A 57,671-nucleotide genomic window follows, 5' to 3' on the forward strand; every position below is an offset into this window, starting at 1 on the left:
ATCGCTTGTAATCCAGAAGCACAGAATCGATTCACAGTTGCACCTGCAACAGAGTCAGGCAATCCAGAACGTTCAGCAATCACCCGTCCTAAATTCATACCTTGCTCTGCTTCGGGAAACGCACAGCCGAAAATCACATCTTCAATTTGATTGACATCGAGATCGGGAACTTTTTCGAGTGCAGTTTTTAGCGCGATCGCACCTAAATCATCTGAGCGCATATTCCGCAGCTTTCCACGGGGTGCTTTACCGATCGCGGTTCTGACACTACTAACAATGTAAGCTTCTTGCATGGTCTTTTCCTCAATTCCGGAGCGGCTTTTTGGTTTTGAGCAAGTGCATCATTCGTGCTTGAGTTTTTTCCTGTCTTAACAACGGCACAAATGATTCTCGTTCGAGTTGCAGTAGATAATCCTCAGACACCAAGGCAGGAGCAGTGAGTTCTCCACCTGTTAATACAAATGCCAGCCGAGATGCTAGATAGCGATCGTACGCACTCGCAAATCCGCCTTGCTCATAGACATAAGCAATCTGTTCTAATGCTGCTCGTCCCGCTTGCCCTAATACGAAGATCGAATTGTTCTGAGGCGGGGGAACATAACCAATGCGATCGAGATGTAAGACTTCTGCTTTCGCAACTTCTAATCGGTGTTCCCCACTGATCAAAATTCGCGCGTCATAAGGCAAAAATCCTAAAGCTTGCGCCTCGACTGCACTGCTCGAAACCCTGGCAATTGCGATCGTTTCAAACGCAGTTCTCAAGAAAGGTAGAACATGGCTTGGCGTTTCGGTTGCGGCTCGTTCTGCGGCTCGACTTGCCATCCGCATCAACCCACCTGCACCCGGAATCAGCCCTACTCCAACTTCTACGAGTCCAATGTAGGTTTCAGCCGCTGCGACGATTTTCGGACAAGCCATCACTAACTCACATCCGCCACCCAAAACGCGCCCCTGAATGGCTGCGACAATTGGTTTCGGGAAATAGTGAATTCGTTGGAGGAGTTCTTGAAAATTTGAGATGAGTGTTGCGATCGCGTTCCAATCCCCAGACTGTGCAATCATTCCCATTTCTGCAAGGTTCGCACCGCCTGAGAAATGATCGCTCTTGTTTCCAATGACTAATCCTTTGTAATCGCTCGTCTCTAGAATCGAGAGTGCTGCTGCAAATCCTTCAAGTACTTTATTGCTTAAAGTATTGCCTTTCGAGCGAAATTCGTACAGCAATACACCATCGCCCATCTCTAGCAACGCAGCTTCAGCATTTTTCCAAACTGCTTTCTCTTCCTCAGCCGTGACACTTGGATAGAAAGATTGTTTCACCCAAGCAGGGACAGACATTTCTGCTGCTTGCATATCGGCTAACACCGTTTCAACCCCAAGGACATCCCAAAGTTCAAACGGCCCCATATCCCAACCAAATCCCCAACGCATTGCTAGATCAATATCCTGCGGATCATCTGCAATTTCGGGAACTCGGTGGGCGCTATAGTTCAGCATTTCGAGTGTCGTTTGCCGGAAGAAATCGCCTGCTCGTCCAGAACTTGCATAAAGAGCGCGGATACGATCGCGTAAAGGTAAAGCTGCTATCGCATCAAGTTCACCCAAGTTCAAAGGCTGTGCTGCTTCATAAGCAAACGTTTTCGGATTGATGGACAAAATCTGTCTCTGTTGCTTTTTATAAAATCCCTGTTTGGTTTTTGCACCCAACATCCCGTTTGCTACCATTTTTCGCAGCACATCTGGAATTTGAAAAATCTCGCGATGCTCATCGTTAGGTACAGCTTGATAGAGATGGTCGGCAACTGCTATCAAGGTATCTAACCCGACTAAATCGGCTGTCCGAAACGTTGCAGATTTTGGTCTTCCGATCAGCGTTCCGGTCAAGGTATCAATTTCCTCGATCGAATAGCCTTGTTCAGCCCAAGCTTTGACTCCCAGCAAAGTCACAAATATGCCAATCCGATTGGCAATGAAATTTGGCGTATCTTTAGCAATGACAATGCCCTTGCCTAAGTACCTCTCGCCAAACCATTTCACGCGATCGAGAACGGCTGCATCTGTATCTTGAGTTGGAATGAGTTCCAGCAGTTTGAGATAGCGAGGCGGATTAAAAAAGTGCGTTCCTAAAAATCGCTTGCGGAATGATTCTGATCGCCCTTTTGCAATCCAACGAATCGGGATGCCGCTTGTGTTGGTAGAAACAATCGTCTCAGGCTGAATGATCGATTCTAAACACTCCATCAACTGTTGCTTAATCTGTAAATCCTCAACGACTGCTTCGATAATCCAATCCGCTTGGCGAAGTCGATCGAGATGTTCATCAAAGTTACCAAGCGTGATCCGCCTTGCAACTTTCTCGGTAAATAGAATCGGTGGCGATAGTTTCAGGGCTTTCTTCCACGCACTTTCGACTAAATCATTCTTAGATCCGGTCGGAGATGCAATGTCTAAGAGGTGAACCGTTAGCCCCACATTTGCTAGATGTGCTGCAATTTGGCTTCCCATCACACCTGCGCCTAATACTGCTACGGTTTGAAATGGTTTAAACATAACTGTTAGAGTCCTCTCTGCTAGGAGGTTGTAAACCGAGGATGAAGAGATTGAGCAAAGGTTGGACAAGCTTCAACCGGAAGAACTGGACATTCTAGTTCTTGAAGATCGAAGTCTGAAGCGTCTTGTAGCGGAGTCTTACTTTCACTGTATAACAGATGAATTTCTTTCGTGAGATTAGTTCCGAATGCTGCTTCATCTGTCAAGCGAAATCGCTTCACAGCCGCCCAGTAAGGCTGATGGCAGTTTGCTTCATCGACGATCAATTGATAGAGCGACTGCACACAAGGATGTTTCAGCAACGTCACATCATCGTCTGCTAGCCTCAAATTCCGCAATGCCTCAAGATTTGGAACAATCAATGCTCCGCACCCCTTTTGCCCTGCACCCACAACGATCGCATCTTTCACCAACGGCGACGCTTTTAAGCGCGCCTGAATGGGACGCGGTGCGATATATTTTCCACTTGCTAGCTTAAACAGTGCTTTCTTCTGTCCTGTCACCTGCAAAAAACCATCTGCTGTAAGCGCACCCAAATCCCCAGTATGGAGCCAGCCTTGCTCATCGATCGCAGCTTCAGTTCCCTCAGCATTCTGATAATAGCCGCGCATCACATAAGCTCCCCGCACGAGAATTTCCTGATCCGGCGCGATCGCAACTTCTACACCTTCGATGAGTTTCCCAACAGTTCCGGCTCGATTGGCGCGATCGCGATTACAACTTACGATCGCACTTGCCTGCGTCAATCCATACCCTTGATAGATGTCAAGACCTGCTGCTGCAAACACTGCAACTAATTCCGGCTTCAAAGCAGCCCCACCACAAAGCACATACTTCAATCGATTGCCAAACAGCGATCGCCACTGCGACAATCCAAACCGAGTCACGAATTTTTGCAGCAGCGCATCTGTTCTGGAATGCCCTAATTTATGCCGTTTTGCAAACCACAGCGTCACTGCAAGTGCGATTCGTTCTCGCCTAGACGTTAATCGCTCTGCCTGATCCATTGTTTTGCTATAAAGTCTCTCCAATAGAAGCGGCACAGTTGCTAGAATCGTGGGTTGAACTTCTTTAAGATGCTTAAACACCCGGTTCGCACTTGAAAAATAAATCGTATGCCCGTAGTAGAAATGCCCATAGAGCAAACATCGAGCAAATACGTGAGTTAGAGGCAAAAACGAAAGAACAATGTCCTCTGCACCCCAATGCAGCCGAGATAAGCTTGCAAAGGCAGCTAAGGCATTTCCTGAGAGATTCTCATGCGTTAGCATGGCTCCGAGCCATTGCCCATCCTCTCCGGGTACATAAACTAGGGTTGCCAAATCTTGGGGAGAAAGTTTCTGGTAAAGCTCCTGTACTTGGCTGTCAGAATCGGCAATCTGGCTAACTTGCTCAATTGAGTAGATGAGTTGCGGATTGCTCGATCGCCAATCTTCGGGCACATCTGCGATCAGAATGTACTTCAGATCAGATGCGTGCTCTACATAAGGTAAAACTTGCTCTAGTAGATCGAGATTTGCAACAATCAATGCCTTTGAACCGCTCTGTTCTATCACTAAAACAATGGTCTCCAGCGTTTGGGTTAGATCAATCGGCACATCGACTAACCCTGCTACCAAACAACCCATATCAGAGATCGCAAAGTTGACATCGCTTGGCATCAACAATGCCACGCGATCGCCATGTACCAATCCCAAATTTAAGAATCCCAATGCTAAGATTTCCGCTTTTGTGCGAAATTCTTGATTTGAGAGCGATCGCCAGCCTGCTTCTGTCCATTGATTCAATGCAGTGGCATTCGGGCGTAGTGCGCAAGCTTCTTCTAACAACGAGGGCAAAGTCCGTCCGAGCAGAGATGCCGGGTGATCACGTTGAGTGAGTTCCTTAACTCCAAACATCGATCGCAAGAAGAATCCAATTCTTCTCCTCCATAGGTAAATTAAGCTTCAATAATCAACGGCTGACACGTTTTTGCGCCAATCAAGTGCCGTTTCAACCAGTCTTTGAGATCTGAGAATACTAGCTCACAATCGGCATCCATATACAGATCGTGATAGTTTCCTGGATATTCCCGATGCTCTTTATCTGGGAAGATAACTTGCTGGAAGAATAAACGGCTGCCTTCGGGTAGCGTCACGTGGTCGCTACTTCCGTGCATAATCAGCAGCGGAATGTTTAACTCGGCTGCATGACGATAAATCCAGCGAACCGTCGAAAAGTATTCCGTTGCGAGTCGTGCACTGGCATAGTCATGTCGCAGCGGATCGTTGAGATACGCTTCAACGATTGGATTGCTCGCTCCGAGGTGACGAAGACCCAAACGTAAGCTAAATCGTGGGACAGTCCGCGACATGATTCGACCGAGCGCTAACTTCACGAGCGAGATTTTTACTTTTCCCAATGCAGGTGCTGTGACAATCAAGCCCTGAATTTCATCGGGCGATCGTAGAACATAATCGAGCACGATCGTACCGCCCAAACTATGCCCCCATAGAATCATCGGGCAACTGGTTCGCTGCGATCGTACAAAGCGTAAAAAGAGGCGTAAGTCTTCTCGAAACTCCGCCCACGCATTGATATGTCCTCGTTGTCCTGCTGAACGTCCATGCCCTCGTAAATCGAAGGCATAGACTTCATAGCCTTGCGGTACTAAATACTCCACTGCATTCTGAAATACATTGCTATATCCACCTAAGCCATGCACTAATGTAACAACTGCCTGACTCGGCTCGTCAGGATGCCAACTTTGATAATGAAGATTCATCCCCTGCCATCCGGCAAGAGTTCCTTCTCGATGTTTCATAGATTTAATAATCCTTATCTAACCCGTCGCTTTGTAGATGAAGAGAAAAGCGATCCCATTAGAGATGAAGCAATTACCTAACATTGCTGCTAGAGCGCTCCCTCTCTAGAAAAACTAAGTAAATTTAGATGAATTAAATTGAATGTTACGATTCAACTTCAACGGCTGCAATATCGAGCGCAGTTTGCGTTCTGCACGTTTATATTCCTCCAACATTGCTTATGTCGCAATTCTAAACCATCTGTGAAATTAGAGAAAGTGAGGATTCATTTTGCTCCCCATCTTTCCGAATTTTACAAATGGAATAAGATTGCTGTAGGATGCTTAACTTCACTTTAGTAATTTTGAGAGTGACCATCAAGTTCCTGAGTTAATTTTTAACAATCATCTGCAATGCCTTTTCTGATCCAGAACTCAGATTGGAAGTAAGTAAATTGCTACCTAAGTATGGAATTCCCATTCTCAAGTATGAGAAATCTCAAAGGACTTGCAGTCTAATATTGCAGGATACAGCTAGGAGCAGAATGGCTATGAAATCTTGGATGATTATTGCAGGTGTTACCTTCTTCGTTTCATTAGGGAGTTTTTTGTTTCGACCGCGTCAAGATTTAGGGTGGGTAAGGCGACTAGAGCTTCCCCAGTGGTTAGCAGTCATCGAGCCAGCAATTCCTATCATTTGGACAATTGTGTTTGCTTGCGGCGCAGGATCTGCAATTTTAGTCTGGCAGCAATCACCAGGCACATTCAACACTTGGCTCTTGATGCTTGGGTACTTGCTGTTAGAAATTGTCACTGTGGCTTATATTCCTTTAACGTTGAGGCTTCAGAGCTTAGCGATCGGGACAGTTTTAGGCGGAGTCGGGGTTGGTTTGGGACTTCTGCTTATGGTGGTGGTTGCTTTGATCAATGTGCAGGCTGCTTTGCTGCTGGTGCCTTACCTGGTTTGGAGTCCGATCGGAACTTATGCAACGCGGGAATTAATTGAACTCAATCCAGACTCTATTTGAATGCGGCTTTTTCTGCTCTCGGTAAACCTGCCGCTAAACTTTAACCTAGTAATCAAGCGCATTCGTTTTTCGGAGCGGGGAGATGGGGAAAACCCAAGCTCAGATTGTTTCTTATCTCCCTATCTGATTTATTGTGGTGAACTACTGGTTTGTCAAAATTATTCAGATCCGCAAAACTTCGATCGCGCTTTGCAGTGGCAAGAATTCTTCTATAGCTCAAAATGAGCAAAGGATAGATGTGGCATTTGCAATCTGCGATCGCAAACTTTACTGACTCTGCAGTTTGATACTACGAGAAGTGCAAACCCGAAATCTAGTTGTTTGAATTGAGAGAGCAAAGTAAAAGCAGTCCAGTGATAAGAGTTGGGTTCTAATTCCTCTACGACAACCTCAGAGCAAGCGCTCAACCCCTAAATCCAGAATCACTAAGGGTTGAGCGGAGCCTTTTCAGAGTTGACTTGATTGCCTGGGCTACTATTTTCGACGAATTGCAATTGTGTAAGACGGTCTTTGTTTTGCTTCGCGCTGGGTTTTCACAATCCGCAAGTCATGATCGACATAGAGATGCTCGAACTTTGGCGTCGCCAGATAGGTCTTCTCAAACTTCTTCACTGTATTGCGATCGAGATTTTCTAGCTTCAGTTCTTTCGGCAATTCTGTTTTTGTGTTGAATTCTTCGATGCGTTTGTCTAAGACTTCATCAAACCAGGCTTCTGCTCGTTCGATCGTCAATGGGAAAATTCGCCGTCTGACTGCTTGATCGATCGCGACATTTTGAATAAACCATTGCCCGTCGCGAATCTCAAATTTCTGCATCACCATCAGATCATAGGCTGCGAGAAAACTAGAAAGCTTATTCAGCCAGCCCACGCGATGCCCAGGTGCGTAGCGTGCAATGTTGGCATAGTAGCCATTATCGTGAAAGATTTGATACGACTTATCATGCTCCCGACCGGGTAACGCATCATGAAATGGAATCGTTGACCAGATCGGTGTCCACACTCCGAGTACGATCGGAATTTGATCGGCAACGATAGGGTAGGGATTGCGTTGCTGAAGTTGTTCAAAATAGGGGGCGAGTACGTCCTTATGAAACAACACCTTTTCTTTCAAAGGAGCGCCATCTCTATCTTTCGTTAACGATAAAATTTCTTGCTTCAGTTCCTCAGTACTCAGGCGCTCTAATCGAACATCATTCGCTAGCATAGGTTGTGCTCCGATCACTCGATCAATGTGGGTTCATCACAACTCTAAGTTAAGAAAATTATCAGAGTTTCCTCTCTGTCTCCAGTTGTGATATAGAAGATCGAACACTAGCTAAAAGATAGATTTGATAGGGAAATAGGGAAATGGGGAGCAATCTGAATCGAGTTCTCCCTATTCCCCCATTCGCTTGTTTTATATCGGTTTCGACTCCGCTCAATCTGCACAACTCGGTGACCTAGCATCTTGAGTGAAGTCGAACCGAATCTTTCTCAATCAGGTATTTGCAAGCTTACTTGCGGTGCATTTGTGACCAGACGCGAGTTGGTAAGCCCCAAACGTAGATAAAGCCCTCAGCCGCTTTGTGATCGAATTGATCTTCTGCGCCATAGGTTGCTAGATCGGGGGTGTAAAGCGACAGTTCTGACTTGCGACCGACGATCGTCGAATTGCCCTTGAACAATTTCACGCGCACGGTGCCACTGACCACTTCCTGTGTCTTCTGCACAAAGGCATCTAACGCACTTTTCAATGGGCTGTACCACAAGCCGTTGTAAATCATTTGAGAGTAAGTCTCTTCAATTCCACGCTTGTAGTGAGTCACATCTGCGGTCAGCGTCAGACTTTCCAAATCCCGGTGCGCTTGAATCAAAACGAGCAATGCCGGAGTTTCATAAATCTCGCGAGATTTGATGCCCACCAGTCGATTTTCGACCATATCAATCCGACCGACTCCGTGATTGCCGACTCGCTCATTGAGTTCTGTCACAAGATCAATCGGATTCAAGACTCGACCGTCTAAGCTTACGGGAATTCCTTTGTCAAACCCGATTTCAACGTAGTCTGGCTCGTCGGGCGTGTCGGCGATCGCTTTCGTCATCGCATAGATTTCTTCCAAGGGTTCTGTCCAAGGATCTTCGAGCGGACCTGCTTCAATACTGCGACCGAGTAAATTACGATCAATACTGTACGGCGAGGATTTTTTCACAGGCGACGGAATGCCGAATTTTTCACCGTATGCGATCGTTTCTTCCCGGCTCATGCCCCATTCGCGCGCCGGAGCCAGCACTTTCAAGTCAGGGTTGAGCGCTGCGATCGCGACATCAAACCGCACCTGGTCATTGCCTTTTCCAGTGCAACCGTGTGCAACTGCATCAGCTCCATATTCTGCGGCAGCATCGACCAACAATTTTGCAATCAGAGGACGTGCCAAAGCCGTCGAAAGGGGATAGCGATTCTCGTACAAGGCATTCGCTTGAATTGCTGGAAAAGCGTAATCTTTGATAAAGCTGACTTTGGCATCTGCGACGAGAGAAACCGAAGCCCCCGAACTCAGGGCTTTCTCTCGAATTGGCTCTAACTCATCGCCCTGACCCAAATCTGCTGCTAGCGTGATCACCTCTTCCACGCCCCATTCTTGCTTGAGGTATGGAATACAAACGGATGTATCGACTCCTCCGGAATAAGCCAGCACAACTTTCTTTGCACGACCCATGGTTTGCATCTCTCTAATGTAAGACGATCAAGTTTACAATTATGCGGGCAAAATTCTGTATCGCATGACAGGAGTTGCGTAGAATTCTGGACTTAAGTCTTTTTTTCTCTGGGGTGGGGAGTGGGGAGTGGGGAGTTTCTATTTAAGAATTTCTCAGACCCGGCAACATTCCGGCTTGAACCACGATCGAGGATACTAAGAACGTGCCACCGAGGAGAGTGCTTTGTGTTTTTGAGTGTTGTCATTCCCACGTACAACCGTAAACCGATTCTAGAAAAGTGTCTGAGAGCAATGGAACGTCAGACCTTTGCGGATTACGAAATTGTCGTCGTCGATGATGGTTCAACCGACGGCACAGTTGAGTGGTTGCAGTCTCATGCGGCAGAATTTCCTCATGTCAGATTGTTCTGCCAAAATCACGGGGGTGCAGCGGGTGCTAGAAATTATGGAGTGGAGCAGGCGAAAGGAGACACGATCGTCTTTATTGACAGCGATTTAGTAGTCACAGATGTGTTTCTTCAATCCCATGTTGAAACACTGATTCAAGGGCAAAAAGAACTTGGACATGATCGCCTATTTACCTATGGTCGCGTGATCAATACGGCAAATTTTGATGATCCAACGTCTGAACCGTATAAATTGACGGACTTTTCTGCGGCTTACTTTGCGACGGGAAATGTGGCGATCGCGCGTCATTGGTTAATTGAAGCAGGACTTTTTGATACCGGATTTAAACAATACGGTTGGGAAGATTTAGAACTTGGAGTGCGCTTAAAAAATTTAAGGTTGAAGTTGATCAAATGTCCCGAAGCGGTTGGATATCACTGGCATCCTGCTTTTTCGCTGGATCAAATTCCGCGATTAATTGATGTGGAATTTCAACGCGGACGAATGGGAGTTGTGTTTTATCAAAAGCATCCGACCTTTGATGTGAAGATGATGATTCAGATGACTTGGATTCATCGCGTCTTATGGGGCGTTTTGTCGATCGGGGGATTGTTGAATGAGAAAACACTGACTCCTGTAATGCGATCTCTGATTCAACAAGGCAAACCCCAGCTAGCTGAACAAGTCGCTCGAATTTTCTTGAACTGGTATAACGTCAAAGCGGTTTATGCGGCTTATGCTCAATCACAGAAGTAGAGAAAGCCGAGCTAAAATGCCTGTAAATCGAATGAATAGGGCAAATGATTTTATCAACCCTTGATCTGAAACCGATTATCGACTTAACCGACGAGCAGTTCTATCAACTGTGTCGCGCAAATCCTGATCTCAAATTTGAACGCAACACAGACGGGAAAATCACAGTTATGTCTCCAACAGGTGGAGAAACTGGCAACCGAAATTTTGAAATTGGGACAGAATTCGGGATCTGGAATCGTCAAGCTAAGTTAGGAGTTTGCTTTGATTCTTCGACTTGCTTCAAGCTCCCAAATGGTGCAAATCGTTCTCCCGATGTTGCCTGGATTGCTCAAGATCGTTGGGATACTCTCACTCCGCAACAGAAGGAAATTTTTCCTCCCATTGCGCCAGATTTTGTTCTCGAATTGATGTCACCAACAGACGCACTCGAAGCAACTCAAGCTAAACTTCATGAGTACCTAGAAAACGGGGTAAAGCTTGGCTGGCTAATCAATCGCAAGACTCGAAGAGTTGAGATTTATCGTTTGGGTCAACCTGTTGAAGTGTTAGACAACCCTTCTCAACTTTTTGGTGAAGATGTCCTACCGGGATTTGTTCTCGACTTAGCGATCGTGTGGTAATTCCTATAGATTATGGCTTCTCCGAGTTTGTCCACATACTTTGTCTGTATTGGCGAAAACTTCACAGGGTTCTATCACTCTCGTTCCTAATCGCCTTCCTCAATCGGCATTGCCTTATGGTGTTTCTCCTTTTAACCAGTTAAACAATGTTCCAACGCTCAGTTGAAAGTCATGAGCAAACGCGGGAACAGGTAAGAAATCTTCTGGAGCGTCGAGATCGAAGTAATGAGGTTCTTGTTTAGGTTGATAAATAAAGACTGAGAAATCATCTGGATCGATTAACCAGCCCATCTGGCATCCATTTGCAAGACATCGCAAGACTTTCTTCGTCAGCGTGGTTGCGCTCTGCTCAGGTGAGAGAATTTCAATGATCCAGTCTGGAACAGAGACAAAATCATCGCTGATGTTTCCTGCTTCATCAAATGAAATGCGATTCCAGGTAAAGACTGCAATATCTGGCACAATAGAGCGTCCTGCAAAAGTACAGCGCAATTCTGGAAATGCCCAACCAAGCTTCTGAGGTTTGAGTTTGGCATTAATGGCTGGAACAAGCTCTCCTTGAAGAGTGCTGTGCTTAACTTTAGGCATGAATTTCTGAATGATTTCGCCATCAATGTATTCGCTGGCAGGCTTGGTTTCTGGAAGGAGCAGGAATTCCTCAAGTGAGATAGATTTTAGGGAAGCTTGAACCATTCTTTTCTTCCTAACGCTTGCCTTTAATTCTAGGCGATCGCAAAAGCCTGTCTATCGTGGCACCTGCAAAAGGGCTTTTGAGTTTCCATTCACAGGCGTAGCAATGTGAGTAGACAGACTTTATAAACTGCTTTCTCAAATGTTGACCGGAACTCACCTTACAGAAAATCCGATCGCGCGGCTTGCGTTTTCTCAAGTTCAGCCTGCAACTCTTCCCATTTCTCTTGCTCAATCAATTGAGTGATTTGATCTAATCGGTCTCGATAAACTGAGAGCGATCGCAATACCTCGCTTTTATTAAACCGAGCCATCATTACGCCTAATTCGGGATTTCCACCTCCGACGCGGCTCGTATCTCGAAATCCTGAACTCGCTAACATTTTGGCTAAATTCAACACTGCTTGATCCGATTCGCTCAAACAAGCTGAAATCAGACTTGCACTGGTCATGACTGGCAAATGTGAGATCCATGCCACTGCGCGATCATGCTCCTCCGGCTGGCAATGAAACAGCTTGACCTGTAGCGGACGTAACAGTGTTTCAATTCGTTCTACAGCCGATTTAGGTGTGACATCCGTGGGAGTTAGCACGTAAGGATTGCCTGCAAATAATCCGTGCAACGCGGCCTCAATTCCACTCTCAGCGGTTCCTGCCATAGGATGTCCGCCCACAAAATTTTTCCAGATTGGAGACAAATCTTTGACGATCGATGCTTTAACTGAGCCAACATCGGTTACAACGGTGTCTAGAGAAATATGCGGGATCAATTGTTGAACAGTTGTCAAAATATGCACAATCGGGGTACATACAAAAATCGCATCCACATCCGCCATCAGTGCCAAATCCGAATCGGCTTCGTCTACGGCTCCCCGAGCGATTGCCAATTCGCATGTGCGTGCTTTGCGACTCACCCCCAACACGGTATGCCCTTGCGATCGCAAATCCAAACCGAGCGATCCGCCAATCAACCCCAAACCGACAATCCCAACTTTCATCTCCAATTTCTCCAACCTGTTACAGGTAATTCTGCGCTACAAGTGGGCATGTTAGCGCTGAATTTACTCCGAAAATTTCAACTTTGCGATACGAGGATTGACAGACCTGTATGAACGTTGAGGAACTTCTAGAACAATATGCTGCCGATCAGCGGGAATTTTCGGGGCTGAACTTGAGCGGAGTCAATCTACCCGGAGTAAATTTAAGTCGATCGACGTTCGCTCAGGCAAATTTTAATGCAGCGAAGCTGACCAATTCAGATTTCAGCAATTCAAGCTGTGAGTACGCTAAATTTCACGGAGCCAAGCTTACCCTCTCCGATTTTAGTCATGCAAATCTTCAACACGCAGACTTAAGCCATGCAGAATTAACTCGTGCAGACTTTAGCGCGGGAGACTTACGATCGGCGAATTTGAGCTACGCCGATTTACGCGATGCGAAATTGCGAGGTAGTAACTTAAATGCGGCAAATCTGAGCCGTGCTGATCTTCGCTATGCCAATTTAATCTCCGCAACGCTACAAGGCGCAAATTTGACCAATAGCGAACTCAGTAGCACCGACTTATCGGGTGCGGATCTGCGTTGGGCAGAACTGCGGCAAGCTACGTTAAATCGTGCCAATCTTCAAGGCGCAAACCTGCGAGGTGCAAACTTACGTTGGGCAGATCTCAGCGGCGCAAATTTACGATGGGCAGATTTGACAGGCGCGAAATTAAGCGGCGCAAACTTAACGGGAGCGGATCTCAGTCATGCCATCCTGCTTGATGCAACTTTAGTGCATGTTGATTTATCGCGATCGAATCTCGCTCATGTAGATTGGGCAGGTGCTGATTTGAGTGGTTCCAATCTCACAGGCGCAAAACTCTATGCGGTGTCTCCGTTCGGCGTGAAAACCGCAGGTGCAACCTGTCGCTGGATTGATCTCAGCCAGAATGGCGATCAGAGTCAGATTTATCAATTTATCAGTGAGAATCTCAGCGAATATTTTCATGAGTCTCCGCCGATCGTTGAACTTGTGATTGACGATCGCTTAAGTTCAGATGCGCATTGTGCTTTGGCAGTGGCGTATCAACAACTCGCACGCCAGAAGAACGCGATTGTCCCTCCTCAAATCGAAGTACATAAACGGCGCACGATTCTACGATTTGCGCTTGATCGGGATGAGGATCTGTTTTCTACAGCATTTATTGCGATTCTGCCTTTTACGGATGCCAAAGTCGCGCAGAGTAATTTATTACACCTGCTCAAATCGGTTCCACTTCAAGAGATTGATGATTCGATTGGAATCCAGGCATTTCAGGTGCTGGTGACAGTTTTGAGCGATTCGATTCAAAAAATTGACCGCTCAAAGTTAGTGCAAGCAATTCCAACGGCGATTCAAAAAATTCGCTTTTTCCAAGCCCCAACGAGATTAATGCTCTCGAATTCTGCTCAGCGATCGCTTGCCATCTACGAGAATCCTCTATTCGGCAAGCGTCGGATTCAGTACAGTCCTGAAGCAGAACTTCCATTTCTCAATCAACCGATCTCATTTGTGCTGCCTAGCCAAAGTGAAGTGATCGAATTCCTGCAAGGGTTCCAAGCAAGACGATAAGATGCTCGGTGTACATCACGAGTCTTAGCAACTATGGAACGCCTCGGATTTATTGGGCTTGGCATCATGGGAAAGCCAATGGTGCGGAATCTGTTGAAAGCAGGGTATGCGGTCACAGTCTTTAATCGATCGCAAGCCGCGATCGACGAACTGGCTCAAGCGGGTGCAAATCCTGCGACTTCACTCCAACAAGTTGCAGAACAATCTGACATCGTGATCACCTGTCTGCCAGATTCGCCTGATGTGGAAGCCGTGGTGCAAGGACTGCTCAAAGGGTTGCGATCCGGGATGTTATTCATCGATATGTCTACGATCGCGGCTGCAACCTCAAAAAAGATTTATGCCGAACTGCAAGCGCGTGGAATTCAAGCCTTAGATGCGCCAGTTTCAGGAGGCGATATTGGGGCACAGCAAGGAACATTGTCGATCATGGTTGGTGGAGAGGCATCGGCATTCGATCGAGCTTTACCCGTCTTACAAGCGATGGGCAAAAATATCGTTCACGTGGGTGATTCAGGAGCCGGACAAATTACCAAAGCCTGTAATCAAATTGTCGTAGCGATGACGGTGCAAGCGGTTGCAGAAGCGCTGACGCTTGCGAAAAAATCAGGGGTTGATCCGGCGAAAGTTCGAGATGCTTTACTGGGCGGATTTGCCCAGAGTCGTGTGTTAGAAGTTCACGGCAAGCGGATCTTAGAGAATAGCTTTCAACCTGGATTCAAACTCGATTTGCATCGCAAGGACATGAATATTGTGCTGCAAACTGGGCGCGAACTAGGTGTTCCTTTACTAGGCAGTAGTCAGGTCACGATGCTGATGGATGCATTGATTGCTCAAGGAAAAGGCGGATTGGATAATGCAGCGATCTCGCTCCTGTACGATCTCTTGTCTACTCAAAATTGATTGATGCTTGTCTTTGCATGACATCGCACTGCTGATTGATGTGTCAGAGCGTGCAAGTTGGAGGAATAGAGGCGATTTCTTCTGCTCTGCTCTTCTGGGGAATCTGGTAGTTCTACGAGGATCAATTTAGGGGGCTTGTGTTCTGATGATTAGAAAAAAGCCCCAGTTATGAGTGATGTCTTTATTTCTTACTCCCGCAAAGATAAAGCGTTTGTGGAACATTTGTATCAAACGCTAAAAGAGCAAGGGTGCGAAACCTGGGTCGATTGGCACGCGATCGAGTGGACAGAAGATTGGTGGCAGGCGATTCAACGCGGAATTGAAGGCACGAACACGTTTGTTTTTGTGCTGAGTCCAAACTCTGTGGAATCTGCGGTTTGTCGGGATGAGATTAACCATGCGGTCAAGCACAACAAGCGATTGATTCCGATCGTGTATCAACCAGTCGAAGCGCAACAGGTGCATGAAGCTCTCGGAAAATTGAACTGGCTGTTCTTTTGCGATGCCGATCGATTTGTTGAAATGTTTGGAGAATTAGTGCGATCGATCGATATGGATCTGGAGTATGTGAAGGGACATACGCGACTATTGGAAAAAGCGATCGAGTGGAATCAGCAGACGCGAAATGAGAGCTTTTTGCTGCGTGGGGTTGATTTACAGACAGCAGAGGCTTGGCTAGTCAAAGGAGCAAGTAAGCAACCGCAACCAACCCAATTACAGGGAGAATACATTAGTGCATCGCGAGCAGCAGAAATCCAACGGCAACAAGCAGAGGCAAGACGGCAACAAGTCTTTATGGCAGGAGTGGGCATGTTCGCATTCTTGGCATTTGGAGCAGCGGCGGTTGCAGTTCAGCAGCGACAGGTCGCAGAACGACGAGGAATCAATGCTGAGCTAAACGCACAAAGCCTCACAGCGATCAATCTGTTGGAGTCTAATTTGGGCATTGAGGCATTGGTTGAAGGCTTAAAAGCAGGACAGAAACTTAAGAGTGCAACCCAAGAAGTCGAGCCAGAAACAGCGATGCGGGTTGTTTCTGCGTTGCGACAGATTGTTTACAGTGTTCATGAACAAAATCGGTTAGAAGGGCATGGCAATACGATCGAGAGTGTCAGTTTCAGTCCGGATGGCAAGACCATTGCAACCGGAAGTTGGGACAACACGGTGAAACTCTGGAATCTCAAGGGCGAAGAACTGAAAACTCTCAAAGGGCATCGCGATGTAGTTAGAAGCGTGAGTTTCAGTCCGGATGGTAAGACGATTGCGACTGGAAGTGAGGACGCGACTATCAAGCTCTGGAATCTAGAAGGTAAAGAACTGAAAACTCTCAAAGGACATGGCAGCCATATCTTATGTGTGAGTTTCAGTCCAGATGGCAAAACGATTGTGACCGGAAGTGGAGATAGGACAGCAAAGCTCTGGAATTTAGAGGGCAAAGAACTGAAAACGCTGAAAGGGCATGATGTTTTTGTTGCAAGTGTGAGTTTCAGTCCCGACGGCAAAACGATCGTGACTGGAAGCGGGGATACAACAGCAAAGCTGTGGAATTTAGAGGGTAAAGAACTGAAGACTCTCAAAGGGCATCGTAGTGCTGTGAAAAGTGTGAATTTTAGTCCCGATGGCAAGACGATCGCAACAGGGAGTGAAGACTACACAGCAAAGCTCTGGAACTTAGAAGGCAAAGAACTGAAAACCCTCAAAGGTCACAGCGGTTATATTACAAGTGTCAGTTTCAGTCCCGATGGCAAGACGATCGCAACGGGAAGCTGGGACGACACGGTGAAGCTCTGGAACCTCGAAGGGAAGGAATTGAAAACCCTCAACGGGCATCTTGAGTCTGTCGAAAGTGTGAGTTTTAGCCCGGATGGCAAGACCCTTGCCACAGGAAGCTGGGATAACACGGTCAAGCTTTGGAACTTAGAAGGCAAGGAACTGAAAAAACTCAAAGGCTACGGCAGTACTACTGCGAGTTTTAGTCCGGATGGCAAGACGATCGCGACAGCAGGTGAGCCGTACACCGCGAAGCTCTGGAACTTAGATGGCAAAGAACTCAAAAAACTCAACGGGCGTAGTCTGGTTGTTCAGAGTATCCACTTCAGCCCCGATGGCAAGACGATCGCGGCAGAAGATGGGGATTTCACAGTGAAGCTTTGGAACTCAGAAGGCAAAGAACTCAGAATCCTTAAAGGACATCGCGCTTTTGTTTCAAGTGTAAATTTCAGTCCCGATGGCAAGACGATCGCGACCGGAAGTGGCGACGAAACGGTAAAGCTCTGGAACTTAGAAGGCAAAGAACTGAAAACCCTCAAAGCGCATAGCATCTCTTTAGCTGTAAGTTTCAGTCCCGATGGTAGGTCAATCGCAACGGGTCTTTTAGACGGCACAGTGAAGCTGTGGAATCTAGAAGGACAAGAACTAAACACCTTCAAGGCGCATCTTGAGCGGGTTACCAGTCTGAGTTTTAGTCCGGATGGCAAAAAGATCGCGACGGGCAGTGAGGACAATACGATAAAACTCTGGAATCTAGAAGGACAAGAACTGAGAACCCTCAAAGGGCATCGTGAGCAAGTGAATAGCGTCAGTTTTAGCCCAGATGGCAAGACGATCGCGACCGGAAGTGCAGACAAGACGGTGAAGCTTTGGAATCTAGAAGGACAAGAACTGAGAACCCTCAAAGGGCATCGTGAGCAAGTGAATAGCGTCAGTTTTAGCCCAGATCACAATCAACTCTTACTTGCCTCAGTCACGTCTGATGGAGAAGGTATCCTCTGGAACTTGGATATCAACGACTTGCAACAGCATGGCTGTGAATGGCTCAATGACTATCTCAAGCACAATCTCAATGGCAAGCCGTATCAAAATCTTTGCACTGGTTCTGCTGCGGTTAGCCCTTGGGAACAAGCAATGGGATGGGTGAGAGAGCGGCTGTCGCGATCGTAAATGGAGCGAAATTGACAAAAATATTCGCGCGATCGCACTCACGATTTACGTTCTGAAACTTCCTGCGATGTGCTCACTTCCACTTTGGTAGACCAATCCAACTCAGCCTGACCCAGAACATAAGTCGCGATCGCGTCAATTTCCTCTTCATTCAGTCGCCCTCCGAATGCGGGCATGGCATTCTTGCCGTTGACGACCTGATATCGAATCGCCTCCAACGAATTCATTGCATACTTTTCCAGTGCCTCTTTTCGCAGCGTCTTGTGCGAAATGATCACGTTATTTCCGCCAATATGACAGGCTGAACAATTGGAATTAAACAACTGTTCTCCGCTCGGAACTTCAGCCAAGACTGGAGAAATCCCCACAAAAATTGCGATCGCACAACTGATGAGTGCGATCGCAATTTTTGACCAACATTTAAGCGGATTTGTGCTCATTCTTCTCAATCCTGTGCCGCGAACCTCACCCTATTCTAGAAGGGGATTAGGCTTCAAAACCGAGAAGAACCGAAACTATTGCACAACCACTTTACCGACCATGCCTGCGCCCCGGTGAGGCAAGCAGAAATAGCTGTATTCCCCTTTAGGAGCATCAGCCGGGATCGTGATGTCAAAAGTCTTCTTCGCACCTTCTAGGGCTTTGTGAGAAAGGCTAGCAGCTAAGGCAGCATCTGCACCCGGAACCTTGTCAAACACAACGTTATGAGGCGGCAACTGACCCACTTCAAACTGAATCGTGTCCCCTGCCTTCACATTGACAACTGCGGGTTCAAATACTAGACCCTTCTTGCCACCCATAATCACTTTTACGGTATCTGCTGAAGCAGGAGCAGCAGAAATGAAGAGACTACCTGCAATCAATAGGACTGCACAGAATACCAGGGACAGACCCCGAATAGCGGAAGCGATCGATTTCATAGTAAATTCTCGAACGACATTGTTCTCTAGACTATTTGCTTATTTTACAGCCTGTCGTACTCAGTTTGACATGCTGTAATAGATAAAAAAATTAGATTCTGAAAACCGCTAGAAATTCGTCGTTCCCCATCCTTTTGCTTTGTCCGCCGCTCTGAGAATAAATCCTGATAAGTTCTCAACTTCAGCCTCAGATAGCCATGAGTCTGGAACCTCTCGGCAGAGGAGGTTTTCTTCGCTACCGTCATAGCTCATGGGCTGACGCATAAATTTAACGAGTTGTTCAACGGTGTCACGTGGCGGAGTCGCGTGTCTCAACGTCTCTAGGGACAACGACACTTCTGGATTCGGCAGTGTCGAACCGCCCACATGGCAAGAGGCACAGTGCAATTCAAATAATTTTTTTCCTGCGATCATGTCCTCGGCTGAAAACAATCGTGTTTCGCCTCGATCGTTCATCAATACCGGAACCGGATCGCTAACCTGTAAATACTGTCTAACGTAGGGATCAACCGCTGCCTCAACAGGAAAACTGACCCCAACTAGCACCATACAAGCCGAGCAGAAGATCACCAAGCCACGGAGCCAGCGATTTTGAAGCAAAGCATGTATCAACATAGGCGAGGTCAGTCCCCAAAAAATTGCAATTCAACGTGGTTTAGTAATAGATCTTACCGCCGCCCCACTTGTCACCGACAACTTTCGGTTGCAGCAGGATATGACCTGCGATCGCAACTAAATCTTGTTCGGTCAAGTTACGCATTTCAGGGAAGGTATCCTTGCTCTTGAGGCTCGGATGCACTTCAGAAATGTCAGTTGCTCCGTCATAACTCGTCGGCACTTTCATGTAATCGACCAGCGCATCAATATTATTGCGCGCAGGCGTTGCCAAAGACAGCGCTTCGGGGTCAAGTCCAACGTTCGGATCCGTTTTGGTCACGCCACCGACATGGCACTGGGCGCAAGCATATTGAAACAAACGTTTGCCTTCTTTCACTTGCTTGAGCGAAAGCGTGACTGTCCCACCATTGGCATCTTTTGCCACTGTGCGGGTCGCCGCATCCAACTCAGATGCCTGGGCAGACTGGGTACATACCTGAAAGGCAAAAAAGACGGTGGCTACAGCAAGCCAAAGAAATCTTTTAAGCATGGTTCTCCTTAAAATGTGGCTCAGTAATCGGGCTTCACAACACAACACAACAAAACAGCAGACGATAATGGCAGCCTCACCCCAACGGATGAAGGCATCGGCAAATCGAGCGATCGGCTTTGCTGATGATGAGAATAGACCTCTCTAATACCAATATCATGCTGATGTACCCAAGGTTTCACCAATCTTGGATTCACGCTATTCTGCGGTGGGTGTGAAAGTTTTGATGCCAGGAATTTGTACCCCATGAGCGCTGGCAATGGTTGGCTGATGTAGCCGAATCAGTTGCGCTAAGGTTTTTTTCAGTTGGGTGCGCGGCACGATCGCATCGACAAAGCCGTGATTGAGCAAATATTCTGCCGTTTGGAAATCATCGGGTAGTTTTTGCCGCAGGTTTTGCTCAATCACACGCCGCCCTGCAAACGCAATCATCGCTTTCGGTTCGGCAAGAATGATATCACCGAGCATGGCAAAACTTGCAGTGACACCGCCTGTGGTTGGATGCGTCAAAACCGGGATGTAGAGTAACCGACTTTCGCGATGGCGTTGCAATGCGCCTGAAATTTTTGCCATTTGCATCAGACTCAGCAGCCCTTCCTGCATTCTTGCACCGCCTGATGCACAGACAATCACAACGGGAAGCCTTTGTTGAGTGGCACGCTCGATGAGCCGAGTAATTTTTTCACCGACGACCGAACCCATACTGCCGCCGATAAAGCGAAAGTCCATCACTCCTAAAGCAACCTGGCAGCCATCAAGCTGACCGATTCCGGTTTGTACGGCTTCGGTGAGTTTGGTTTTTTCTTGAGTATCGCGGAGATAGTCGCTGTAAGACTTACGAGCGCGGAATTTTAAGGGATCAGTGGGCAGGATATGCTCATCGATCGCGACCCAAGTATCGGGATCAATCAACTGCCGAATCCGCTCTGGACTGTAGACGCGCATATGATGACCGCACTCCAGGCACACCATTTGATTTGCTCTCAAATCTTTGGTGTAAGTCAAAACACTGCACATTTCGCACTTTTTCCAAAGTCCATCGGCGATTTCACGCTCTTGACCTTGAGGAATTTTCGAGTCGGACTTGCGCCGATTTGCAAACCAATCAAAGAGTGACATGGGCAATCCCTATCCTTCGCAGTGAGAACAATGAAATTTAGCAGGTTTTATAAATCGTAAGTACGATGAGCGCAACCTCTTTCAAATCCTATATAAAAACGTGGCTTTTCTCACAAATTGTGCTGCTTTAGAATTCGTAACCGTAAATACTGAGTTCCCGTAATTACACGTAAATATATTTATTAGTCGTAATGTTACTTAATCAGCATGTTATATTCCGAACATTGCTCTCAACAATCCGCGAGGAAATAAACTATCCTCGCAGTGCTAACTGCAGTACCATTTTCCAACGTGTTGCCTAATGGTAACCGCAGAAATTTAGCTCTATTTTTTGTCGTTCTGAGATGAATGCAGTGCCACAGCTTTACCGGATTAGCTGTGATCTCAAACACACATGCGTTCATCCTATCAAAATCTGGGAATTCTAATTTTGAGTGCCGTGGCAAGACTGAAATTCACCTGTTGATATGAACAAGTATGTTGCTGAGTTAGTGGGTTCGTCTCATTACCGCGCGATCGCGGATGATGCCCTGAAAGATGAGGACAATGCCGCCTGGGTGATGGAACTCGAACCGGAAGTCCGAGCGGTTTGGCTAGAGAGGATTCGCTGGATTCGGATCGCTGATCGACTGGCTGAAAGCGAAATGATTGAAGGGAATTCTGGTCATTTCCAAGACTTTTGCGCATCTTGGCGTTGGCTAAGTGCAACAGGCAGAGTGCAGCCTGCGGGGACGCATCGTGTGCTATTTGAATCGATGTGCAACCTGTGGTTCAACAACTGTGACCCAACTTCTCACCTATCTCTAAAAGCTTGGGAGCGCTATCTTTTAGCCCTCGATCGGTATACTCAAAAAGATATGGTTTTTGAGACAATGGAAGAGTTTGAAGTTATGATGCGTGCGCTAGCTGCTTCATTCTTTCAGGTTTTACCATTCTTGTCAACTACCACTTGGCAGATTGTTGGAGCATTCGGTACGGTTGACCAGTTTTACAACATTCTTCGCGATCTGCGCGAAGATGCCGAGCAAGGCATTTGCTATTTGCCAACCGAGCTGCTAGATCGATTTGGGATCAGTCGATCTGAGATTTTGGAATTACGGGCGCAGGAGAATCCAGGCTACCGAGCAATGATGGAATTCTTGATTTATGAGTATTTGCCCACGCTGCGCCGTCGAGCATATCCGTTTATTTTGTCGCCAGATTTACATCCGTCTTGGCAGATTCTACGGGAATGGTCAATGACTCGATATGCTCGGATTGAACGGGTTTTTCGTCGTTGCGGATATGATTATATGCGATTCCCGCATGTGTACTGGCGGGAGGTGCAGCGAGATTTGGTATTGATGATGCCTTCGCGGTGGAACGCGACCACCACTTATCCGCACGGAGGACGGTTGAGTGTATTGAACGATCGTCATCACAAGCTGCGTAAGTTTGCATCAATGAACACCGAACTGCTGAAGGTCGGAGCTTGAGTTGTGAAAAGAACGAGCGTTAGCTTTGAGATGAAGCCTAGCTTTCTAGCCTAAGTCAAAATGAGCCGCTTACAATTCCTGACCATTGAACTTTTTTCAGCTTCTCACGGCGATATGAAAAAAAGTTTTTTGAATCTTGATAAGTACAGTGGGGTGCGATCGCGATTTGCTCAGGCGCAATTCCCATCTGTTCAAGTTGAATTGCAATCACCCGGCGCACATCTAAACGAGCGCGTCCGGGAGTCGAATCTGGCAAAATTGGCGAACTGGGCAGGCTGAGTAATTTCTCCAACTCGGGTTCTGCTCGGATCGAAGCTGCCACTTCTAATGCAACTTGATGTGAGACTTGATAAACTTCACCCGAAATCGCTGGACCTAATGCAATTCGGACATCCTCAAGTTGCGTTCCTTGGGCTTGTAATTTCGCGATCGCCATCGGCACAATCTTTAACGATGTGCCTCGCCAACCCGAATGCACGGCAGCCACATTTCCTGTCTTCGCATCCGCAATTAAGGCAGGCGTACAATCGGCACTACACGCCCAAACCGCTTGCTGCGATCGCTCGGTAATCATGCCATCTGCATCAGATAACTGTTCTAAATTTCCTGGATACTCCAACTCTGACGGGGATAAGACCGTATTGCCGTGAACCTGTTTGACCCGATATACCTCGGAAGCCGGGTCTAACGCCTCAATCAATTCTTCTGGCATTCGTGGCGCACACTGTTGCGTAAAAAAGCCATGCTGCCAAGGCTGAAGTAGACTACAGGTTAAATAAGGCAATTCGTTCCAAGTTTGCCAGTGCCAATTATGCATAAGGGCATCCACGAAATTTCTCTTCGTTATCGTAACGGTTTATTGCGATGACAGGCAGTTCTTTGCCCACAAGAATGAAGATTTCGTAAATTATCTGGTGCAAACTCGCAGAGAAATACGACTGTTCATTCTCTTGAAACTTCCGCAGTTTTACTCAGGTCACACAGCGGTAAATCAATCGTTAACAAAGCAGTTCAAATCCTGAAAAAGCTGGCATCATGGCAAGCGAATTGTTCTACGAAAGACTGCGAGATCATTTGTGAGATTTCGATAAAACTAATTCCCTAAATCCGGATTTGTACTCAAAACCCAGTACTATATGACTGGAGATTATAGTTAACTAATGTAAAGAATTCCCAAGTAGTTATCGAGCGGAACTTAGTCAGAGTCATTACCGACGAGTGAACACGAGCAAAGCTGAAAGAGGACAGTACAGTATGACGCAACGACCCACCCCGACCCACCCCGACCGGAGCCAAAAGCGATTACTCAGACGGCTTGGATGTCTCGGTAGTTTGGGTGTCTTTAGTAGCAGCATGACCCTAGCACAAGCTGCTCCCATTATTTCTCCTTCCCCGATCGTCGTTGCACCATCATCTACATCTACAGCGACCGAGCCAACGCCTCCCGCTCCTGCAAGTGCAGCCGCTCTGACGACTACTTCAACTCCAAGTCCGGCTGTTCCGGAAGCTGCAGCCGAACCTACACCTCCGGCTGAGATTGAGATTCCCGAGTCTTCTCCCGTTTCAGAGTCTCCGTTGGTTCAGCCTCAACCTGCTGCGAGTCCCGCTCCTAGCTATCAAGCTCCCGATGAAATCGTCATTGAGCAGCGAAATCCGACCACAAATAAGGTCACAACCGCTCCTGCAAAACCTACAGGCATTGGTAACACTGTCTCAAAAGCGATTTCTGGAGTCATTCGCCCGACCTTTAATCAGGCAGATCCTGAAACCGCAGTCTCAGTAGAAGCAGCAAGTACCGCACCTAGCGCAACTTGGACACCGCCTTCAGTGGTGCCGCCTTCGTTTGTCCAAAATTATTTCAACCGTACGGTGCGTCCTCTGGGTATGCCTGGAAATGGCGATGTGCGTCTGCTCTTCCCGCTTTCCGTTCCGGCAGTGATTACCTCGGTATTCGGCTGGCGGGTTCACCCAATTACCGGCAATCAGCGTCTCCATACCGGAACTGATATTGGTGCGCCGATGGGAACGCCTGTTTTGGCAGCTTTGACAGGTCGAGTCATTTTCTCTGATTGGTTGGGTGGATATGGTGCATCCGTTGCACTGGAGCATACGAACGGCTCCCAACAAACCCTATATGCTCACTTATCAGAAGTGTTCGTGAAACCTGGGGATATCGTCAAGCAGGGAACGGTGATTGGACGAGTCGGCAGCACTGGAAATTCAACTGGTCCTCACTTGCACTTCGAGTTTCGTCAACAAATGCAGGACGGGACTTGGGTTGCTCAAGATGCAGGACTATCATTGGAACAAGCAATGGCTCAGTTGACGAGAGCGATGCAGGTAACTCAACAACCCGTCAAAGGTCCCATGCCTCGATCGTAAGAGACCCGTTACGTTTCTAAAGAAAACCGTTACGTTTCTGAACGTCTGATCTTCTGGGAAGATCAGACGTTTTTATCGTTTAAAGTTTCTTCCCAACTAACCAGAGTAGTCCTGCATCGACAAAGGTGAGTGGGTTATCTAATGTTCCGGCTAAGAGGCTGAGGAAGAGAAAATAGCCGAGTGTCGCGATCGCAATGAATTTAATCAAAACTAAACTTGCCATAGCTAGATGAAGAGGAATCTATGTTGTGTAGAAGTAATACACTCGATCAGATAGACATGTCAATTTTTTAGCCGTAGTTTATCAAGATAGAGTGACATTTATAAGCTTTATCAAGATACTACACATTTTGTGTCTTTTCCATCACTTGAATTTCATAAATTTTGTGCATTCTGGGTAGAGATACAACTCTAAAACGCCAAAAAACGGATGTTGCAAAAAAACGCAACATCCGTTTTTTGGTTAGATGAACGGTTTAGACGATCGTGAAGCTCGACTGGAGTAAGGTGTTCGATTGCACTCCAACTAGCGTTGTGAGAACTTCTTGGCTGCGTGTCAGTTGAATTAAGGTGTGATTGACCGACGCGCCAGACCCTTGAACGATCGAGAGGTCTTCAAATCGCAAGTTGCCTGATAAGCCAATGCGATCGACTCCGACTTCAAAATCCAGAATCAGATCGGCTCTATCCTGTCTGCGAATCACGAACGTATCGCGACCTGCGCCGCCGACTAAAACATCATTGCCTAATCCTCCAAATAGCACATCATCACCATCTCCACCTCGAAGCGTATCGTTACCGCTGAGTCCGTAGAGGATGTCATTGCCGTCTAGACCGTTGATAACATCGTCTGAGTTATTGAACCCGTCAATGACGTTATCGAGTTGATTTAAGAAGGTGACTGTATTTCGGTTGAAAACTCTGCCACGCACCACATCCGAATTGAGCACATCAAAATCGTCTGCGATCGTCTGCTGTGCATTGAACAGAATATTACCGATATTGAGTGCGGCTCCAGTTTCTCGGCGCAAATTGTCTAGGGTGTCTAGACGGAAGTCTTTGAGCGTCACAATCGGGCTATCGGGAGCCGTAAAAGAGATCTCAAGGTCGGTGCCTTTTTGCGTGAGTTGGAGATTTTTGGCGTTGAGTTCTGCACCTGTGAATTTGAGGGTATCGACTTCTGAGATTGTGTTTGCGCTCGGATTGGTGCCACGTCCGACTCCTCCAAAATTGACAATCACTGTGCGATCGCCAGATTGAATATCAAAAATCTTCTGTCCGCCTTTGCCATTGGGTTGAGCGAAGGTGAATTGTGAAACGAGCGGATCATGATCACTGACTTGATTGGCAAATTCGGAGTTGATATGAACTACATCGAATTTTGCATCGCCGTTCATGAACAGGTTGCGGCTGACCAAGATGTGATCGAGCGCCTGAGCATTCCCCTCAAAGTTGTAGTTGTACCGCTGATTTGGACGGAGCGTGTCATACAGATTCACTAAAGACTGATCACCGGTCAGAATGTCTAACGGTGCAGAAAACTGGAAGTCGTTCAGATCGCCTGTGACAATGACATTCGCATCCGGATTTTGCTGAAGAATGCGATCGACGAGATCTTTGACGATTTGTGCTTGCTCGATTCTTTGGGGTTCAGTCGTTAAAGTTGGCGGTTGGAACTGTCCAAATAGCGGTTGATCTCCCCCTTTCGAGTTGAAGTGATTGTTAATGACAAACACTTGATGACCACCATTGAATCGAAACTCACCGACTAGCGGCTTACGCGAATCGAGAAAAGCAGGATTGGTTGGACTCAGGCGACCTGGACTTGCGGAAAGTCCGTCTTTGTTAAACGTGGTGTCTACTAAGGAACCGCCCCCTGGACGATCGACAAAGTTGACGCGCTCTGGATTGAACAAGAAGCCGACCCGAATGTTTGCTCCCGGTTGTCCTCCATCTTGATTGTTCACCGGATCGATTTGGCGATATTCATACCGCGTCCCCCCTGCTGCAACGATCGCATCAATTAAGCGTTGATACGTCACGCTGGCATCAACGACACCATTGTTCTGTGCGCCGTTATTGTCTTGAATTTCTTGAACATTCAGAATGTCCGGTGACTTCAAGTTTTTGACAATCTGATCTGCCAAAGCAGCAAACTGGGCGACACCGCTGGTTGGACTGAGATTCTCAACGTTGAACGTTCCCACAGTGAGTTGATTCGTACTGCCTTGTAAGGATGTCGTTTCACGTTGTAACCCACCCGATGTGGCAATGAGAGGTTCAGTGTTCAACAGTTTGAAATTGTTGAAACTGTAATCGATCACGCCAGTAATGCTAGAGAAGCGATCTCCGACATTCACTTGGGGGGGGTTAGATACGATCGCATCATCTACAATGATCCGCTCTGGATTAAAGTCACTTGGCTGGATGATGATTCCGCCTCGATCGGTGCGAGGAGACGCATTTGCACCGTTGTTTGCGAGCACAGCAATCTCGCCGAAATTGTTCGTGGGACTGACTGCAACCGCGTCTTTCACTTGCACTCGCATTCCTTCTAAGCTTTCGTAGAAGTCAATGCCATTGGTATTCGGGTTAAAGACAGAACCCGGATTTTCGACATTGCCATTGACAGCACCATTACTAATCACTTGGTTTGGTGGGATGCGTCCACCTGTTCCAATGACAGTCACATCAGGCAGTGGATTGTTGCTCGACAACACTCTAAAGGTTGCCGCTGGATTACCTGCTCCACCAATTTGAGTTGTGGTTAAGTTTGTACTCGTTGTGCCACCCGGACGAAACTCACCGACAACACCATTCACTTGAACTGCATCGCCCACTTTCACAGTAGGAGCTGTATTGGTAAAGATGAAAATGCCTTCAGAGGTTGCAGAGTTAGTATCGGGAGTTGGATCTTGAATGTAGAAGCCATTGTTCCGAACAACCGTGACAATCCCTGCAACATTGTTCACAGTTTGACCGACGAGTAGCGATCGCTGTGCTGCTCCTTGAATATCACTAATTCGAGTAGGCGGATTGAATTCTAGGACAGCAGTCGTTTTACTAATCTCATTGGTGACAATGAGGAGAGGTTTACCGTTTGGACTCTCTTTGGCAGCAATAAAAGTCAGACCTTCAGGCCCCGAATCTGTTGTTCCGGAGGTAGGGCTGACTCTGAAATCACGCGGATTAAAGTACTCAACAAACACGGGTTTACGCGGATTTGTCACCTCGTACACCATCACACCGCCGATGCGTTCTAAACCGATGAAGGCATAGATACGATCGTTGATCGTTCCAACGACGACTGCTTCTGGTTCAGGTCCTTTGTTGTCGCTGCGATTGTCGAAATTGTTTGCTGCATTGTCAGAGTTAAAGAAGCTAGGAAAAGCAGAAGCTGTAATCTGCTCAAACTGATCGCCACTATCGAATACGAGATTGCCCTTCGTGTCGCGAATCGAGAACGAACGAGTTCCGAGGACTTCAATGCGATCGAAGAAGCCATCGCCATTCGTATCCCCTGTCGCAGTCGTAACAGTTAACCGTCCCAAATTTGCATCGCGCTTCAGATCAGTAGCATTAGGAAACACACTAGGATCAAGGCGATAGTTACTACTTCCTACTCGAATTTCTTCAGAAAAGCCTGTATAGTCACGGGCATCACCTTCATTGGCAGTAATGATGAAAGTTTCACCATTGACTGTAAATTGGGCGATCGCATCGGGCTGATACATGCCGAATACAGGTTGATTGCGAATGTTAATTGCATTATCGCGATCGCTGGCATCTAGCCCATTGCTTTGATTAAAGCTGACAATTCCTAATTTGATCGTATTAGGAACGGTTGTCCCAGAGAGAACCCCATCTTTTGCAGTACTACCGCCGACTCCAAAATCATTGTCGTTGATTAACGCGATCGTGTTCGCATCAATTCTTGCTAGCCCTTCTAGCTTTTCAATGCCTGTATACCCTAGAGCAGCAGCATTTGTGACCAGCCGCTTCGTGATAGGTCGAAGATTGGCGGCACTCAGTTCTGCGATCGTCAATTGCTCAATTGTTTTCCCGCCAACATTGGTGACTGTGCTAATGTTAGTCGCACCTTTGAGATCAATCTCATACAGCCACTTGTTCGCATTCGTTCCACTGCGATCGTCTCGCTCAACGACTAAGAATTTGCCATTTCCCAGTGCGACGGCATCCCCAATCTTGTCAGTTCTCGCATTTCCACTGCCGCTAATATCATCCAGAATGTAGAGATATTCACCTGTGACAGCTTTCGTTGTGATGTCAAACTCTAGGACTCTCAGGTTGCGAGAATTCCGGGAAGTACTATCGTTTGCCGTATCAGGATTGTCGATCGCGCTTTGAATGAAGGCATAAAGTTTGTTTCCTTCTAAAGCAACTGCTTCAAATCCGCGATTATTTCGGCGCTGTGCATAGACTTCCGGTAAAACAGGTGTGCCAAAGCTAGCATTTTCAGTGGGTGAACCTTTGGGAATAAAGCGATCAATCAACCGACCTTGTGGATTGAAATGATAAATCGCAGGTCGATATTCATCTACTAGCCAAAATGTGCCATCTGCTGCAATAGCTAGCCCTTCAAAATCGCCTCCCAGTGGGTCATTTTCCAAGCGATTCCCAAACAGATCTACTGGAATTTCATCTGTAAAAGCAGTGCCGACAGCCCCATTCTGAAGATTTGGTAAGCCTGTGAGTGGAGTACCATCGGGACGGCTTAATCCAATTCGATCAGTTAAGGTAATCTCACCAGAGGCTTGATTGAGTTCAAATCGAATCAGTTGAGGCTGAAAATCAGGCAAGGCGAAAGGACGACCGAGATCGCCAGCTTCACCATTGGGTCCGCGATCGGTGTGCGTTACAAATTTCAGATTGCCATTCGCGGCAATTCCTTCAAACACCAGCCCAGAGAAGCCACCTAGTAGAATCTCTTGCCCAGGTGTCGTTTGAGCCGGATTGTTGGGATTGGTCGTTGCAGTCTTGCCCAAAACAGGCAGATTCTTAAACTCGTAGGATTTCAGCGTGGGTAGCCCTTTGCTGTGATCCTTCAAACCTAGCGGTAACAGATCAGTCACTTTCGCAGTTGCAATATCCACAACTGCGATCGCATTATTTTCCTGAAGTGTCACCCATGCCGTCTTGCCATCATCTGAAACAGTGATATATTCCGGCTCTAAATCTTGTGCAACTGTTGCATTCGGTCCATAGATCCGGATGCCTTTTGCTTGTAGATCTGCTTTTTGATTATTGAAGCTCTCAAATCCAGCAGTACTTACAGTTACATTCGCAATGCCATTGGAGATGTCGATGATACTGATCGAGCCAACGGGATCAATCGAATCCGTCTGATTGTAGCTATTCGGCTCCCCTTCATTTGCTACCAGAATCTTTTTACCATCTGGGGTGAATGTCAACATGTCAGGAATTGCACCGACTGCGACACTTCTTTGAATGTTACCTTGAACATCTAAAAAGACAACTTGACCCGGATCAGTTTTGCGAATGCCATCAATTGCAACTGCAACGATGCCATCTTTTACTGCAACGCTATTTGTCCCACTCCCAAAAGGAGCAAGCTCGATTGAGTTAACCAACTTTGGAGCTTTCGGATCGCTCAAGTCTACAATTTCGAGCTTCGTGCTTCCTCCAATCACAAACAATTGCTTGGTCTCAGCATCATAAGCAGAAATTTCTGAGCCACCTGCTAGTGCTAATCCGCCAATTTTGGTGAGCGTGCTAGATTTCGGTACAATCGCATCAGGCACAAGAGCTAGATTCCGAATGCGAGTATCTTTGGTAGGGTCAACATCTGCTGCATCGAAGCTGCCAATCGCTTTGAGATATTCTGCAAACGCATCTTGTTCGGTTCCATTATCTGCAAAGGTGGCAACGCCAGTCCGGGATGGATCGAGCAGGTCTACTCGATTCGCCTGTGTTGGATTGGCAGCGATAATCTGCGGGAATGGATAGCCATCTCCTCCGGTTGTTGCTCCGGGTGCGCCGACTAGGAAGCTTAAAGTCACCATGCGGAAGGTGCGAGTTGGATCGCCAATAATTTGCCCACCTCGGACAACTTCCTCGATCGCGTTGCCATTGGCATCAGTAATTGAGAGCGATTGGACTCTTTCGCCTGGAGCCGTTGCCGTGCGAGCGGTGCGAGTCGGATCAAAGCTAAACTGAAATCCTCCAATCTGTGGAAAAGCTCCCGGAGTCGCTCCTGGGCGAACGCCAGCAACACCATGCTCTATCAAGTCTTTTAACTGAGCCGCAGTAACCGTTACAAGGGTCAAAGCATTGTTAAAGCGTAAGGAATTTTCAATATCGAGTTGAGAGATCTCTCCTGATTTTTTGTTTGCTAGGTCGTTTGCACTCGGCGGTAAGCGATCGACGGCCCCTGTGGCTCCCCCTGCTCCACTGACAACGCCAATGTTGTCACGAATTCCGCCACCATTTTTCAGGGAAAGGACAACATTTGCATCGGTCTGACGGGCTGCAAACAGATTTGCATCTGCGGTGAGATTGCCTAGGTTGGTCTCCTGCGTTCGGACATCTTCTCGCGTTCCATTGAGAAAGACACGGGTGCTGCCGAAAATGCTGCTGTCTTTTGGAATAATGACGCGATCGCGCAAGGTTTGAGCGATTTCGACAATCTCAGGATCAGGAGTTCCGGGATTTACCGCAACCAAAGCACTCACACTGGCTGCATCTGTGGCATAAGCTCCATTGATTAAAGGATTGAGCGTAGAGAGATCAATCTTACCTTGAGCATCAAACTCAGCTACTAAGCGCCCTACATAAGTGTAGTTTGCAGCTGTGTTCACCACTAGAACACTTCCGGTTGGAGATTGTTCAACTAATGGATAAATTCCAGCCGTAGTATCACCGGGACGTAAGCGATCGGTACTATCGGCTAGTAATGTGTGTGATCCACCTGCAATGATCACATCCACATTTGACAGGCGTTTAGCTAGCTCTCGTTCGATGAACAATTGCTGCATGTGCGCCGTGACGACAATTTTGTTGATTCCAGTATTCGCGAGATTGTTCACCTCAGCTTGAATGATTTGGGCGAGGGCATCTAACTGTTCTGGAGTCGGATTTCCAGCAAAAGGTTGAGGTGTAACCACGACACCCGCACCGGGAGAAGAAATTGCGGGCAAAGTTGGAGTGGTTGCGCCAATGATCCCGATTTTTTCACCTCCAACCGTGATGACGGTACTTTTGGCGATACTGTTGGGGCGCGGAGCTTGTCCATCTGGGACAACTAATCCTCTCAACGAAGCATCATTTGCGAAATTGAGGTTTGTACTGAGATAAGGGAATTGTGCGCCTGGATAGGCTCCACTTACATTGAGGACACTTGCGATCGTATTGGTTCCCAAATCGAATTCATGATTTCCAAGTGCCGATGCTTGAAATCCGAGTTCGTTCAAGATCGCAATGTCTGCGCGTCCAACTCCTTCTTGACCGAGTAATGCTCTTAATGCAGGATCACTGCCTGATGAGAAAAAAGGACCAGGAATAAAGTTGTCACCTGAAGACAAAATCAACGTGTTGGCGTAGTCATCTTTCAGGGCGTTAATTACAGTTGAGAAATTAACGGAATCGGTAATTGCGGGAATTCCAGCTTCAAAGTCAGAAGCATGGAGAATCTGGAGTTGAAATGCCATAAGTTGAAAATCAGTGTGAGACTTGATGCAAGAGCTATGAAATACACCCGCTCTATTCGTCCCACACCAACTTTAAGAACGCGCTAAGTCCGATTTAAGAGTATCAAACGCTACTGGTCAGTTCACGCGAACTTGAACTTCTTAAAGTTTGCATCAATTATTTTGTTTGCAGGAAATCATTCATACCAAAAGACGATCGTGCTTTTGAATTCTCGGTCAGGAGGCGTTAGAGAAAATGACCGGAAGCGCGATCGTCAGAAATAAATTGATTCAAGTTTGAAAACTAATCTCTTCTTTCTTGAGATTCAAGGTCTTGCATAAAACAGCGTTCGAGCAGTTCAACGCGATAGTGGAACCAGTAACGGCGTGGATTCAAAATCAACGGATATGCAAGATGGAAAAGTGGCTGATTGAGATATTGCCAGACCGGGAAACGAGGTTTTAGTGGAATCATGGGAGCCATTCATCTAAGTATCATGTGAGGGCGACACCGAATTGAATCAGGATTGTGACATTCTGATTCGATATGGTTTTTGCTACTACCAAGATGGCAAATTTCACCTAGGACTTCCCTGGTAAGGATCGCGGAACCTTTTTGATCAATTTTTTTGCAAAGTTCAGTAATTCTAGTGAAAGAAATCTTACTGAATTAGGGTCAGGAGAGAATTGCCCAAATATTCGTACTGTTCAGGGGTGTTATACAACTGAGCTGAGATTCGCACTAAGCGTTGGGGAACCTGGGGAAAAGGAACGATGGGCACTTCAATGTTAAATTTCTCTAACAATGCGTCTTGCAGTTCTACATAAGACCCATTGGGTAACGGGATAGTTGCTAATGCTCCAATCATTTCTTCTGGACAAGGAGGAGCAACATTCAGCATTTCACAGAGTTGCTTTCTGGCGGCGATCGCTTTATCTCGATTTTTTGCCCTAATTTCGTCCCAGCCTCCCGGCAACAGCGATCCCATATATGCGATCGCGCTTGGAACTGTTAAATATGCAGTCGGATCGTCTGTGCCCATCCAATCAAATTCGAGGTGGAACTTGGAGCGATCGCGACGAGGAGAATTTGCACCGTGGCTAATTGTTAGGGGGCGAATCTCAGCTTGCTTCTCTTTTTTCACGTAGAGAAAAGCGGCTCCTTTCGGCGCGCATAGCCATTTGTGACAGGTTGAAGCGTAATAGGTCGCACCCAAATTGGTGAGATTCAAATCCACCATTCCTGGGGCGTGAGCGCCATCGATTAGGGTATCAATTCCAAGATTTGATAAAGCTTGGACGATTTGAGCGATCGGAAATACAAGCCCGGTCTGACTGACGACATGATCAATTAATGCCAAGCGGGTTCGCTCAGTCACTTTTGCCAGAACTGCTTCAATGACTTGAGAAGGAGATGCGATCGGAAAAGGGATGTCAGCGACTACAACTTTTGCTCCGGAGCGATCGGCGACGAAATCTAGCGCATTGCGGCAGGCGTTGTATTCCTGACTGGTGGTGAGAAGTTCATCGGTTGGAGAGAAAGTAAGCGATCGTAACACTGCATTTACGCCAGTGGTCGCATTGGGGACAAACACCAATTCTTCCGAACTCGCACCAACGAATTCAGCTAAACCATCTCTGGCTCGATCGAGCAATTTTTCAAATTCTCGTCCTAGAAATCGCAAAGGTTGCTGTTCCAGTCGGTTTCTGAATTCTTCTTGAATTCGCAAAACCGCGATCGGACATGCCCCAAACGAGCCGTGATTGAGAAAGGCAACATCTGGATCAAGCATCCAGTGTTTGGAAATGTGATTCATCTAAAACTCCCCAGACAAGATTCGAACTTGTGACCAATCGATTAACAGTCGACCGCTCTACCGCTGAGCTACTGAGGATTGCGTATCTCGCGAGACTAATCATAACCCGACCTTCTAGAATTATGCAAGCCTTTTCTCAAAATTTCTTAGGTCATCTCGAATCAAGTTGGAATTATGCCGAGTTTTCAGGGGTTTTCGGGCAGCAACGCTGTCTTCGCAGTTGCCTTGAATCAAAGGATTTGGGGATCGCCTCGAGTCCCGGCATCCAGCCCTTTCAAGGTGTTATTTCCAGGTCAGATGAAAACCCTGTAAACCAGTAATCTCTTGATCTGCTCTCATTTCGATCTCCAGGATGCTCTAGATTCGTTATATTACATTGGCTCACCTTGGAAGGGCTGGTTTGACTACTTAGATTTGGGGGCTTGGCGTTGGATTTTTGCTAGAGCCTCCCTCGCTTTGAGTTGAACCTTTTGACTCGGATCTCTCAAGAGTGGGATCAGATGAGGAATGGCTGATTTTGCTGCCGACCGCATTACGCCCAACCCATAAGCTGCCGCACCCCGTACCGCCTCATCTGGATGCTTCAATTGTGCAATCAGTTGAGGAATGGCAGGTTTGCCAAGCTCTCCTAAGATTTGGGCTGCCTCATCTCGCACTCGCTCATTGGGTTCTTTTAATAGGGAAATGAGCGCGGGGATGACCTCTGGTGTCTTCGCACCCATTTCCTTTAAGACAAAGGTTGCCCGACTCCGCGCTTCGCTATGAGTCGATTCTTTAAGCAGCGTAATCAGGGTAGGAAGGAAATCGGAGGCAGGTGCGCCTATCATCCAGAGCGTTTGGGCAACCATGCTGTGTACGCCAGGGTCAGGATCGTTTAACAGGGGTTTGAGATGCGGGATCGCTGCTTTACCAGATTTACCGATGAGCGCAACGGTATAGACAACATCGAATCGTATGGTTGCATCTGTATCTTTGAGCAGTGGCATGAGGTGAGGAATAGTAGGAGATCCAAGACTTGCTAAGGTAAAGACGTATTGACCCCGAACCGCTAGATCAGTTTTGAATAACGTCACTAATTTAGGAATTGCAACGTTTGCGGCTTTCCCCATTCTGCCCAAGGCTTGCACGGCTTTGTCTCGCACACCGCTATCTGGATCATCAAGGAGAAGAATCAGGTGAGGGGTTGCTCGACTTGCTGTTGTTCCCATTTGTCCGATCTCAAAAGCGGCTGCGGTGCGATCGCTTGCCTTCGGGCTTTTCAATTTCTGAATTAATGCGGACAGAGATGCTGGACGCGATGCCGAAGATTGGGCAAGGATGCGATTGGTCAGGGGAGTCGTAGCAGCGTTTGGCTCGACTGGGATAGCAATGGTTCCCCAGACGACGATTAGACTGAGTAAGTTAAGGGTCAGACATCTTTGCATCTTTACGGATCACTTAGAACATTAAGGTGTATCTTCTTTCCTGATTCTAGGTTCCAGTCTTAGAGAGGTTATGCCGTTGGCTGCGATCGCGCTTGGCAGGTTAGGAGTGCGCTCCAGCCCTTTCAAGGTTTTATTTCCAGGTCAGATGAAAACCCTGTAAACCAGTAATCTTGTTCCACAATTGAGCAACTACAGTACTTTTTCAACAGTGAAAACAAGTTGAATTGATCTGCTCTCGTTTCGATCTCCAGGATGCTCTAGATTCGTTATAGTACATTGGTTCACCTTGAAAGGGCTGGTTCCGGCATCTTAGACGAATGAAATGAGTATCACGGCTCTGACTTGGTGTTAGGGTAGGTAACTGTGTGCTTTGCGATTGTGAGCTTTTCATTTGTCGATCGTTAAAAATTAACCGATGCAACTTCAGATCCAGACTTTCACCGTTCATAAGCGTTTTGCGCTCAAAATTAGCCGTGGCACTACAGCCCAAACTACGAATATTTGGATCAGGATTGAGCAAGACGGTATTGAAGGATGGGGGGAAGCTTCGCCTTTCTCAATTGGAGAAAATCCCCAAACGACTGAAGCGATCGCGCGTTCTCTTCAAGCGATCTCACCTTTGCTGAAAGCTTTGCATCCTCTGGAGCGTCAACGCATCGATCAATTACTTTCACAGGCTCGGATTCCTTCTGCTGCGCGTGCCGCGATCGATATTGCATTACATGATTGGTTGGGCAAATCGGCATGGCTACCGCTTTGGAAGCTTTGGGGACTAGACCGCGATCGCATTGTTCCAACTTCAGTGACGATCGGGATCAATACGCCAGAAGGCGCAAAACAGCGGGTTAAGGATTGGCTCGGTAAAGGGACGATCGAATCGCCACGACAAGACATTCGAGCGCTAAAAGTCAAGCTAGGAAGTCCAGAAGGCATTGCAGCCGATCAGGCAATGTTTGAAGCAGTGCTAGAAGTGGCTCCAGATATTGAGCAGATTAGTGTCGATGCCAATGGGGGTTGGACAGTCGAATCGGCGTTGAAAATGGCGCATTGGTTGAGTGATCGCAAAGTCACTTATATCGAACAACCGCTCGCAAAAGGGCAAGAAGCTGAACTGACGAAGCTGTTTTATCTTTCTCCTTTGCCAATTTTTGTCGATGAGAGTTGTTTTACGAGTCAATCTATTCCAGCTTTAAGCGATCGAGTGCACGGGATCAATATCAAACTGATGAAATCTGGAGGGTTGAGTGAAGCGTTGCGTATGATTCATACGGCAAAAGCTCATGGCTTGAAAATTATGTTTGGCTGCTATTCGGATAGTTCATTAATGAATACAGCACTCGCTCATCTCTCGCCCTTCGCGGATTATTTGGATCTCGATAGTCATTTGAATCTAGTTGATGATCCGTTTGTCGGTGCAATGTTTGAAAGTGGGCGTGTGATTCCAAATCAAGATCCAGGTTTGGGCGTTTCGCTGAGGGCAAGATCATGCTGAGATTAAACGATCGAGTTGCTGTACTTTTGCATGAAGGCATCCAAGGAACACAGGGTAAAACAGGCTTAGCTTTTACACGTGCTCGCCCTGATTCAGTGGTGGCAATTATTGATCATCAATGTGCTGAACAGTCTTATCAAGGTCTAACCAAGATTGTGTGTCAGGCTCCGATCGTGAGTTCGGTGACGGAAGCTTTGAAACATCAACCGACTGTTTTATTGATTGGGATTGCGCCTTCTGGAGGAGTCTTACCTGATTCTTGGTTTGCGGAAGTTCGGCAGGCTGTGGAGGCTGGTTTGTCGATCGTCAATGGACTGCACACCCCTCTACTCCCGAAATTTCAAAACCTTCAATCGAATCAATGGATCTGGGATATTCGTCAAGAGCCACCTGGATTACAAGTTGGAACTGGGGCAGCGCGATCGTTGACTTGCCGAAGAGTGCTCACCGTTGGCACAGATATGAGTATTGGCAAGATGTCTACGAGTTTGGAGATGCATAAGATTGCCGAGCAGAGAGGATTGCGATCGCAGTTTTTGGGTACGGGACAAGCTGGAATTATGATTGCAGGGGATGGGATTCCGCTCGATGCAGTGCGAGTTGATTTTGCTTCAGGTGCAGTTGAACAGCTTGTGATGCGGTATGCAGACCAGGACATTTTGCACGTCGAGGGGCAAGGTTCTATATTTAATCCAGCTTCAACGGCGACCTTGCCTCTGATTCGCGGTTCGCAGCCGACTCATTTAGTTTTAGTGCATCGGGCAGGACAAATGAGCATTCGCAACTTTCCGCAGGTGCCAATTCCGCCTTTGAAGGATGTGGTGCAGGTTTATGAATCGCTTGCCTCTGCGGGCGGAGCGTTTGCGGCAGTGAAGGTGGCCGCGATCGCGTTGAATACAGCTCATTTAGAAACAGATGCGGCTTGGAGAGCGATCGCATTGATTCAGGAAGAAACGCAGCTTCCTTGCACTGATCCGATTCGATTTGGGGCTGATCTGTTGCTAGACGCGGTTCTAAACCGTGAAATGGCGATCTAAATGTAACGAATTTGTTAGACTAGCGAATGGTTCAAGTCGCCCTGTCCTCGCGTGTCTAAGTCGTATGTCTAAAGATAATCCGCAAACGAATTCTTCAGTAGAGACTCAACAAGCAGCTGAGCCTGAAAAAATTCTCTGTCCGTATTGCTTACGAACTGCAACGAATGGGATCAAATGCCAAGGCATCTGTGTTGCGGAAAGTGGTTACTGATTCATCCGAAATTCAGCAGGCGCATCATCTTCAGACAAGAAGTTTTCAGAATCGTCGCATCATTCTCATAACGGATGAAAACTTGGTAATAAATTGAAAAGCCCAGGATCTGTATAGAGCCTGGGCAAGATTCTATCTAGTAGCTCTATGAAAACTCCGGGATGAGAATCTCGGAGTTCCTCACTTTGTTACAGCGTCAACGATTGAACATCGGTTTCAATCAGTTTTGCTAAATCACGCAAGAAGATTGCCGCATCAGCACCGTAAATAATGCGGTGATCGCAAGTGATATTTACCTGCATTTGTCGGCGTACTCCGAGCAGTCCATCATCGGTTGCAACTACGGTTGGACGAGATGCGCCGATCGCTAAAATCGCTCCCTGTCCTGGTGGCAAGATTGCATCAAACGCATCCACACCAAACATGCCTAAGTTCGAGACTGTGAACGTTCCAGAACTATATTCATCGGGTTGGAGTTGTTTTGATCTTGCACGATCGACTAAATCTTTCCAGTTCCGAGACAGCGAGTAAAGATCTTGCTGATCTGCATTTTTCAATACAGGAGTGATCAACCCACCATCTTCCATTGCAACTGCATTTGCAATGTTGATTGATTCATTAAAGTGAATACCGTTCTCAACATAGCTTGCATACAGTAAAGGATGTTTTTGCAACGCCATCGCGATCGCTTTTGTCAGCAAGGCTGACATCGTTACGCCCTTGGATTTCACCTGCTTGTACAGTTTGTCGAGTGCATCCGTTGTAATCGTGTAGGAAGCGCGGAAGACTGGAACATCTAAACTTGCATTCATATTCCGGACGACTGCGGTTTGCAAGGTCGTCATCGGCTTGATTTGACCGGGTTGGGTTGGAGCAACAGGTGCAGACGCTGCTCTTGGAGCAGGTGCAGCGGCAACAGCAGGCGCAACAGGTGCAGCAGGTTTTGCGGCAGGTTTGACGGTTGGGGTTTTGCCAGCAGCTTTTTCGATATCTTCTGCCACAATCCGACCGTGCGGACCACTTCCAACCACAGCACCCAGTTCAACTTTTAATTCTTTTGCGAGTTTCCGTGCGCGTGGAGAAGCAACGATGCGTCCGTTTTGAGTCGGCGCACTAGATGAGCCATTGGTGGCAGCCGCTGCCACAGGTTCTGGAGTGGGTGTTGTCGCAGCAGCGGTGGCAGCCGGAGCGCTGGGAGTAGTTTGGGTTGCTTGTTGTTTCGCGGCTTCGATCTCGGCTTCGGTTTCAGCTAAGAGCGCGATCGCAGATCCGACCGGAGCTGAGTTGCCTGCATCAACGACGATCGTAGCTAAAAATCCTTCATAAAAGGATTCTACGTCCATGTCAGCCTTGTCAGACTCAACCACCACAACGGTTTCACCTTTCTCAACTTTGTCGCCCGGAGCTTTGAGCCAGGACACGATTTTTCCTTCGGTCATGGTGGAACTGAGGGCGGGCATAAAAATTTCGTGGATCATGGCGGGTACATTTCAGGGTGGATCAGAATCTGAACACAAGAATGCGATTTTTTGTGCAGATCAGATTGTATCGAAATTTGGCAGCAAATTTAGCTGCGATCGCGCTGCTGCTGAAAAAAGTCACCAATTAAATATAAAGAGCCGCACAGCACTGTCAGACTCTCGGATTGGGCAGCCTGCAATCCTGCAAAGACATCGGGATAGACTTGACAAGTCTCCAAGCCCGGACAAATTTCTTTTGCAAGCGTGGCTAATTCACTCGGATCAGCCGAACTATGACCCGGTACAGGAACGAGATAAAGCGAATCTTGAGATCGCAATAATGCTCTAAAAACATCTGCATGATCTTTGGTCGTTAGCATTCCCATTACCCAGTGAATCGGGCGATTTAGCGAATCTACAAATTGCCGTAGCGCGATCGCACTTGCCGGATTATGTGCGCCATCAATCAAAATCCGATTTCCTTGCCATTCATACCACTGCATCCGCCCTGCCCATGTCGTATTTGCAATTCCATTGACGATGGCATCATCTGAAATATTCCAGTTTTGTTGACGAAGAAATTGAATGGCAGCGATCGCTAAAGCCGAATTGTGTAATTGAATCTCTCCTTGAAGTGGAAGTTGATATTTTAGCGATCCCTGATGTGCCCAACCGCCAATGAGTTGCGAGGGTTGAGGATAAACGACAGGACAACCGAGCGCGGCAATTTGTCGATCGACAACTGCTTTTGCTTCATCGGGCAACTGTCCAATGACAGCAGGATGGTTTGCTTTGAGAATTCCTGCTTTTTCTTGGGCAATATTTGAAATCGTAAATCCTAATCGCTGCCAATGTTCTCGACTAATCGACACAATGACGCTGACTAAAGGATTGTCAACCACATTGGTTGCATCTAATCTTCCGCCCAATCCGACTTCGATCACTGCAATATCTACTTGCTGTTCAGCAAAGTAAAGCCACATTGCTGCGGTAATCACTTCAAATTGAGTGGGTGAATGCTCTGGATCAATCTGAGATTGTACTTTTAGCAATGTTTGATATAACGCTGCTGATGCAATCGGTTGACCGTTAATGCAAATACGCTCGTTCCAATCAATTAAATGGGGTGAAGTATATCGACCCGTTTTATAACCTGCTTCTGTCAAAATGCTGGATAGATACGCACAGACTGATCCTTTGCCATTGCTGCCTGCTACATGGATGATTGGGACTTGCTTTTGGGGATTGCCTAAATCTGAGAGCAGCTTCAGACTTGCTTCTAGCCCTAAATGTACGCCGAAGCGCTCATACGTTTGGAGCAACGCATCAATTTTTGTAGAAAAATCGGTCATAGGTTCAACGGAATCCACCATCTAAAATCATCGCACGCAAGACTACAATGAAGGACTGAACAAAATTTTAGTGCGATCGCGTCTCATGTCTATTACTGTTCGTGTCCCCGCTACGACTGCCAATCTTGGAGCCGGATTCGATTGTCTAGGAGCGGCTCTCACGCTCTACAACGAATTTCAATTCTCGCCGATCGACTCTGGCTTGAAAATTACGGCAACCGGAGCGGAAGCTGATCGCGTTGCTCTCGATTCTAGCAACATGGTCTATCAGACGGTTGTCAAATTCTTCGATCGCGTTCAGCAATCTGTTCCTGCGATCGCAATTGATATCAAGATGGATGTTCCCTTGGCGCGGGGACTGGGAAGTTCAGCAACAGCAATTGTCGGCGGACTGGTGGGAGCAAACGCGATCGCAGGGTCGCCGATGAGTCAAAGTGAGATTGCAGCTTTTGCGACTGAGATTGAAGGACATCCGGACAATGTTGTGCCTGCTCTGATTGGGGGGTGCCGATTGGCTGCATCAGGAATTGATCGAGCATGGGAAATCTGTGATATTCCTTGGGACGCGAGCATTGTTCCGATCGTTGCCATTCCGAACTTTGAGCTTTCAACGGCTGAAGCTCGCGGCGTGTTGCCGACAGAGTATAGCCGTGCGGATGCGATTTTTAATACGGCGCATTTAGGACTATTCGTTCGAGGTGTAGAAACGGGAAATGCCGATTGGCTAAAAGCTGCTTTGCAAGATCGGATTCATCAACCGTATCGCGAAAAATTAATCAAAGGATACGATGCGGTGAGAGAAGCCGCGATCGCAGCAGGGGCTTATGGTGTGGTCATTAGTGGAGCCGGATCGACAGTTCTAGCGCTCGCTCATCAGCAATGCTCGGACTCTGTTAGATTCGCAATGGAGAAAGCTTGGACAGGGTTAGGCGTTGGAGTCGATGCGAAATGTTTAGCGATCGACACCCAAGGAACTCGCATTATCAATACACTCTAGATAGAACTCAATAGACCTAAACTTTCTTGAATAAATTCTCATGCGTAGAACCTTCACTCTCATTCTGCTCCTTTCATTCTGCTGGCTCACCTCTATCTCTCCGGCTCAAGCTAGCCTTTTTTCCTTTTCTGGCAGCCGTCCCACGAATTTAGGGCTACACAACGATCGCTTGACCGAGTGCCCTAGTACACCCAATTGCGTCAATAGCTTTAGCTCTGATTCGACCCATGCGATCGCTCCTCTTAAATCTTCTAACATCGAAAAAGCCTTCGCAGATCTCAAACAAGTGATTGAATCTCAACCGAGAACAAAAATTATTGAATCTACTGAGAACTATCTTTACGCTGAATTTACTAGCAAACTCATGGGCTTTGTTGATGACGTAGAGTTTTATCTAGACAAGACGAGCAAGGCGATTCAAGTGCGATCAGCATCCCGTCTTGGCGAATCTGATCTCGGTGTGAATCGGCAACGCATTGAATCGATTCGCACTCAACTGAGCGAGAACGTCACATAAAACTGTTGTCCTATGCAAAACTCATCACAAAGATGTGGAATAGTAGAACAGTGTTTTTATTTCCCTGTCTCTCTCTATGAATGAGTTATTGCATCTTCCGCTTCTGGAACATCCAGGAACTCTCTGGCAACGCACGATCGAGCAGACTCAACATGCTCTGTCTTGTGTTGCGTTGCTTTCTATTCCTACAAGTCACGAGTTTGTTGAACAAGCAGGTGTTCAATTTCTCGTACGGATTGTCAGTAACTTAATTCGCAAAGAGGCAGCAGACCTTAAACAAAAACAAGAAGAAAAAAGCGGACATCCCATCAATCCTTTTCTACCGTACGAGCGGGATTTGTTTGTGATGGATATTTCTGAAACGCATGTGTGTCTTCTGAATAAATTTAACGTGGTTGATAACCATCTACTGATTGTGACCCGCGCATTTGAAGAACAAGAAGCCTTACTGACCCTTCATGATTTCACTGCGATGTGGGCATGTTTATCAGAAGTCGATGGTTTAGCTTTCTACAATGCAGGAAAAGCAGCAGGGGCAAGCCAACGACATAAGCATTTGCAACTTGTTCCTTTTCCGATGGAGAAAGAGATTGATCGTGTTCCGATTGATCCCCTGATTAAAAAGGTCAGATCGCGCGATCGCATCACTCAGATTCCTGAATTTTCCTTTCTCCACGCATTCGCAAGATTTGAGCCTGAAACCACACCTGAAGACATTCTTCAACACTATTACGAGCTACTAGAAACAGTTGGAATCCGCTCTAATCGTGTGATGCAGTCGGCTCCTTACAATTTATTAGCGACGAGGGAGTGGATGTTGATTGTGCCGCGATCGCAACCCGGATTTGGCGGAATTGGAGTGAATTCTCTAGCATTTGCAGGTGCGCTCTTAGTTCAAACTCCTGAGCAACTCGAAACGCTCAAACAATTACGTCCGCTGAATTTTTTAAAGAACGTTGCGGTAATGTCCTCAATCAAGACAGGTTGATCATAATGAAGAATTGCCCCACAGCCTGTTATGAAACACGATCGATTTATTGTTCCCGCGAACACAAAGATTAATCTGAAAGACTATGATCCAGCTTATACCGACGGCTTAACCGATAAAGCTGCGGCTCAAGCCGAACTTCAACAAGGGGTGCAACGACTAGCAAAGTATCAAGATATTCTCTACGCTCAAGATTCCTACGCATTGCTGATTTTGTTTCAAGCAATGGATGCCGCAGGAAAAGATAGCACGATCAAACATGTGATGTCGGGTGTCAATCCTCAAGGTTGCCAAGTCTACAGTTTTAAGTCGCCTTCTTCTGAAGAATTAGATCACGATTATCTTTGGCGATCAAATCGGGCCTTACCAGAACGCGGTCGGATTGGCATCTTCAATCGGTCGTACTACGAAGAAACTTTAGTCGTTCGCGTTCACCCAGAACTCTTAGTTCATCAGAAACTTCCACCAGAAGCCAATGGCAAAGAGATCTGGGACAAACGATTCAAGCAGATCAACCATTTTGAACAGTATCTTGTCGAAAATGGCATTGTTGTACTCAAGTTCTTTTTGAATGTTTCTAAGGAACAACAAAAGAAACGATTTCTAGCTCGGATTAATGAACCCGAAAAAAATTGGAAGTTCTCTGTCTCTGATGCTAAAGAACGGCAACACTGGGATCAATACATGGAAGCTTTTGAAGATGTATTTAACAATACGAGTACTAGCTATGCTCCTTGGTATATTATCCCCGCCGATCATAAATGGTTTACCCGGTTAGCCGTCTCAGACATTATTGTGAGTACGTTAAAGTCTTTGCATCTGTCCTATCCCACGGTTAGCGAAGTCCGGCGTGCAGAGTTACTAGAAGCAAAGAAAGTCCTAGAAAGCGAGGAATAATTGAAATAACAGAAGGCGGAGTTGTCCCAAAACTCCGCCTTCTAAAGTTTCGTAGGTTAGAGTGAGTAACGCTTTAAACTCGCGCTTCCTCTACCAGTTTTTCCCAACCTAAATCCTTCAACGCCCCGTTTCGCCGCAGTGGTCGTGTTACTAACTCCAAAATGTCCCGCGTATTCCCAAATCCGTGAATCTGAGCAAACGTAAACTCGACCGACCACTTCGTACTAATTCCACGCGCCTCTAGTGGATTTGCGTGAGCCATTCCCGTAATGACTAAGTCCGGTTTCAATTCATGAATTCGCTGCAACTGATTATAGTTATCTGGCTTTTCAACGATCGTCGGAACTGGAACGCCCATTTCTTGACAGGTTTTCACTAAGAAATCTAATTCCGCTGCCTGATACCGCTTGTCCATGTACGGAATGCCGATCTCATGACAAGTCATCCCGCACCGAATCAAAAACCGAGCCAGCGAAATCTCGAGCAAGTTATCGCCCATGAAGAACACTGACTTGCCGCGAATCAATTGCAGGTAGTCTTCAACACTTTGCCAAATTTTTGCTTCCCGCTCCTCTAATCCTTTCGGCTCAATGTTAAACACTGAGCAAATCTTTTCAACCCAAGCTCTTGTTCCATCTGGCCCAATTGGAAAGGGCGATCCAATCAATTTCGCTTTCCGTCGTCGCATCAATGTTGTAGCAGTTCTTGACAGGAACGGATTCACGCCCGACACATAGTATCCTTCCTCGATTACGGGAAGCTCAGTATAACGCTTCGCAGGCAACCATCCTGAAACCTTGATCCCTTGATGCTTTAATTCCAAGGAAAGCTGAGTCACGATCGGATCAGGAACAGACCCAAACATTACGAGCGGCGGATGATCCACATATTCTGACTCTTCGCGCTTCACATCTTCCTGTTTGCGTCCAAAGTTCATCAACTTCTGGATTGCATTACGCTCCTCTTTGTCTGCTTCCGCGGTTGGAGCTTGGGTTGGACAGCGTTGCGCCATTGCTGCTAAAACCGTGTCTTCTCCTTGTGTAAAGGCGTAATCTAGACCATTTGCCCGCGCAACGACAATGGGAATACCAATCTCGGATTCGAGTTTCGGTGCTAGCCCTTCTAAATCCATTTTGATAATTTCGGTGGTGCAAGTACCGATGAACACAATCACACTGGGATTACGATCGCGCTTAATCTGCTCACAGAGCCGCTTCAATTCGTTGTAATCGTTCAACTGAGCAGAAATATCGCCTTCTTCCAGTTCTGCCATGGCATAGCGAGGTTCTGCAAAAATCATCACGCCCATCGCGTTTTGCAGAAAATAGCCGCAAGTTTTCGTGCCAATAACGAGGAAAAAGCTATCTTCAATTTTTTGATATAGCCAGGCAACACAGCTAATCGGACAAAAAGTGTGATAGTTCCCAGTTTCGCACTCGAAGTTTAGGGCTTGAGGTTGAGCATCAGCGAGAGTCATAACAGTAGGTCTCTAAAGTGAGGATTTTATTGAGGCGATGGTGTCGTTCGGTTGCGTCCTTCGCAAGCTTCATCAACTTCAGCCGGACGACGAGGTTTCTGAGGCGCTTCGGTTGCAGAACTCGCAGGAAGATACTTGGGAGTTTCAGCTTTGAGTTGTTTGTGATTCAGTTCTTGTTCGGGATCAAAGTTCAGTCCCAGTGCAACAACAATGCGATCGGGATGATTGCTCAAGTCCACAATGAGCGGCAGCATTTCGGTCAGACGGGGTTCTTCGGTTGAGAGAACACCCAGAATAAAGCTAGAAGACGGTCGCCGTTTCCCTTCGCAACTGACCCAGATCGACAACCGAGAAATCCAAGAACGGTTTGCTTCGTAATAGTCGAGCCAGCGGTCTTTGAGCGATCGACGTAATTGATCAATGTTCACAAGTCAAACAAAGTAAAAGGACAAAGTTGGCACTAAAGATCACATATCGCAATTCGTAGCCTTCATCCTTTCCCCTTCATTCTTTCTTTAGACCATCATCAAATCTAATTCTTCCTCGGCAGTTTTTGGCTGTTGTGGATTGAGATAGAAGTCAGACAGCAACGAGAATAAATCGCGATCGGCAGCATCTTTCGGAACGACTCCTTCAGGATTTGCCAAAATCTGATCAGCAATGTTCAGATAGTAATCACACACATAGTTCAATGAGGGATCAGACTCCGCCATTTCAAACAAGGTTTTTCCTTTGACTCGCGAAACGCGAATGTCTTCAATCAAAGGCAACACTTCCAAGATCGGCATCGGAACTGCATCGACATACTTTTCAATCAAATCCCGCTTGGCGGTTCGATTACCAATCAGTCCTGCTAATCGTAGTGGATGTGTCCGCGCTTTCTCTCTGACCGAAGCCGCAATCCGATTTGCTGCAAACAACGCATCAAATCCGTTATCTGTCACGATCATGCAATAGTCTGCATAGTTCAATGGAGCAGCGAATCCGCCACAAACCACGTCTCCTAAGACATCAAACAGAATCACATCATATTCGTCAAATGCGTTCAGTTCTTTGAGCAGTTTGACCGTTTCACCGACTACATAACCACCGCAGCCTGCTCCTGCTGGAGGCCCACCTGCCTCTACACAGTCCACACCGCCATAGCCTTTGTAGATAACATCTTCAGCCCAGACATCCTCATAGTGATAGTCCTTTTCCTGAAGCGTATCAATAATGGTTGGAATCAAGAAGCCAGTCAAGGTAAACGTACTATCGTGCTTGGGATCGCAACCGATTTGTAAAACCTTTTTGCCGCGTTTTGCCAATGCGACTGAGATGTTGCAGCTTGTCGTCGATTTGCCGATGCCGCCTTTGCCATACACTGCGAGTTTCACTCTAAGGTTCTCCTAAGTCGTCTCTGAAGGGGTGAGTACAAATCTGTTCTGTTTGCATTGTTGTTGATAAGACCGTTTCTGCCTAGTCCTCGCAAAAAGAAGTTACATCGCTAAGACAATTCAGTTGAAGAATATATTTATCAGAACTCCAAGAAATCTTACTAAGGTGAATTAAGCAATTATTTAGCAATTTTCAAATTCTTGAATTCTTTTTTTTATAAAAATAAGAACAAAAAACAAACAGATTAAACCTAACCCTGTTGCTCTTTTCGTTCAATTGCTGATTAGGTCAGTTCCTGCGTCCTACCCACGATTTTCCAATTCAAAGTTCTTCAGAGTGAGGAAGATAGACAACTGCTCCTGCCTACAACGCAGTACCCTATCCGTTCACTGCAGAGTTCTATTAAGAATCATCAAAGTTTTGCGGTCTTACTCAAAGAAAAAGGCATCCAGTGTGGATGCCTCCGTGAACTCCTTTGATGATGAAAAACGAATTAGCTATGCACCTCGACGATTTCTGCGTTGCTGACGCATTTGCTGAATTTGATCGCGTTGTGCCTGCGTCAGTACTTCTTGATTGATTTTTTGCCGTGCTGCCTTCATCTTGTCTCGAATTTGCGTTTTCTGTGCGTCAGACAAATTCAGCGATCGCATCATCTTTCCAGGCTTTTCACCTCGCTGTACTGCTGCATCGTACTGAGCACGCTGCCCATCATTGAGCACGTTGGTGTAGATATCTTTTTGCACCGCTTCCCGAATCGACTTCATGGATTGCTTCTGTGCGTCAGTCAAGCCCAGCTTATTTGCATATTCCTGTTTTGGGGCTTGTGCCAAGCGGTTGATAGGACGAGCATGAGCTGCAAGCATCGGCGAAACTGCCATCATCAGCGCGATCGCACCGGGGAGAAGAATTGCAACTTTTTTCATTGAGAATTTCTGCATGGTGTAAGTCAAAAATTAGGTCAGTGATCAGCTAAAAAATTAGCTTCGCTTCCTTAGACAGACTCACTATCTCAAAGGTTCAAATTATTTTTCTTAAATCGGCAGCGAGATCGTAAATTCCGTGCCTTCACCCACAATAGAGCGGCATTCTAACTGCCCTCCATGCTTTTCATTCACAATTTGCCGGCTAATTGGTAATCCAAGTCCCGTTCCTTTTCCAACTGGCTTCGTCGTAAAACTGGGTTCAAAAATCTGGGATTGAATCTCAGGCAGCATCCCCAGTCCATTATCCTTGACACGGATTAGAACTGTTTGATTTGAGCGATCAATCTCGGTTGAAATCCATATCATGTTGGGAGACTCTACAATCTCTGCATAAGAGCGCGTTTCATTTTTCTCTTCAAAAGCATCGATCGCATTCGCAATCAAATTCATAAAGACCTGGTTGAGTTGCCCTGGATAGCAGCTAATTGGTGGTAGTTCTGCATATTGTCGAATAATTTGAATTTCAGGATGTTTCTCATTTGCTTTCAGGCGATGTTTGAGCAGCATAATGGTGCTTTCAATTCCCTCACGCAGTTGAAATTCAGTTTTTGAAGAGATATCTGATCGCGCAAACGAGCGTAGCGAAAGACTAATATCCTTGAGGCGATGAACCCCTTCATGAATTGATTTGATTAATTTTGGCAAGTCTTCGGCAACATACTCTAAATCAATATCTTCAATAAATTCTGCAATATCTTCAGCAGAATCTTTGCGCTGATACATCTGAATTAACGCAAACAAATCGCGTGTGTAATCATCAATGTGTTTGAGATTGCCGCTGACAAAATTAATCGGATTATTAATCTCATGTCCGACACCTGCAACAAGTTGACCCAGTGTAGACATTTTCTCACTCTGCACTAATTGCAATTGAGTCGTCTTTAATTGATGCAGTGATATTTCTAATTCGGCGGTACGATCTCGAACTCGTTGTTCTAGTTCCTGAGCTAATTGTTGCAGTTGCGCCTCGGTTTCGGCTTGCTCGGCAATTTTCGTTTGTAGGGATTGATTGAGGTGCGAAATACTTAAATGCAGCTTAACGCGAGCAATGACTTCTTCTTGCTGAAAGGGCTTGGTAATATAATCGACCGCGCCTAGTTCTAACCCTCTAACTTTATTGATAGAATCAGAGAGAGCGGTCATAAAAATGATGGGAATGTGCTGTACTTTAGCGTTGGCTTTGAGACGCTGACAGGTTTCAAATCCATCAATCCCAGGCATCATCACATCCAGCAAAATCAAATCCGGGAGTGCGTACTCGGCTTGCTCGATCGCAGATTCTCCATCTGTTGCCATCAATGTTTTCCAGCCTTGCCCTTGCAGCGCTTCAGACAGGACTTTCAGGTTGGTTGGTGTATCATCTACAAGCAAGATGCGAACCGGGACCAATGAAATCGGGATCATTTAATGTGCCGCCTTAGTGTAGGACTTGATAAACTGACGGATTTTTCCAGCTTGAAACGTCGCAGTAAGCTTCTTCAATTCGGCTACAAACGTTGTATAGCAAGGGTCTTCCTCTATTAATGTACTCAGAATACCCTCGATCGCAGTAATATCGCCCATCATAGCAAGATGATAGATATCATCTAAGACATTCTGTGCTGGAAGAACGAGTTTACCCTGGGCCGGTGCGGCTTGAGCGGGCGATTCCGTGGGTTGAGTTTGATAGATCCAGGTCAGATTCAGGAGAGCTTGTAGTGTATTGAGCAATTCTCCAACTTCAAAAGGTTTGGGAAGAAAGGCATTTGCACCCGCATCAAGGCTACGCTGACGATTGGAGCCAAAGACATTAGCACTCGAAACAATGATGGGAATTGCACTTGTTTCAGCAGTAGAGCGCAGTTGCTCAATCAATCCCATTCCATCTAGCAGAGGCATCGCTAAATCTGTAATTACGAGATCAGGATGATCTTCGTCAATTGCTAACCAGCCATCACTTCCGGTGTAAGCGACTTTGACTTCAAATCCGATCTCTTGTAGTAGTGTTGCCACCATACTGCATTGAGTCCGATCATCATCTACAACGAGAATAACCGGGGGTTGACCTTGAATTCCAATGACTGTCTGGGTTTGCGCTAGATTCTGGGTAGATTGATTCCATTCGGATGCGATCGCGAATTCAACTTCGAGCGAAAAAATACTGCCTTCTCCTAAGCGACTCTGCACTTGAATTCCGCTTCCCATCAAGTTTGCAATTCGCTGGCTAATGGCAAGTCCTAGCCCTGTTCCTTCAGATTTGCGCTCAACGGCTCCGACTTGTTCAAAAGGGAGAAAAATTTTGTCTACTTGCTCGGTAGACATCCCTACGCCTGTATCTTCGATTTCAAATCGAATTCTAGACTCTTGAGCCGAGAGTGCGCGGAAGGTGACCTGTCCTTGGTCTGTAAATTTGATTGCATTCCCGAGTAGATTGATCAAAATCTGTCGCAGTCGCTTCTCATCAGCAACAATGCCAATCGGTAAGCAATCGTCAATCTCGACCTGAAATCCAATCCCTTTCTGCTCAGCCCGGATTCGGCAGATTTCAGCAACCCCATTGAGAAAACTCGCAAGATGAATGCTAGACGAATCAAGTTCTAGCTTACGAGCTTCAATTTTTGACAAATCTAGAATGTCATTGATCAACGTCAGCAAGTGGGAGCCGCACTGATGAATAATTTTGATGCCTTCTTGCTCTTTAGGGGCGACTGATCGCTCTAAGATTTGGGCATAGCCTAAAATTCCATTGAGCGGTGTCCGCAGCTCATGGCTCATGTTGGCAAGAAATTCGCTTTTTGCTTGGTTCGCAGAATCTGCTGCCTGTTTTGCCTCTAAGAGTTCGCGGGTACGTTCCTCAACTTTTGTTTCTAGCGTTTTGGAATAATCAATGAGTTGATTGTTCGCAGATTCTAATTCGCGATTCGCTTCTTCTAGTTTTTGGTGTTTGTGAGAATTTACAGTCGCAACCACACTCGCAATGAAAGAAGCAAGCGCGGGTGTGACTGGAATCAGCATTCCTCCTAGAAAAATGAAATAGGCTCCCGAGACAATTGCACCACTTGTCCCGACCGTTGCCCACAGAATTTTTCCACCCGGAAGGCGCTGGCGACTAGGTAAACTTGCTAACGTCCAACTTCCTATGGTTCCAAACAGAGAGCAGGCAAAAATCCAAGCAATGAATTTTTTGATCGTCAAGCCATGCAGCATGTTGTTCTGCTTGACACTATTGACCAGTTGATAAGCAATGTTGGCATGGACGACTACGCCAGGGGTTGGATCTTGAGCAGAGAACCACGAAGAACTAAAGGGAGTTCCAAAAAAGTCGTTGGTGCTCGCGGCAATCGAACCAATAAATACCATACGATCGCGCATCAAATCTGCGGGGACGCGTCCTGCGAGAACATCTCGCATCGATACTGTGTGGAATGCTTTTTCTGAGCCATGCCAATTGAGGAGAATCTGGTAGCCGCCAACATCTGCGTCTGAGTATCCTGCTTCTTGATCTTTTAGAGGAAGATAAACGGTTTGACCAAGCTTGTATTGGAGTGGATTTTTATCTGAGCTGTCTAATGTGGTGCCTTCAGCTTCTAGATATTTTAAAGCAACTCGTGTTGCTAGTCCCGGCTTAACCGTCTGATCTTTCGAATCTTCAGAGGTGAGCAAGGCACGCCGAACTTGACGATCGCCGTCTAACACTAAATCTGCGATCGCAACTTGGTCTTTCTTTTTTAAAGCAGGCGGAGGTGCAACGCGATCGCCTGTGATTTTCTCAACTCCAATCAAATTGGGTGTGGATTCAAATACATTGACCAGCTGCTTGTGACCTTCACCTTCTGGCAAATCGCGATAAAGATCTAGCCCGATTGCTCTTGGCTTTTGTGCCCGAATCTTTTCAATTAACTGTGCTAGTGACCAGTCTGGAATCGGCCATTTTTTTACACTTTGAATATCTTCCTCATCGATTGTGACCACCACAATCGACTTTGCCATTTCTCCGGTCGATCGCTGCCGAAAGAACTGATCGCGCACTTGCCACTCAAGCAAATTAAATACACCTAGCATTTGTCCCGCAGTAACAGTTGCAGCAACGCTAGGTGCAATGATCAAGACGCTACGATTTCGCCGAAAAAAAGCTTGGATTTTTTGCCGCATAGTAGTTACATGATTCGGAAAGCACTGGTCGCACTGACCAGTGCTTCATAGAGAGTTAGTTAAGAGAAACGAGCATTGGTGCTTGTGTAATCGAACCGAGTTCGACAGATGAGAGGAGTTCGCTCCAATGGTTGGTCAGAACTTCATCTGTGGGGTGACTTGCCCGCAACATTGCCAGAGTTGCAACACAGTCATACCAATGTCCATTCTGTCCCAGAATTTTTGCTTTCTGAAGCGCATCGGCTTGTTTGAGACTTGATGCCATTTCTGCGCTCATCTCAACTCGTTGAATCCAGCCATCCACATAGGGAGCACTGGGGTTTAACTTGTTATCGATCTTGAGTGCTAGAAACCACTGGTAGTCTTTACCCACCTCTAAAGCAGGTATAGACTCAGGGAGGGAAATGGCGCGAATGCCCGCTTCTTGATTGACCGCAATCGTTGTTTCATAGATCGTGGCTCCTGCTTCATCTTTCAGGCTAAAAACTGCTTCTTCAGCATCGGTTGCAGGGAGATAGACCAAGATCGTTGGGCGTTCAGAGATCGTCGTGCCGTAGTAGTTTTGCGGCGTAAGAGCCAACATTGCGGCCGGACCCGATGAAGCCACGAGTGAGGGATCTAACTCCTGTCTACCAAGACGAGAAGCGCCACCCGCAGTTACGCGAGCTGTACGATTAGTCCGCGAAGGTTGGAAGAATCCACGCGAAGCTCCACCCACGGCTGCACGAACACGACGGTTTGCACCGGGTTGGAAAATGCTGCCACGAGAAGCTCCGCCTGTCGCTTGACGGACAGTGCGGTTTTGCCGATTCGTAAATATGCTGCCACGAGAAGCTCCGCCTGTCGCTTGGCTGGGAGAGCCATTGCCAGGAGGAGGAGAGAACGGAAATGCTTGAACTGGAGTCCAGGCGCTACTAGCAATCAGGGCGACAATGCCCATCGTGCTAGCAATTGCTTGTTTTTTCATAAAACTTCCATCGCATCGGAGTAAGATTGGACACAATCGAACTGAGCTAAGAGAACACCACTATAAACTAATCCTAGAGAATATATTCCCTTTAGCCAGTGGTGAGTTTGCGTAATTCTCAGCTTGAGGAATCCGTGAATCTACAGTTTTTTACTGCCAATTTCCAACCATGACAAATCCACTCCAGAAAAAGGGATCTTTAAAGTCCGTTTTGCGTATCAAATGGAGTTGTGCTTGGCGTAGAGCTTCTGCTTTGGTGCTTCTCGATTGACCGAGTTCTTGATAAAACTGCGTCATGAGTGTTGCGGCTGCTTTATCTTTTACAGGCCAAAGCGTTGCGAGGGTAGACCGTGCTCCTGATTTTACTGCTAGTCCTGCCAGTCCAAGAACAGCGCGATCGTCACCACTTGCGGTATCACAAGCGCTGAGCACGAGTAGATCGATCGCTTTTGAAGCGTCCCGGCTTTGTAGGAGTTCGGAGAGTTCTTTGATGTTGACAACTCCATCCCAGGTCAGCAGGAAAGTATCTTCGAGGCGAGAGCTAAACTGTCCATGTGTGGCAAGATGCACAACATTCGCTTTACTGTCTTTTAATTGAGTCGATAATGCATTGCCTGTAAATTGTGCGTTAAGCAGTTTGGAAGAAGGAACGGTTTGCGCGATTTTTTTAACTTCAGTTTCTACAGCAGGGAGGGCAGAAAAGCCCGAACGAGACTCACTGATACCAGCAACGATTGCGCCAATGTTGGTTTGCTGGAGGGAACGTGCTGCCATTAACTGAAGCCCAGGAGATAGGGTGACAGCATACTTCTCGATGAGGTATTGCTTGCCATCGTAAAGGGCTGACATGGGAATATTTCGCAGTTTACCGTCTAGAACAAACACCAGTGTTTTTGTCTGTTTTAATTCGGACTCGATTGGACGAATCAGCCAGTCGTAGACTTGTTGAGAGACGCGATCGCGAGCTTGAAGGTTGGAAACTGGGTTGAGTGCAGCCAGCAGTTGATCGAGCGTTTCTTCGACTTCGGCTTGCGATATTGGGGTGATGTGATATTGCAGAGGTTTGCCTGCGGTGGAAGAAATCACGGCTAAGCGATCGGGCAAGATAATCGGATAGACAACAGTTGCAGTCGTGTCAACCTGGTCAATTTGTTGGGTTTTATCGAGACAAGCTTCACGGAAGAAGTTGTCGAGTTCTGCAACTTGTAGAGATTCGATGAGTTCGCGAGCTTGGGTGAGTTCTGCTTGACCCGGTTGACCTTCGAGTAAGAGGGCCACGAATTCACGGTAGACCGGTTCGACGCTTTCTCGGAAGGAGAATTGGACATCAGGATTGATGGCTGCAAGGTCGCCTCGGATGGCACGCAGAGATTTCACTGCTTCGGTGTAAGGTGAGATCGCTTGCTTAGTTTTGCCTTGTTCGATTTTCAACCGTCCCATTTGCCAAGCAGATTGAGCAATGATCTCATCGGCTTGAAGTTGACGAGCGATTTCGAGAGATTGCTGCGTAACGGTTTCGGCTTCTGCCCATTGCTCCGTGCGCCCGTAGAGCTTGCCCCATTGGTTGAGGGCATAAGCTTCGGCTTGGGAGTCTTGCAAGCTCTTGGCAGACTGAACTGTTTTCTCAAGTAGGCTTGAGAGCGTGTTGAGCGATAATAGTTTTTCGCTGTTTTCAAGCTGATTGAGCGAGGCGGCAAAATTAATTGCGCCATACATAGAAGTACGGTTTGGGGGGAGTTGCTCAAGCTGGGATAATAGCTGGGGTGCAATTGGAGCGGCTTGGTCGAGTAACCCGTAATCAATCAGAAGTTTGAAGCGATCGAGACGAGCTTGCAGTTTCTCAATTGGGCTAACGGCCGCTTGTTCGGATTGTTCAAGGTATGCTAGAGCAGCATCTGGATCGTTTAAGTCGGTTGCCGCTTTTCCAAGTCCTGCTAGAATTGCGCTGATTTCGGATTTAAGATTTTTGGCTTTGGCGATCGCTAGACTTTGTTCTAAAACTTTACGGCTTTCCGTCGAATCTCCAATCATTTGCAGAGTCGCGCCGAGTGTTCTCAATCCGCTAACTTTGACTTGAGAGTCCGGCAGTTTAGCTAATTGCTGGTTGATTTCGTTTAATTGCTGCTTGGCACGGCGATAGTAGCCTAAGCTTTGTAGGGCTTGAGATTGGTTAATTTGACTGCCTAGGCTACCGATTGTGTCTCCCGCTTGAGTGTAATAAGTCTGAGCTTGTTTCCAGGTTTCTAGGGCTGCTTCTGCTTTGCCTGTATGGAGGAGTAAACTAGCTTGAGTATTGAGAACCTGTGCCCAGAGAATGGCATCTGCTTGGGGTTTCGTCGCTTTGAGATGGGAGAGGCTTTGCTCGATCGATTGAGTCGCTTCAGCCCATTGACCCAATTCTTGCTGTGCCAAAGATAAGTAGCTGAGGCTAAGGGCAGCATTGGAACGATCTCCTTTTGCCTGAGATTGTTGTGCGGCAGTTTGCCATACGGAAACTGCTTCTGCAAATCGCCCAGACTGATAGAGGGTACGTCCTTGATCTAAGAGAGTCGCGGGTTGTGCAGCAACAATCGGGGCAGGAGTTGGTTGGAGGGTTGCTTGAGCAGGCGTGATGGCGATCGCTAAAGACAAGCTGAGAACGCCGAGGCAAAGATGGAGCAACCGACGGTGTTTTGATCGGGACATCATAGACAGTTACCTGAGGTCAGTGGTTCGCAAAGTAGACTTTGCCGAACAGGAATCAGGTCTAGTGTTCCCCTATGCGCTACGGGCTATCAATGCTCGGCTGTGGGCGGGATAGTCGTGAGAGTGCGAGTTTGCATCGGTTATCTGGAGAAGAGGTTGAAGTCCTGAGTTAATTGAATCTGAATTAATTGTCTGGGCTGAATTGTAGCGGGTCTAGAAGCTGTGAGATAAGTTACGCCTGCTCCAAGCGCGGCTCCGCCAATCACGTTTCCGCCCGAGAAACCACCGAGGACGGCTCCCGCGATCGCGCCGAGTCCAGAGTTTTGAATTAAGCGATGGTCTTGAACTTGAGGATTGCCGCTGATCGTGTCTGATTTGCCAATGAAGGCGAGATTTTGACCTTGGATGGTGACAAATCGACTTCCGTTTCGATCGGTTTCAAACTTTCCCATGACTGCACTCCCAGGCGCAACGAGTAAGCGCCCTGCGCGATCGCGGATTTCGTTTTGCAAAATCAATACATCTTGTCGAGATTGATTGCCCTGAAGTTTGAGTGGCTCGTTGCCGGGATAAAACAGGCTAAGCTTTGTGCCAACAGGAAGGAGACTTTCAGAAGATCCGTTGGCAAAACGACTGATTTGCTGCGGGGTGGATGGGGGTTGCTGATTGATGAGGGTGGGTAAGGGTTGACCGAATTGGATGGTTCTCTGGCGGACGGGAACAGGAGTATCTTCGACGGGAGCAGAGGTCGATCGAGGTTCCACGATCGAAGAGGGATCGGGCGAGCGGCGATCGAGTTGGGGAACGGTCACGGTCGGCGGTGTACTCGGTAAATTTGTGGGAGCATTAATGGGCGGAAACGAATCTGGAATTGCCAAGCTGGGATTGACTTCTGGAAGTTGTAAGCCAGGCGATTGAGGGACAGCGCGAGGAGTAATCGGCGCATCTGGAAAAAGAAGACTACTTCCGGTGGGAGCATTGCCTGATCCGGCAGCGGGGGGGAGGGGAGTAGATTGAGCAGGCGGTAGATCAGGGACAGTCGCAGCAGGAGGCGCAGAATTAGTTGCAGGGGGAGGGGTTACAGGCGGGAGGTCGGGGTTGATGGCGGGGGGAGCAGGCGGTAGTCCAAAATCGTTTGCGGGAGTGGCTGAAGTTTGGGCGACTTTTGGTTCTGCGGGTTGGATTGGAGTTGTTTTGGG

At 47.0% G+C, this 57,671-nt stretch carries 45 protein-coding genes and 1 tRNA gene (2 of these 46 running past the window's edge); 14 read left to right on the forward strand and 32 right to left on the reverse strand.

The window, feature by feature from the left end; translation table 11 throughout:
* The 4 genes in view from LEPBO_RS0126880 to LEPBO_RS0126895 are tightly spaced (at most 41 nt apart) and all read right to left on the reverse strand, a layout consistent with a single transcriptional unit that may run on beyond the window.
* Positions 1-293 carry the 5' end (the start) of an acetyl-CoA C-acyltransferase gene (locus LEPBO_RS0126880; RefSeq protein ID WP_017290692.1) on the reverse strand. Its footprint begins 889 nt before the window's first position, so only the first 293 of its 1,182 coding nucleotides appear in the window; its start codon is at positions 291-293; the stop codon falls past the left edge of the window.
* 10 nt (positions 294-303) lie between these two features.
* Positions 304-2,550 (reverse strand): 3-hydroxyacyl-CoA dehydrogenase/enoyl-CoA hydratase family protein, encoded by a 2,247-nt coding sequence (locus LEPBO_RS0126885; RefSeq protein WP_017290693.1) that lies wholly within the window; start codon positions 2,548-2,550, stop codon positions 304-306.
* A gap of 20 nt (positions 2,551-2,570) precedes the next feature.
* Positions 2,571-4,448, reverse strand: a complete 1,878-nt coding sequence (locus tag LEPBO_RS38420; protein WP_017290694.1) for an AMP-dependent synthetase/ligase — start codon at positions 4,446-4,448, stop codon at positions 2,571-2,573.
* A 41-nt stretch (positions 4,449-4,489) separates the two neighbouring features.
* Entirely contained in the window at positions 4,490-5,353 is an 864-nt protein-coding gene (locus LEPBO_RS0126895) for an alpha/beta hydrolase (protein WP_017290695.1), read from the reverse strand.
* Positions 5,354-5,883: 530 nt separating this feature from the next.
* Here LEPBO_RS0126895 and LEPBO_RS0126900 point away from each other — a divergent pair.
* Entirely contained in the window at positions 5,884-6,360 is a 477-nt protein-coding gene (locus LEPBO_RS0126900; protein ID WP_197693314.1) for a tryptophan-rich sensory protein, read from the forward strand.
* A 474-nt stretch (positions 6,361-6,834) separates the two neighbouring features.
* Here LEPBO_RS0126900 and LEPBO_RS0126910 read toward each other — a convergent pair whose 3' ends face one another.
* Both LEPBO_RS0126910 and LEPBO_RS0126915 read right to left on the reverse strand, forming a co-directional pair.
* Entirely contained in the window at positions 6,835-7,566 is a 732-nt protein-coding gene (locus LEPBO_RS0126910) for a hypothetical protein (RefSeq protein ID WP_017290698.1), read from the reverse strand.
* Between the two features lie 289 nt (positions 7,567-7,855).
* Positions 7,856-9,058 (reverse strand): argininosuccinate synthase, encoded by a 1,203-nt coding sequence (locus tag LEPBO_RS0126915; protein ID WP_017290699.1) that lies wholly within the window; start codon positions 9,056-9,058, stop codon positions 7,856-7,858.
* Positions 9,059-9,283: 225 nt separating this feature from the next.
* Here LEPBO_RS0126915 and LEPBO_RS0126920 point away from each other — a divergent pair, with 225 nt between their 5' ends.
* Positions 9,284-10,201 carry a glycosyltransferase family 2 protein gene (locus LEPBO_RS0126920; RefSeq protein ID WP_026148957.1) on the forward strand — a complete coding sequence of 306 codons (918 nt, stop codon included), beginning with the start codon at positions 9,284-9,286 and terminating at the stop codon, positions 10,199-10,201.
* A 44-nt stretch (positions 10,202-10,245) separates the two neighbouring features.
* On the forward strand, positions 10,246-10,821 hold the full coding sequence (locus LEPBO_RS0126925) for a Uma2 family endonuclease (protein WP_017290701.1): 576 nt from the start codon (positions 10,246-10,248) through the stop codon (positions 10,819-10,821).
* A gap of 114 nt (positions 10,822-10,935) precedes the next feature.
* On the opposite strand, the gene LEPBO_RS0126930 is transcribed toward LEPBO_RS0126925, so the two are convergent.
* Both LEPBO_RS0126930 and LEPBO_RS0126935 read right to left on the reverse strand, forming a co-directional pair.
* Entirely contained in the window at positions 10,936-11,514 is a 579-nt protein-coding gene (locus LEPBO_RS0126930; protein ID WP_017290702.1) for a Uma2 family endonuclease, read from the reverse strand.
* Between the two features lie 158 nt (positions 11,515-11,672).
* A complete protein-coding gene (locus LEPBO_RS0126935) occupies positions 11,673-12,509 on the reverse strand; it encodes a prephenate/arogenate dehydrogenase (protein WP_017290703.1) in 837 nt (278 codons plus the stop codon).
* A gap of 110 nt (positions 12,510-12,619) precedes the next feature.
* Here LEPBO_RS0126935 and LEPBO_RS0126940 point away from each other — a divergent pair, with 110 nt between their 5' ends.
* The 3 genes from LEPBO_RS0126940 (at position 12,620) to LEPBO_RS38425 (ending at position 17,947) form a co-directional block, all read left to right on the forward strand.
* Positions 12,620-14,104: a pentapeptide repeat-containing protein gene (locus LEPBO_RS0126940; RefSeq protein WP_017290704.1), complete on the forward strand. Its 1,485-nt coding sequence runs from the start codon at positions 12,620-12,622 to the stop codon at positions 14,102-14,104.
* A gap of 33 nt (positions 14,105-14,137) precedes the next feature.
* A complete protein-coding gene (locus LEPBO_RS0126945) occupies positions 14,138-15,007 on the forward strand; it encodes a 2-hydroxy-3-oxopropionate reductase (protein WP_017290705.1) in 870 nt (289 codons plus the stop codon).
* Positions 15,008-15,175: 168 nt separating this feature from the next.
* Entirely contained in the window at positions 15,176-17,947 is a 2,772-nt protein-coding gene (locus tag LEPBO_RS38425; protein WP_017290706.1) for a WD40 domain-containing protein, read from the forward strand.
* Positions 17,948-17,985: 38 nt separating this feature from the next.
* On the opposite strand, the gene petJ is transcribed toward LEPBO_RS38425, so the two are convergent.
* The 6 genes from petJ to accD form a co-directional block, all read right to left on the reverse strand.
* On the reverse strand, positions 17,986-18,387 hold the full coding sequence (petJ, locus tag LEPBO_RS38430; RefSeq protein WP_017290707.1) for a cytochrome c6 PetJ: 402 nt from the start codon (positions 18,385-18,387) through the stop codon (positions 17,986-17,988).
* Positions 18,388-18,462: 75 nt separating this feature from the next.
* On the reverse strand, positions 18,463-18,867 hold the full coding sequence (gene petE, locus LEPBO_RS0126960) for a plastocyanin (RefSeq protein ID WP_017290708.1): 405 nt from the start codon (positions 18,865-18,867) through the stop codon (positions 18,463-18,465).
* A gap of 108 nt (positions 18,868-18,975) precedes the next feature.
* Positions 18,976-19,482, reverse strand: coding sequence for a photosystem II cytochrome PsbV2 (gene psbV2, locus LEPBO_RS0126965; protein WP_017290709.1), 507 nt, complete (start codon positions 19,480-19,482; stop codon positions 18,976-18,978).
* Positions 19,483-19,522: 40 nt separating this feature from the next.
* Complete coding sequence (psbV, locus tag LEPBO_RS0126970; RefSeq protein ID WP_017290710.1) at positions 19,523-20,014, reverse strand: photosystem II cytochrome c-550; 492 nt, start codon at positions 20,012-20,014, stop codon at positions 19,523-19,525.
* Positions 20,015-20,034: 20 nt separating this feature from the next.
* The gene (locus LEPBO_RS43035) at positions 20,035-20,211 is read right to left on the reverse strand and encodes a hypothetical protein (protein ID WP_154660840.1); all 177 of its coding nucleotides are present in this window, start codon (positions 20,209-20,211) and stop codon (positions 20,035-20,037) included.
* Between the two features lies 1 nt (position 20,212).
* Positions 20,213-21,133 (reverse strand): acetyl-CoA carboxylase, carboxyltransferase subunit beta, encoded by a 921-nt coding sequence (accD, locus tag LEPBO_RS0126980; protein WP_017290712.1) that lies wholly within the window; start codon positions 21,131-21,133, stop codon positions 20,213-20,215.
* Between the two features lie 467 nt (positions 21,134-21,600).
* On the opposite strand from accD, the gene LEPBO_RS0126985 reads away from it, so the two are divergent.
* Positions 21,601-22,608 carry a squalene/phytoene synthase family protein gene (locus LEPBO_RS0126985; RefSeq protein WP_017290713.1) on the forward strand — a complete coding sequence of 336 codons (1,008 nt, stop codon included), beginning with the start codon at positions 21,601-21,603 and terminating at the stop codon, positions 22,606-22,608.
* A gap of 55 nt (positions 22,609-22,663) precedes the next feature.
* Here the strand turns inward: LEPBO_RS0126985 and pgeF are convergent, their stop codons facing one another.
* Positions 22,664-23,425, reverse strand: coding sequence for a peptidoglycan editing factor PgeF (gene pgeF / locus LEPBO_RS0126990; RefSeq protein WP_017290714.1), 762 nt, complete (start codon positions 23,423-23,425; stop codon positions 22,664-22,666).
* Between the two features lie 437 nt (positions 23,426-23,862).
* Here pgeF and LEPBO_RS44585 point away from each other — a divergent pair, with 437 nt between their 5' ends.
* Positions 23,863-24,990 (forward strand): M23 family metallopeptidase, encoded by a 1,128-nt coding sequence (locus tag LEPBO_RS44585; RefSeq protein WP_081614771.1) that lies wholly within the window; start codon positions 23,863-23,865, stop codon positions 24,988-24,990.
* Positions 24,991-25,069: 79 nt separating this feature from the next.
* On the opposite strand, the gene LEPBO_RS43040 is transcribed toward LEPBO_RS44585, so the two are convergent.
* From LEPBO_RS43040 to LEPBO_RS0127030, 6 genes are all read right to left on the reverse strand, one after another.
* Positions 25,070-25,213 (reverse strand): hypothetical protein, encoded by a 144-nt coding sequence (locus tag LEPBO_RS43040; protein ID WP_017290716.1) that lies wholly within the window; start codon positions 25,211-25,213, stop codon positions 25,070-25,072.
* Positions 25,214-25,466: 253 nt separating this feature from the next.
* On the reverse strand, positions 25,467-32,678 hold the full coding sequence (locus LEPBO_RS44075) for a choice-of-anchor I family protein (RefSeq protein WP_017290717.1): 7,212 nt from the start codon (positions 32,676-32,678) through the stop codon (positions 25,467-25,469).
* 283 nt (positions 32,679-32,961) lie between these two features.
* Positions 32,962-33,141, reverse strand: a complete 180-nt coding sequence (locus LEPBO_RS43455) for a hypothetical protein (protein WP_017290718.1) — start codon at positions 33,139-33,141, stop codon at positions 32,962-32,964.
* A 178-nt stretch (positions 33,142-33,319) separates the two neighbouring features.
* Positions 33,320-34,474 carry an aminotransferase class V-fold PLP-dependent enzyme gene (locus tag LEPBO_RS0127015; protein WP_026148958.1) on the reverse strand — a complete coding sequence of 385 codons (1,155 nt, stop codon included), beginning with the start codon at positions 34,472-34,474 and terminating at the stop codon, positions 33,320-33,322.
* A 6-nt stretch (positions 34,475-34,480) separates the two neighbouring features.
* Positions 34,481-34,552 (reverse strand) — tRNA-Asn (locus tag LEPBO_RS0127020).
* A gap of 326 nt (positions 34,553-34,878) precedes the next feature.
* Positions 34,879-35,898 (reverse strand): HEAT repeat domain-containing protein, encoded by a 1,020-nt coding sequence (locus LEPBO_RS0127030; protein ID WP_017290721.1) that lies wholly within the window; start codon positions 35,896-35,898, stop codon positions 34,879-34,881.
* Positions 35,899-36,313: 415 nt separating this feature from the next.
* Here LEPBO_RS0127030 and LEPBO_RS0127035 point away from each other — a divergent pair, with 415 nt between their 5' ends.
* Both LEPBO_RS0127035 and LEPBO_RS0127040 read left to right on the forward strand, forming a co-directional pair.
* Positions 36,314-37,390: a dipeptide epimerase gene (locus tag LEPBO_RS0127035; RefSeq protein WP_017290722.1), complete on the forward strand. Its 1,077-nt coding sequence runs from the start codon at positions 36,314-36,316 to the stop codon at positions 37,388-37,390.
* Positions 37,384-38,427 carry a DUF1611 domain-containing protein gene (locus LEPBO_RS0127040; RefSeq protein ID WP_017290723.1) on the forward strand — a complete coding sequence of 348 codons (1,044 nt, stop codon included), beginning with the start codon at positions 37,384-37,386 and terminating at the stop codon, positions 38,425-38,427. Before LEPBO_RS0127035 ends, LEPBO_RS0127040 begins: the two co-directional genes overlap by 7 nt.
* A 399-nt stretch (positions 38,428-38,826) precedes the next feature.
* On the opposite strand, the gene LEPBO_RS0127050 is transcribed toward LEPBO_RS0127040, so the two are convergent.
* Together LEPBO_RS0127050 and LEPBO_RS0127055 are read right to left on the reverse strand one after the other, a co-directional pair.
* Complete coding sequence (locus tag LEPBO_RS0127050; RefSeq protein WP_026148959.1) at positions 38,827-40,116, reverse strand: dihydrolipoamide acetyltransferase family protein; 1,290 nt, start codon at positions 40,114-40,116, stop codon at positions 38,827-38,829.
* A gap of 89 nt (positions 40,117-40,205) precedes the next feature.
* A complete protein-coding gene (locus tag LEPBO_RS0127055; protein ID WP_017290726.1) occupies positions 40,206-41,450 on the reverse strand; it encodes a bifunctional folylpolyglutamate synthase/dihydrofolate synthase in 1,245 nt (414 codons plus the stop codon).
* An 85-nt stretch (positions 41,451-41,535) separates the two neighbouring features.
* Between LEPBO_RS0127055 and thrB the strand changes: the two genes are divergently transcribed.
* The 4 genes from thrB to LEPBO_RS0127075 all read left to right on the forward strand — a co-directional run bounded on the left by thrB (position 41,536) and on the right by LEPBO_RS0127075 (position 44,849).
* Positions 41,536-42,447 (forward strand): homoserine kinase, encoded by a 912-nt coding sequence (gene thrB, locus LEPBO_RS0127060; RefSeq protein WP_017290727.1) that lies wholly within the window; start codon positions 41,536-41,538, stop codon positions 42,445-42,447.
* A 40-nt stretch (positions 42,448-42,487) separates the two neighbouring features.
* A complete protein-coding gene (locus LEPBO_RS0127065; RefSeq protein ID WP_017290728.1) occupies positions 42,488-42,964 on the forward strand; it encodes a DUF1499 domain-containing protein in 477 nt (158 codons plus the stop codon).
* Positions 42,965-43,040: 76 nt separating this feature from the next.
* Positions 43,041-43,952 (forward strand): ATP adenylyltransferase family protein, encoded by a 912-nt coding sequence (locus LEPBO_RS0127070; protein WP_017290729.1) that lies wholly within the window; start codon positions 43,041-43,043, stop codon positions 43,950-43,952.
* A 30-nt stretch (positions 43,953-43,982) separates the two neighbouring features.
* Positions 43,983-44,849, forward strand: coding sequence for a polyphosphate kinase 2 family protein (locus LEPBO_RS0127075; RefSeq protein ID WP_017290730.1), 867 nt, complete (start codon positions 43,983-43,985; stop codon positions 44,847-44,849).
* A gap of 73 nt (positions 44,850-44,922) precedes the next feature.
* On the opposite strand, the gene LEPBO_RS0127080 is transcribed toward LEPBO_RS0127075, so the two are convergent.
* From LEPBO_RS0127080 to LEPBO_RS0127120, 9 genes are all read right to left on the reverse strand, one after another.
* Entirely contained in the window at positions 44,923-46,326 is a 1,404-nt protein-coding gene (locus tag LEPBO_RS0127080) for a ferredoxin:protochlorophyllide reductase (ATP-dependent) subunit N (protein ID WP_017290731.1), read from the reverse strand.
* A gap of 26 nt (positions 46,327-46,352) precedes the next feature.
* Positions 46,353-46,754, reverse strand: coding sequence for a DUF5331 domain-containing protein (locus tag LEPBO_RS0127085; RefSeq protein ID WP_017290732.1), 402 nt, complete (start codon positions 46,752-46,754; stop codon positions 46,353-46,355).
* An 87-nt stretch (positions 46,755-46,841) separates the two neighbouring features.
* Positions 46,842-47,702 carry a ferredoxin:protochlorophyllide reductase (ATP-dependent) iron-sulfur ATP-binding protein gene (gene bchL / locus LEPBO_RS0127090; protein ID WP_017290733.1) on the reverse strand — a complete coding sequence of 287 codons (861 nt, stop codon included), beginning with the start codon at positions 47,700-47,702 and terminating at the stop codon, positions 46,842-46,844.
* Between the two features lie 498 nt (positions 47,703-48,200).
* Positions 48,201-48,629: a hypothetical protein gene (locus tag LEPBO_RS0127095; protein ID WP_017290734.1), complete on the reverse strand. Its 429-nt coding sequence runs from the start codon at positions 48,627-48,629 to the stop codon at positions 48,201-48,203.
* A gap of 108 nt (positions 48,630-48,737) precedes the next feature.
* On the reverse strand, positions 48,738-50,093 hold the full coding sequence (locus LEPBO_RS0127100; protein ID WP_017290735.1) for a hybrid sensor histidine kinase/response regulator: 1,356 nt from the start codon (positions 50,091-50,093) through the stop codon (positions 48,738-48,740).
* Positions 50,094-52,820, reverse strand: coding sequence for a CHASE2 domain-containing protein (locus tag LEPBO_RS0127105; RefSeq protein ID WP_017290736.1), 2,727 nt, complete (start codon positions 52,818-52,820; stop codon positions 50,094-50,096).
* A gap of 55 nt (positions 52,821-52,875) precedes the next feature.
* Entirely contained in the window at positions 52,876-53,787 is a 912-nt protein-coding gene (locus tag LEPBO_RS0127110; protein ID WP_017290737.1) for a DUF928 domain-containing protein, read from the reverse strand.
* A 150-nt stretch (positions 53,788-53,937) separates the two neighbouring features.
* The gene (locus LEPBO_RS0127115; RefSeq protein WP_026148961.1) at positions 53,938-56,475 is read right to left on the reverse strand and encodes a CHAT domain-containing protein; all 2,538 of its coding nucleotides are present in this window, start codon (positions 56,473-56,475) and stop codon (positions 53,938-53,940) included.
* Positions 56,476-56,612: 137 nt separating this feature from the next.
* Positions 56,613-57,671, reverse strand: partial view of an AMIN domain-containing protein gene (locus LEPBO_RS0127120; protein WP_017290739.1) — the 3' portion only. Its footprint extends 465 nt past the window's final position; the window shows 1,059 of its 1,524 coding nt (coding positions 466-1,524); the start codon falls outside the window, past its right edge; its stop codon occupies positions 56,613-56,615.

Origin of the sequence: Leptolyngbya boryana PCC 6306 (genome assembly GCF_000353285.1) — a bacterium.
Lineage (GTDB): Bacteria > Cyanobacteriota > Cyanobacteriia > Leptolyngbyales > Leptolyngbyaceae > Leptolyngbya > Leptolyngbya boryana.

What these genes read in the sequence shown, in the direction of transcription:
- LEPBO_RS0127055 (WP_017290726.1), bottom strand. Translation starts at nt 41,450, where the DNA reads ATGACCGATTTTTCTACAAAAATTGATGCGTTGCTCCAAACGTATGAG.
- petE (WP_017290708.1), bottom strand. Translation starts at nt 18,867, where the DNA reads ATGAAATCGATCGCTTCCGCTATTCGGGGTCTGTCCCTGGTATTCTGT.
- LEPBO_RS0127080 (WP_017290731.1), bottom strand. Translation starts at nt 46,326, where the DNA reads ATGACTCTCGCTGATGCTCAACCTCAAGCCCTAAACTTCGAGTGCGAA.
- LEPBO_RS0127035 (WP_017290722.1), top strand. Translation starts at nt 36,314, where the DNA reads ATGCAACTTCAGATCCAGACTTTCACCGTTCATAAGCGTTTTGCGCTC.
- LEPBO_RS0126885 (WP_017290693.1), bottom strand. Translation starts at nt 2,550, where the DNA reads ATGTTTAAACCATTTCAAACCGTAGCAGTATTAGGCGCAGGTGTGATG.
- LEPBO_RS38420 (WP_017290694.1), bottom strand. Translation starts at nt 4,448, where the DNA reads ATGTTTGGAGTTAAGGAACTCACTCAACGTGATCACCCGGCATCTCTG.
- LEPBO_RS0127070 (WP_017290729.1), top strand. Translation starts at nt 43,041, where the DNA reads ATGAATGAGTTATTGCATCTTCCGCTTCTGGAACATCCAGGAACTCTC.
- LEPBO_RS0126900 (WP_197693314.1), top strand. Translation starts at nt 5,884, where the DNA reads ATGAAATCTTGGATGATTATTGCAGGTGTTACCTTCTTCGTTTCATTA.
- LEPBO_RS44075 (WP_017290717.1), bottom strand. Translation starts at nt 32,678, where the DNA reads ATGGCATTTCAACTCCAGATTCTCCATGCTTCTGACTTTGAAGCTGGA.
- LEPBO_RS44585 (WP_081614771.1), top strand. Translation starts at nt 23,863, where the DNA reads ATGACGCAACGACCCACCCCGACCCACCCCGACCGGAGCCAAAAGCGA.
- LEPBO_RS0127110 (WP_017290737.1), bottom strand. Translation starts at nt 53,787, where the DNA reads ATGAAAAAACAAGCAATTGCTAGCACGATGGGCATTGTCGCCCTGATT.
- LEPBO_RS0126940 (WP_017290704.1), top strand. Translation starts at nt 12,620, where the DNA reads ATGAACGTTGAGGAACTTCTAGAACAATATGCTGCCGATCAGCGGGAA.
- LEPBO_RS0126925 (WP_017290701.1), top strand. Translation starts at nt 10,246, where the DNA reads ATGATTTTATCAACCCTTGATCTGAAACCGATTATCGACTTAACCGAC.
- LEPBO_RS43455 (WP_017290718.1), bottom strand. Translation starts at nt 33,141, where the DNA reads ATGGCTCCCATGATTCCACTAAAACCTCGTTTCCCGGTCTGGCAATAT.
- LEPBO_RS0127065 (WP_017290728.1), top strand. Translation starts at nt 42,488, where the DNA reads ATGCGTAGAACCTTCACTCTCATTCTGCTCCTTTCATTCTGCTGGCTC.
- LEPBO_RS0127075 (WP_017290730.1), top strand. Translation starts at nt 43,983, where the DNA reads ATGAAACACGATCGATTTATTGTTCCCGCGAACACAAAGATTAATCTG.
- pgeF (WP_017290714.1), bottom strand. Translation starts at nt 23,425, where the DNA reads ATGCATAATTGGCACTGGCAAACTTGGAACGAATTGCCTTATTTAACC.
- LEPBO_RS0127105 (WP_017290736.1), bottom strand. Translation starts at nt 52,820, where the DNA reads ATGCGGCAAAAAATCCAAGCTTTTTTTCGGCGAAATCGTAGCGTCTTG.
- LEPBO_RS0127050 (WP_026148959.1), bottom strand. Translation starts at nt 40,116, where the DNA reads ATGATCCACGAAATTTTTATGCCCGCCCTCAGTTCCACCATGACCGAA.
- LEPBO_RS0127115 (WP_026148961.1), bottom strand. Translation starts at nt 56,475, where the DNA reads ATGATGTCCCGATCAAAACACCGTCGGTTGCTCCATCTTTGCCTCGGC.
- LEPBO_RS0126895 (WP_017290695.1), bottom strand. Translation starts at nt 5,353, where the DNA reads ATGAAACATCGAGAAGGAACTCTTGCCGGATGGCAGGGGATGAATCTT.
- LEPBO_RS38425 (WP_017290706.1), top strand. Translation starts at nt 15,176, where the DNA reads ATGAGTGATGTCTTTATTTCTTACTCCCGCAAAGATAAAGCGTTTGTG.
- LEPBO_RS0127030 (WP_017290721.1), bottom strand. Translation starts at nt 35,898, where the DNA reads ATGCAAAGATGTCTGACCCTTAACTTACTCAGTCTAATCGTCGTCTGG.
- psbV (WP_017290710.1), bottom strand. Translation starts at nt 20,014, where the DNA reads ATGCTTAAAAGATTTCTTTGGCTTGCTGTAGCCACCGTCTTTTTTGCC.
- LEPBO_RS0127095 (WP_017290734.1), bottom strand. Translation starts at nt 48,629, where the DNA reads ATGAAAAAAGTTGCAATTCTTCTCCCCGGTGCGATCGCGCTGATGATG.
- LEPBO_RS0127015 (WP_026148958.1), bottom strand. Translation starts at nt 34,474, where the DNA reads ATGAATCACATTTCCAAACACTGGATGCTTGATCCAGATGTTGCCTTT.
- LEPBO_RS0126910 (WP_017290698.1), bottom strand. Translation starts at nt 7,566, where the DNA reads ATGCTAGCGAATGATGTTCGATTAGAGCGCCTGAGTACTGAGGAACTG.
- LEPBO_RS43040 (WP_017290716.1), bottom strand. Translation starts at nt 25,213, where the DNA reads ATGGCAAGTTTAGTTTTGATTAAATTCATTGCGATCGCGACACTCGGC.
- LEPBO_RS0126945 (WP_017290705.1), top strand. Translation starts at nt 14,138, where the DNA reads ATGGAACGCCTCGGATTTATTGGGCTTGGCATCATGGGAAAGCCAATG.
- LEPBO_RS0126930 (WP_017290702.1), bottom strand. Translation starts at nt 11,514, where the DNA reads ATGGTTCAAGCTTCCCTAAAATCTATCTCACTTGAGGAATTCCTGCTC.
- LEPBO_RS0126915 (WP_017290699.1), bottom strand. Translation starts at nt 9,058, where the DNA reads ATGGGTCGTGCAAAGAAAGTTGTGCTGGCTTATTCCGGAGGAGTCGAT.
- LEPBO_RS0127100 (WP_017290735.1), bottom strand. Translation starts at nt 50,093, where the DNA reads ATGATCCCGATTTCATTGGTCCCGGTTCGCATCTTGCTTGTAGATGAT.
- thrB (WP_017290727.1), top strand. Translation starts at nt 41,536, where the DNA reads ATGTCTATTACTGTTCGTGTCCCCGCTACGACTGCCAATCTTGGAGCC.
- LEPBO_RS0126985 (WP_017290713.1), top strand. Translation starts at nt 21,601, where the DNA reads ATGAACAAGTATGTTGCTGAGTTAGTGGGTTCGTCTCATTACCGCGCG.
- accD (WP_017290712.1), bottom strand. Translation starts at nt 21,133, where the DNA reads ATGTCACTCTTTGATTGGTTTGCAAATCGGCGCAAGTCCGACTCGAAA.
- LEPBO_RS0127040 (WP_017290723.1), top strand. Translation starts at nt 37,384, where the DNA reads ATGCTGAGATTAAACGATCGAGTTGCTGTACTTTTGCATGAAGGCATC.
- petJ (WP_017290707.1), bottom strand. Translation starts at nt 18,387, where the DNA reads ATGAGCACAAATCCGCTTAAATGTTGGTCAAAAATTGCGATCGCACTC.
- LEPBO_RS0126935 (WP_017290703.1), bottom strand. Translation starts at nt 12,509, where the DNA reads ATGAAAGTTGGGATTGTCGGTTTGGGGTTGATTGGCGGATCGCTCGGT.
- psbV2 (WP_017290709.1), bottom strand. Translation starts at nt 19,482, where the DNA reads ATGTTGATACATGCTTTGCTTCAAAATCGCTGGCTCCGTGGCTTGGTG.